This is a genomic window from Ensifer sp. MJa1, assembly GCF_037026475.1.
In the GTDB taxonomy this organism is placed as follows: Bacteria; Pseudomonadota; Alphaproteobacteria; order Rhizobiales; family Rhizobiaceae; genus Ensifer.
In genome coordinates, this window is the sequence record NZ_JAKUMO010000007.1 from 1 (window position 1) to 57,430 (window position 57,430).

Sequence of the window (57,430 nt, forward strand, 5' to 3'; positions counted from 1 at the left end):
ATGAAACGGTTGTAGAGCGTTTTATGCGGCCCGTAATCCTTCGGCGCATCCTTCCACTGCAGACCATGCTTAATGACGTAGACGATGCCGCTGATCACCCTCCGATCATCGACGCGCGGTACGCCATGCGCCAGCGGGAAATACGGTTCGATCCGCGCCATCTGGCGCTCGCTCAGCAGAAACAAATCACCCATCACGGTCTCCTTTCGGAACCGTGAATCACATCTCAAACGAAATTAATAGGTCCTGAGCCTAAAGCGCGCGCCCTAACCCTGCGCCTCGAGTACAGCAAAAAATGCATTCGCCGGACGCTCACGCTCTATCCCTGGAACAAGCAGCGCCGGGACAAAGCCGCCGACAGGCGACGCAACATCCAGTTGCCCCGCTCGTGCGAGCCGGCGCCATTCATACAACTGCGAACGCGATATTCCATGTCGCCGCGCCGTCGTCGCACACAAGCCAGGTTCCGAATAGCTCTCGGCGACAATCTGCAGCTTCATCACTTTGCTGAAGCGTCGCCGCCGGCCGCTATCGATAATCTCAAGTCGTTCCATTCCGCACTGTCCTTATTGACGTCAATAAGGACAGTCAGTGCCAAATCCGACAAGCCTGACAAGGCGGCCCACCTCGGATGCGTACGCCGAAGCTCGCGGTTCTCCCGCTCCAGAGCCTTCATCTTCTCGGCCACTTCGCTTGGGAGCCCGGGCCGGGAACCATCGTCCACTTCCGCCTTCTTCACCCATTCATTGAGCGTCTGCGCCGTGCAGCCGATCTTGGCGGCGATCGAGGAAACCGCTGCCCATCGCGAGGAATATTCGCCTTGGTGATCCAAAACCATCCGCACTGCTCGGGCGCGGACTTCAGGAGAAAACTTGTTCGTCGTCTTGCTTGTCATAGACCCTACTTCTCACGAGTTGGGGTCTCCGGCAAACTCGGGGCGGTTCACTATCGTCACGAAACACTGAGATCAACTTCGCGCGAACTCAACTGCTCCTCCCACGAAAGTGCTGTCTTCAATATTAGGGAGAGATCGTCGTACTTGGGGATCCAATTGAATTCACTGTGCGCGATAGTAGAATCGGCGACAACAGAAACAGCATCGCCGGAACGGCGCGGGGCGAAGCGAACCGGGAAGTCATTACCTGTTATGCTTTTCACACGGTTTAGGACCTCAAGCACCGAGAAACCGTGCCCATACCCGCAGTTAGCCACAATAGACTTACCGCCAGATTGCATTCGCTCGAGCGCAAGCAAATGTACAGCCGCCAGGTCGCTGACATGGATGTAGTCCCTGATGCAGGTCCCATCGAGGGTCGGGTAGTCCACACCAAAAACATCGATGCCGGGGCGTTTGCCGAGCGCAGCTTCGCAGGCAACCTTAATGAGATGTGTTGCGCCACGAGTTGATTGCCCCGTTCGCAAAGAAGGATCCGCACCAGCGACGTTGAAATATCTCAGAACCGTATAGTTGAAGTCGTGCGCCACCGCCGCGTCTTTCAACATCATCTCCGTCATGAGCTTCGACGTACCATAAGGCGACTCAGGTTTCAGCCTAGCTGTCTCCCTGACTGGCTTCATATCCTCGTGGGTCCCATACACGGCTGCCGTCGAGGAGAAAACGAAGTGTTTCACGCCACCCTCAACAGCCGCCGCGATCAGGGTGCGAGATTTAGCAGTATTGTTGTCGTAGTAAGAGAGGGGATCAGACACCGACTCCGGTACAATGACTGAACCTGCAAAGTGGATGATCGCACTTATGCGATGTGTCAGGATAATCTCATCCAAAACATGGCGGTCACCTATATCACCGCGATAAAACTTCGCTCCCGGTGCTAGCGCCCACTGAAACCCCGTTGAGAGCCGGTCCAAAACGACCACTTCATGTCCCGCATCCAAAAGCTCCCAAACCATATGGCTGCCAATATAGCCAGCTCCCCCGGTCACAAGGATTGACATTTTATTTTCCTCATTTTGAATCACACAGAGCAGAGCCGCTGCGCTTATTTACCCTCAAGCGCCTTCGACTGATAGCCGATCGGGCAGACCCCGACCCGATAACCCGGATATCCGAGTTTCGCAGCACTAATAGTGTACAGCTTTCAGAAATCGCGCTTTGAACGCATCGGTCCCAAAATTCTCTCTGAAAACTCTAATCGCATTCCTTCCCATAAACCCCTGGGAGGTCAACGCGACCAACGCTTCCAAGAGTGCGTCTCGTATGCATTCTGGAGTATTCTCCCTCAAAACAAGACCCGACACGTTGTTTTCAATGTAGGCGGCCGTTCCAGTTTGATTACTACAAATAAGAATCTTTCCCGCAGCCAAGGCATCTAGCGATACAAGCGGCAACGTATCATCTCGCGATGCACAGACAATTATATCTGAATCAGATAATCTCCGCCTATAAGTATCATAGTCCAAACTTCCTTCAAAATAAACACCAGGATTGCCGTCAGAAAGGTCTTTCAGTAAAGTATAAAATTTCAAATCGTTGCATCGTCCACTAATCCTAAGAATGGTTTTATCTTGCACGTCATCAGGTAGTAGCCTATACGCAGCGATGACAAGGTCCTGCCCTTTTCTCGGTTCGATTGTTGCTAACACAGAAATCGTTATGACGCCTTTTTCCGGAGATTGACTAATATTTCTGGGAAACTCCTCCACCCCGTACGCTACTTCCGTAACGGAGCCGGTGTATCCGGCACGCCTCAGATGGGCAGTAGCCAATGCCGAGCCGGTCAATACACTATCTGAGAGTTCCAGCGCGCGCCGAAACTTCGGTTGGCGGCGATGCAATTGCTCCACGAGTTCGGTCTCATGAACATACAAAACAACCCTCGTGAAACTCGAGAACTGCTGAACCACCGGCCAACATATCGCGGTATTAGCAATAATGATGTCAAAGTTTTTTCCTAAATCCGTAATGTTCACGTTGCCGCTAAGTGCCAGCGGATCAATGATCACATGCCCCCCGGCAACGATAATTTCATCCCTGACTGGCCCATCTTCTGGTGAGACAACAAGGACGAACGCCCCCTGCGCGATGAGCACTCGTACCATGTCCAGCACGATACGGGGCGCCCCACTGGCGCTAAGATCGTGCGAGAAAATAAGAATGTCCCTGGATTCAACTTCGTAATTTCCGTGCGCAGGGAAATACGTGAATGGCTCTTGCGAATCAATATAAAGTAAATCTCGCATGCTCTTCGGGAAGTAGGGATCGCGAGCGCAATATTCCCCCCAGCGTCGCATTAAGTATATGTCTGCCTTGTCTTTTTTAAACGCACGCTTTTCCATTCCACCAATGGATAAGTGGCCAATATGAATCATTTCCGCATAAGGCGTGTAAACACAAGTGTAGCCAGCCTGCCGGACTTTGAAGCAAAGGTCCACATCAGAATGTGCTATTCCTGCATTGACCGCATCAAAACCGCCGACTTGCTCAAAAACTTTCTTGGAGATCGCTAGACAAGCACCACATATTAAAGAAACTTCTCTCACGCTCTGCAAGAAATTGTAGTGAGCCGTAGAGTTCGAAGGATACGAATGAAACGCGGTCCCTACTAAACGTCTCACGCCGGTTACCATGCCTGCGTGTTGGACGCGGCCGTTCTCGTACAAGAGTTTAGGCCCAACAATTCCTACATCAGGCATTGTCAGGTACTCTAGAATTGACTCGATCCAATCCGGACTAACTGCGCGAACATCGTCGTTAAAAAAAACAATGTACCGACCACTACATGCGAGCGCACCTGTATTACACTTTGCCGAAAAGTTATAAGCATCGTCGAACACGACAAACTTCACGGGAACGGCGAAGGTCGTTTCTTGCAGTTCAGCGACGATCACCGAGTTTGTCACAACCACAATTTCGTAGGTGGGATAGGCTGTATTTTGGATTATCGACGAGATTGTTTCCCTAATATGGTGGGTGTTATCCGAAGGGACGACAATTGAAACCGCTTCTCTTTTTAGGGAAACTTCGCGTTTGACGCGATTTGCGGTAGGAAGAGCCACAGCTGTGCCATTTAGACCTCGACGATCAACTGCGGCCTGTAGCGCTGCGATGTTCGACTTTCGAGCTGTAGGTTTATCACCCGCCGCAGCCGAACCTGGAATCATACGCCAGCCATATAGCACCTTCTCGATATGCCGAACCCGGGGAGAGAGTTCGGCGACCCGAAGAGCGAGATCGTAGTCCTGCGAGAAATCATACCGCGAATCGAATCCACCAGCCTTCTTTGCGGTTGTCGTTTTGTACACACTCAGGTGGCCTGTATACATGCAGTTCAGCAGTAAGCTGGGGCTCCAATCCGGCTTGGTGAATAGATCGCCTACTACATCGTCGGCGTCAATCTTGCATTCGCCGCTATAAATGAGGTCGACATCCGACTCGGCCGAGACTTCGTCGACAACAGCCTCCAGCGCGTCACGCGTGAGCATATCGTCGTGATCCAATAGGGCAATGTACTCTCCGTTACTACGGTCTAGCAATAAGTTAGTCGCCGCTGCAATTCCGAGGTTTTTCGGAGAAACGGAGTATTTCACCCTGCTATCAAGGGCGGAATAGTAGGTGAGCACAGCCCTGACATCATCATCCTGAGAAAAGTCGTCTACAACTAGTAACTCCCAATTGCCATACGTTTGTCCTAAAACGGACAGAATTGCTCTTTCCAGAAACACCATAGGCGTCCGGTACACCGGCATTAGGACGCTGATCAAGGGCCCATCCTGCTTGGTGCCCGCTAGATCTGGACGCAACGCCAACCGAGCGTTCGCATCCAATCGCAGCCTGTTATAATTGTCTAATATCGGAGTTAACGACGCTCGTGCCGTAAGGGCCCCATGTTTGGGAGCCATCCCCCACGAGGCAGTCTGCGCAAGGACGCTTGAATACCGAGAGGCATCTTTCTCAATTACGCTTAAAAACGACTCGCCGCTCGGAGTCCTCTCGCCGCTAAGATACAACCGCTTCCTCTCGGCTAGCAAAATCTCGGCCTGTCCGAGATCTGACTCTCTGCCATTTCGATCGGAGCAATCGCGAAACCCTCGAAACAACGCTAGGTTATCTCGGATTTGCTGCTGAAGTTCCTTTTCCTCAACCACTATTAGTGGAGACGGCTTGATGTCGGGCTCGTTTATTCTTCGGGAACATAACTTCCTTTTCAAACGCCCCCACAAACTACCTCCCGCTCGTTGTGACAAGCCCGTGCTGTCCAAAGCGGTGAGCATCGAATCGCTACGAGGCCTCCGCCCCTGTTTTCTACCAACCACTATGTAGTGCGACAGCGGCTCGTGGACCACGTCGGGATTACTCTTCAAATACCAATCTCCGTCAAACTGGTTCGAGGGGTTTAGGCCCATTGTCCACCCAGTTGTGAGATAATGTGTTAGCGGATCTTGGCCGCCTAGTTGGGGTTGCTGAGAGAGATAGAATCCGACATCGAACAGCGGGTGAGGATGCGCCCCCTCACGCCAGCCGTGCTGAACAAAGTGCCTAAGTGGCTCGATACCGGCACGGCGTACATCAGGTCGGGACCTCAAGTAAAACTCCACGTTAAAAATTGGATGTGGAGATTTGCCCACTCTCCAACCGTAGAGTCGATAATGAGCAATAGGGGAGATACCCAGCAAGCCTCGCTTAAACTGCGATCGATACCAACTTTCATCGAAGATGCTATCTGGACTTCCGGCTTGCCATCCTCCCGTAGAGGGTTGCTTTATTTTCCGAATACTCATTCAATTCACCTTCAGCACATCGATATGGACACGACGTTTATCGAGCTCCGTCAAACCTGGCATCTTCTTACTGCGCTTCGGAGAAAGCGACGAGCTCCGTTAAGCCGACTGGGCACTATCGCGTATGGTAGCGACTAACAGACAGGAGATCGCCCAGATAACTAACAGAGCCAAGAAAATGACGCTAGCTTCCTGGAGCGGCTTAGGATACACCGCCGAATCTGGCAGGATCGGCGGCACGATAATCGCGACATAAAGCTGCTGCCGGTTAAGTTTCCGGCGGGCTTCCTCGTAGCTGGACCGCGCGATTGTATAAAGTTGCTCCGCAAACTGCTCTTTTAGCTTAAGAAGTTCGTACTCTCTTAATTGGGAAGCGAGCGACGTGGGATCAGTTCCAGTTAACTTTCCTTCCAGATCCAGAATTTGTTTGTTTATGACCTCCAGAGCAGTTTTTTGCACCTTATCGGAGGGTCTATTAGTCGCACCGATACTCTCCGCCGAAGAGAGTATACTCTCCAGCTCTATTTTCTTTAACGTGAGATCAGCTATTAGCGTCATGATCTGCTTTGCAGTCATCTGGGGATCGACTGACTTGCTACTTTTCTGGAAAGCTAATATTTGTGCACGCACATTTACGATTTCCACCATCGCTCGATCGACTTCATTCCTTGCTCGGGAAAGCGCGTCCTCGCGATTACGTCGTGAGATATCGTTTATGAGGTGTTCACTCCTCTGCATGAGCTCACGTGCTAATCTAAGCGCATCCTCGGGTGAGTATCCTCGAACGCGTAATGTCAGAATATTCGACAGCGAGTCGACATAAACGGTTACGTGGCTCTTCCAATAGCGCCAAATGGACTCCAGATCATCCGATGAGTCTAGCCGTGAAAACCAATCGATCTCCGGTCGGTCGTACAGGCTGGCAACCATATCCCTTCCGCCAGCGTCCACAATCGCCGATCGGCTTTTGAGATAATCCATTATGATAGTCGAATCCTGGGAGGTCGAAGCGGTTGTCCCTAAACCTATTTTTCCAGCGATAGCTGAGATGGAACTATTACCAAACGAAGCAGAATTGCCTTCGGGCTCGTACGATTCACGTACCGTTAACTTGCCTTCTGCGACGTAAATGTCTGAGGCGATGAAGGAATAATAGATCAAAACGAAAACTGCTGGGGCCAACACGAACCCCAAGAACGTTTTCAGAACAAGTCCGCCGCCGTTAGAAGAGATTCTTGCTCTCTTAAGCGTAGACTTTGCTCCCACTGTTTTGATTAAGGTCGGCAAGAATTGTTGCGGCGATAGTTTTCCATGTTTCAGCCGTTGGTCCGGGGGACCTCCGCGCTCCAGCCCAGCAGAAGGAGAAGCGGACTCTGCTCCGGCCCCATCCACCACATCGTCGGTATAGTAGTTCTCTTTGATGTCCTTTTGGGTCATCTTATTCTTCGCTAGCAACACGCAATCCCGCCTCTATCGCTTCGACAGCAAGTGAATAGAGGGCGATGTCCTCATCGAGTAAATCCGCGATCACCCCAATACTGCCCAACCTAGACGCGAGTTCCGCCACGCCGGGCAGCTCGCTTAGTTCAACAGTCGCCATGATCGGAGTACCCATGTACTCGTCAAGCATCGCACAAAAGACCTCAAACTTGGACCGTACTCCAACTACGTTAAACTGCGCCAAACTATCAAGTGCAACACTCACATTCCTACGTTGCAACTGCTCGTCTGGTGTCGCGCCAAAAGTTGCCGTCATGGGCGACTTTACGATCCGTCGAACTTCATTCGGAATTTTCCGAAACGTTGCCAGGATGGATCGAGCGTCTTTAAGGTCAACATTCTCAAGATAAGGCAGCAGCGGCATGAATCGACCGATCGCTGGACTTGCTCGGATGTTCTCAGGTTGCCGAAGAGCCTGCGATAGAAAAAGCAGTTTTTCCGCCATCTCTTCGAAAGGATCGCGCAGCAGAGCTGCAGTTATGAAACCGCGTTCTCGAGCAATCTCCCCGTGTCGCTGCCAGTTTGGACTACCAGCCACGAAGATCGATCTAATATTAGTGAGTGATAGCAATCCGGTGATCGTTTCCAACGGGAGTCGCTCGACCACGGGGTATGCTTGGGTAAAGGACGACATCAACTGTCGGGTCATTCTGATTTGCGGGAATCCGCTGACATCCACAAGCAGCAACTTTTTTTCAATGTGCTGATTGGGATTGAAACGTTTGTAGATTGTAATTCCAGATTCCGGCTCGACGAGGCTAATATCTTGAACGTCTGCCAGATCGGGCACGTGTTGATAGTCCACCAGAAAGCCAGCTTGGCCGGTACTGTGCATTCCCAGTTCACGCAGATCGGGGCGAAAAACGTTCGCCGAAAACGTGATCTCTTTACGATTCGGAATCCTTATTGATAACTCAGGGACTTCACCAGGATTGTCGGTGATAAGCCAACCCGCAATGTAAGAGCCAGCATCCTGATCTACATGAAAGTACATCTCGAACTTCCTCGGTCACGCCGCCGTGTGATCGCGCACAAGGACAGCTAAGCCCGCTGAGATTCCCCACATAAGGAGCGACACAATAAGCACAGCGACCGACATAAGGACGCGCCTGGGGTAAAGTGAATCTTCAGCTGCGCGAGGCTGGATGTATGTGAGCAAATAGGAACGTTGTCGTTCGCTTGTTGTGCGTTGCAGTTCGTACGCCGCCGACGCCTTCGCATACTCCTGCTGCGCGATATTGAGCTCAAGTGCCTTGTTCGAAAGCACGGCGCTACGGTCGGCTAGGCTACCGTTCCTACTTCCATCTTGGACGTCTGAAGTACTAGCGGTCTTTCTTTCGTATGAACCAATTTGGTCGTTAAGTGAAGAAAAACGCGCTTCAAGCGCCCGCAACTGCGGACCCTTCGTAGTTGAACTTCTGCGAAGAGATTCAATTTGGACGCTCAGTTTAGTTGCCTCTATGTTTAACGCAGTAATTATTTCAGAATAGGCTTTGGCAGAAATCTCCGCGTCAAGGATCCCAGCGGAGTTTCGTGCATCGCGCATCGCAGACACCGCTGCTTCCAAGTTCAGCTTCGTTCGGCGCAATTCGTTCGCCGCCTCATCTAACGAATTTGCTTCGTTGCGCCCGGTAAGCTCGTTGACCATACGCTCAGAAATTCGCACCAGCTCATTGGATAAATTGAGGCTGTCCTCTGGATTGAAGGTTCGAACTCTCAGCGTGACCAATCCCGTAGCCTGTTCGACACTAACTTTTACTTGCCGCTCCCAGTAATCGAGTAAATCCTCGGCCGTCGCGCCCGCCCCCAATTCTGCGAAGATATCGTTCGTACCGGGAGTAAAAACTGCCCTTAAATCGAACTTCTTACCGACCTCCTCGATAACTGCGCGACTTTGTATGTATTCAGCAACAATCGCGGCATCGGTTGACGGACCACCCCCAAGAATTGAAGAGATCCCCGCAAACGCTTGCAAGCCGCTCCCCTCAGACGACTTAACAGTGAAGCGAGCCTCGGAGAGGTATTGATTCGCGGCGATAAAGGTGTAGTACACCGAAGCCGCGATGGTTGGCGTGATAAAAAGCACGATGAAGCTTCCGATCAGGTAAAATCTGAAAATCTTATCGCTTCTTCGAGCTCGGAATCCGCCGCCCCCGGTTGTTATCGGCCTGGGTATGCGCGCCTTTCGAGCAACTCTTCGAAATTCAAGCGAAATCGCAGTAGAACGATCTTGCGCGGAAATTCGCCTTACGCCCCTATTTGCGCCTTGAGTGACCATGGCCTCCATTCGGTCAATCCTTTAGTGATTTAGTTTGTTGTAAAGCTCTATTGCATCGTCGATGTCTGAGAACTCATGCATCAGACCATGAGCAAGCACAATTGCGCGGCTGCAGTAGTTTCTAATCACATCCATTGAATGCGAGATCATGATTACGTCGGCCCGACCTCGGCGTTTCGCAAACTCCTCATGACATCTCATTTGAAAGCGTGCGTCACCGACTGCGGTGACCTCATCGATTAGATAGCATTCAAAGTCGATCGCCATCGACAGTCCAAATGCGAGCCTTTGAGACATTCCTGATGAGTACTTATGATAGGGCTCGTCCATATAGGCACCAATTTCTGCAAAATCTTCCACAAACTCCATTGCACGGTTCGGATCCTGTCCGTAAATGCGCGCCACAAACTGAACGTTCTCCCGCCCAGTCATTGCCGGATGCAATCCACCGGAGAAGCCAAGCGGCCAAGAAACACGCGCAGATCGCGTCACTTTTCCCGAGTTTGGCAGTTCCGTACCTGCAAGCATCCGCATAGTGGTGGATTTACCGGCTCCATTAATACCAAGGATACCATATGAGATGCCCGCTCGAAATTCGATGGAGACGTGATCCAGGATGATCTTCGAGCCTCCTCGCGTCCGAAAATACTTGAACACATTCGATAATGTTATCATCCCGTCAGCAGCTTTCCGCGGAGGAATCTCTCGCCCAACAAACCTAGGAGCAGAAATACAGTACCCATGCCGATAAAGTAGGATTTCGACAACATATCGTCCCCATACCCCTCGTAATAAGCAGATCTTATCCACTCTATACTATGAAGCAGGGGATTATACCACATTATTTCTCGAATATGCGCAGGCATACTAGACGGCAAAATAAAAACCCCAGACGTAATGTACATCCCCAGCATAGAGAAAGCAAAAACCAAATTCCACATGCGGAACAAAGAGGCCATGACGACGTTAAATAGCCCGAGCGAAAGGGAAAAGTATATAATCGCCACGATTCCGGACGAAAATACGAATGTATCGAGAGGAAATAGATCGACGCCGAGCAACCCCGCTGTTAAAAAAAGAAGAATCACGACAATAAACGACGTGATGAACTCAATAATACCTCGCGCCACGATAACATCGATCGGCCTAACGACGGGAAATAGAAAAAGCGAACGGTTCATTTCAAGTGCCATTCCCATCATCCGGGCTGGATAGAAGCAAAGGATGTACGCCAAAACTCCGCTAGCAACAAAGACAACCGGGTCGCCCCCCATAGGAGCAAGTTTCCGCACGAACGCCATAATCGCCACAAGTACGATTAGATGCGTGAACGGCCAAGCGATCGCCACTAGGTAGCTCAGATGAGTGCGCCCGAACCGGGTTCGCATATCTCGGAGCATAAGCGCATAGACAACGGTTGAGCGCGACCGGAAAGATCTAAAGAATTGGCACTTCGTGACTTTCACTTCCGGAACGCTCCGCGTTTTTGTCCGAGCTCATTCGTGCGCTCCCTTGTTGCAGCCGCTTATGCCAGCCTCACGTCAAAAGTCCAAGCGGAAATCTGCGCTCGCATCCCGATGATTGGGTGAATAGAAGGGATCCCGCTTTAAGGCTCGCCCCCACTTTGTCAGAAGAAACTGATATTCGGCATCAAATGCGGCGTTTTGATGAGAAATCCGCGTGCTTTGATGACCCCCGTAGCGACTGAGGCTAACCTCGGATGACGGCGTTATCACGTGCCTCAAGTTGGCTTGTCGAAGCCGCAAACAAAAGTCAACGTCGTTGAGAATGCCTATGGACAGCGTTTCACTAAACCCTCCGACCCTTTCAAATGCCTCCTTTCTAAACACCATACATAGCGAACTAACTGCAGAGATGTCGTGCGGCAATCGCAATCTTGAATAGTAACCTGAACTGCGGCGCCCGTAATGCGCGTGGGAGTGTCCGACTGTACCCCCAACCCCTATCACTATCCCGGCACTATGAACCGTGCCTCCCGGAAATAAAATCTTAGGCCCTACACAGCCCACCTTAGCTCTTGCCGCCGTGGCCACCATTTCGTTGAGCCAGTCGGATCTAAGGGGTTTTATATGGCTTTCCAGAAGGCAGACGATTTCGCCACTGCACTGAGACACGGCGGTATTTAAAACACTTGCCGCATTGCCTCTGGTTTTTCCCACAACCCGGAACTGCAGTTCGTTGGAGCGCAAATGCTGGCCCAAATCAAGTGGGACCGTCTCTTCCTGACCGCGAATGACAACCAGTTCCAGCGGGCGATAGCTCGTCCTGCGAACGAGAATTTCTATCCACCTCTGTAAATCATCCTCCCCTCCGCTGGTGTCGGTGACAATGGTGACCAACGGTAACGGCATTGGGAGGGGATAATGGACTTTGTGATATGTCGTACCAGGAACTGCTTCTACTACAGCAGAACTGCCGATGCGCCGTAGGTGATCCCGCAGCGCGCGTCTGGCTGCCTCCTGCGCGTAACTCTTTTCGTTCCCCGACAGTGCCGTTGAACCTCTTGTCGCGCGCCAATGGTACAAGACCTTGGGTATGTGAATGATGTTGTTTGGGTCGATCGTCTCGACGATACGGAGGTTGAGATCATAGTCCTGGCTTCCTTCGAATCCGCGCCGCCATCCGCCAACCTGACGTATTGATTCAGATCGATATGCAGTCAGATGATTGAGGTAGTTCTGTGAACTCAGAAGCTCAATCGAAAAGTCTGGCTTGAAAAACGGAGCATACCTCCTATCACGGCTATCGATCTTGTCTTCGTCACTATAGATTAATCGTGCATCTGGGTTCGCTGCTATTGTGTTTACAAGTTCCTCGATAGCCTCCGGGTGAAGCATGTCGTCGTGATCCAACAACGTGGTCCACTCGCCGGTCGCGAGCGCGAATGCAGTGTTCGTAGCCGCCGAGATGTGTCCATTCTCGCCGCGAATAGCAACTTTGACGCGCGGATCGACGCGCGACCATTCAATCACGTCAAGCGTATCGCGACGGGTTGAGCCGTCGTCCGCGATGCATACCTCAATATTCTGGTAGGTTTGATTTAGAGCACTCTTGATCGATTTGCGAAGCAAATCTGGATTCGTGTTGTAGACGGGGAGCAGTATCGAAACTCTGATGATCCCCGTTGATCTAGGTTGACTGTTTAGTAGTCTACTACGCCCCGCCAGCCATCCGTATCGAAGATCGTCCACCGTCCTTTGGAAGAGCTTCAAGTATGAAATGAATTTATATCGGTAACTCCGCCATAGAGAACGCTGTGCAATCGCGCAATTAGATGGAGATTTCCCGCCCAGAGGTCGCATGGTTGCCCCTTTCTGACGAAAGTCATATGAGATTCACAGTCAGCGACCGCCTGGTTCGTTCAATACCCTGCTGCACGTTCGTCTAGTCTCAAGTATTACACAATAATTTCGTAATCTCTGGTCGCGTCAGATTAGAAGTATCCTAGCTTCTCTTCCTATCAACTGAGTTGCGTCACTCCCTGCTCAGCCACTTTCGATAGGTATCGTCCGTAGGACGTTTTAGAGTACAATTCTGCGTACTCAATCAACTTCTCCTTGGTTATGTAACCACTGAGGTAAGCGATTTCCTCGATGCACGCAATATTAGTTCCCTGTCGATGCTGTATTACGCGAACAAACTCAGACGCTTCAAGCAGACTATCGTGCGTCCCCGTATCCAACCAAGCATATCCTCGCGACATTTTCTCAACAAAAAGTGCGCCTTGTTCCATGTATATACGGTTCAAATCGGTTATCTCGTATTCTCCGCGATCTGAAGGCTTCAGTTCTTTCGCATACTGAACCACTTTATTGTCATAGAAATATAATCCTGTAACTGCGTAACGCGACTTAGGTAGTACCGGCTTTTCCTCAAGACTAATCGCATGCCCGTCAGTAGCAAGTTCAACGACACCGTATCGCTCGGGATCCTCTACCTCGTAAGCAAAGACCGTTGCTCCCGATTTGCGATGTCTTGCTCTTTCGAGAAGCTCTCCCAGACCTGCGCCGAAAAAAATGTTATCACCTAACACCAATGCGACACCATCTGTACCGATAAACTCCTCACCAATGGTGAAGGCCTGAGCAAGGCCATCGGGCTTAGGCTGAATAGCGTAGGAGATATGAAGCCCCCAGCTCGATCCGTTTCCAAAGAGACGCATATAGCTGTCAATGTACTCTGGAGACGAAATTAGAAGAATTTCTCGAATACCAGCCAGCATCAGGACAGAAAGAGGATAATATATCATCGGTTTGTCATAGACAGGAAGAAGTTGCTTGTTCACTGCCAGTGTCGCGGGATGCAGGCGAGTCCCGGAGCCGCCTGCCAGAATGATACCTTTCATAAGCTCAACCCTATCTTTGATCTTAAGTCAGTCGAAACTATCCGATGCCATCCAAGGCCTCTCTCAAGCCGTTCAGTCTTTGATCTACAAAGAACAAATACGCAAGCTATTCCGAGGTATTTCCCCGCCCCTGGGGACATACCTTGTAGATTTAGGCTAGAATTAGGATCAGCTGCGTGCAACATCCAATCTCGTCAATGATCTTGCGCAGGCTTAACTGACTCTGACTGTGCAGTAAGAACGCGCGTTAAGGCGTCCTTCCAATGGCTCGACGCTATGCCAAAGTCGCGCGCCACCTTTGCGTTCGAAAGTGTCGAATTGCCCGGACGACGAGCTGCCGTCGGATACTCGGAGGTCTTTATCGGCTTCAATTCAGGGACCTTAAATCCCATTCTGCTTTGCTGCCTAAAGATCTCCACGGCAAAATCATACCAAGTTGCTTCGCCGGCGTTCACAAAGTTGTAGGTACCGAAAGGCGCATCCGGGTGGTTTACAAGTCGCAGCGTTATGACTTGCAGGGCTTTCGCCAAGTCCAGAGCCGCAGTTGGGCAGCCTCTTTGGTCGTCGACCACGTTTAAAACTGCATTCTCAGCACCTTTTCGCAGCATCGTCGTCAAAAAATTAGCGCCACTCGAGCTGAAGAGCCAAGCGGTTCGGATGATAGCGTGCCGAGGATTGCCGGTACGGACAGCCTGCTCGCCACCTTCCTTAGACGCACCATATACGCCAAGTGGGGCAACGGGGTCATCCTCCAGATAAGCCTCGTTTTTGAGGCCGTCGAATACATAGTCAGTAGAAATGTGAACGATGGGGATACCGAGATTCTTAGTGGCAGAGGCGATTGCTGCTGGGGCGAGCGCGTTTACCTTCCACGCCGCGACAACCTCGCTCTCGGCTTTGTCCACTGCTGTATACGCAGCAGCGTTGACAACAGCGCAGAACCGGCCACGGGCCACATATGCGATAGTAGCGCTAGTGTCACCGAGATCGAGGTCCGCACGAGTTGGCGCCACTAACTCGATATCAGAGGGCCAAGAGCACGCTCGCAGTGCAACGCCAACTTGCCCAGTGCCGCCTATTAAAAGTATTCGCCGCCTCATTCTTATGCGCTCAAGCCGCGGCGCGTCTTTGCGTCGCCTCGTTCTACGAGGCTCTGCCACCATTCCCGGTTTGCCAGATACCAGCCAACAGTTTTCTCGATCCCGCTTTCGAAACTTTCGATCGGCTCCCAACCAAGATCGCTACCGAGCTTACTAGCGTCAATCGCGTATCGCTGATCATGACCAGGTCGATCTGCCACGTAGGAAATTTGGTCGAAGTAAGAGCGGCCGTCCTCACGAGGTTGTAGCCTATCTAATGTTTCGCAGACACCCTGCACCACATCTATGTTTCGACGTTCGGAGTTACCACCCACGTTGTAAGTCTGCCCGGGAACGCCCTTTTCGAATACGCACTGCAACGCGCGGACGTGGTCTTCGACATAGAGCCAATCCCGGATGTTCTGACCATTCCCGTAAACAGGGAGTCGCTCACCGGCAAGTGCTTTCACAATCATCAAAGGGATGAGCTTTTCAGGGAAATGGTAGGGTCCGTAGTTGTTCGAACAATTAGTGATGAGTACCGGCAGGCCAAAGGTGTGCCCCCATGCTGAGACCAGATGGTCCGATCCCGCTTTGGAAGCCGAGTAGGGCGATCGGGGATCATAGGGCGTCGTTTCTGTGAAGTAGCCTGTCTCACCGAGCGACCCGAAAACCTCGTCCGTCGAGATGTGATGAAAGCGGAAGCGTTGCGCACGATCTTTCGGGAGTTTACGCCAATATTCCAGTGCCGCCGCCAGCATGGTGTAGGTGCCGACCACATTTGTCTGAATGAAGGCACCCGGGCCATCGATCGACCGATCGACGTGGGATTCGGCAGCAAGATGGGTAATTACATCCGGCTGGAATTGCTCTATGGCAGCGCACACAGCTCTCTCATCACAGATATCCGCCTGTTTGAAGCGGTATCTGGGCGAGGAAGCGACGGATGATACTGATGTCAACGTGCCAGCATACGTTAGCTTGTCCAAGTTAAGCACCTCGTGATCGGTGTTTTGCACGAGGTGTCGAACAAGAGCCGATCCAATGAACCCGGCTCCGCCGGTAACGAGAATGCGCATGATCGGTCCTTCCAGTAATTACATTTCGACGAGTTCTAGCGGCACACCGTCATACTCGAACGGGCTGTTGAGGTCGCATAGCAGCGGTTGTCGCCTATCCTTTGAACTTATGGTGGGCTCTACACCTTCAGGGAGAGGCCAGTCGATACCAATTGTGGGATCGTTCCAGAGAACCCCGCCGTCGTTCTCCAGTGAGTATATGTTGGATACCTTATAGATCACCTCGGTGAACGGTTCGAGGGTAACGAAACCGTGGGCAAACCCGACCGGGATATAGAGGTGAAGCCCGTTTTCAGCAGAAAGCTCGGTCCCCACCCATCGGCCAAACGTGGGCGATCCGCGACGGATGTCGACCGCAACGTCGAAGATTCGTCCACGAATGCACCGAACGAGCTTGGCTTGCTCAAACGGTGCTGATTGATAATGCAGTCCTCGAACAGTCCCCGCCGTAACGGACAATGAGTGGTTGTCCTGTACGAATTGATCCGCGATGCCGTACTTAGAGAAAACTCTCGCGTTGTAGACTTCCGAGAACCATCCCCGCTCATCGCCGAACCGTTTGGGTCGCAGCAACACAACCTTAGAACCCATTGACAACATCCTGAATGCAAATAGCCAACTAATCGCCACCGGCCAGTAAAATGGGCAAGGCTAAACTTGCCGCAGTTTGAAGAGTTCTAGACCCGTATCCGCTACCGCTGCCATTTGCAAGACCATCTGCAGGGTGGCATCTGCAGCTTTCGCGCGAGCCGCTTGATCGTCAACAAGGCGAACGATGTTGCAGCGCCAAATGTCAGCTTTCTGGGTCAATAGCAATTCATCTGGACGATCTGAGAAACCATATGCGGGACCGGCCGAAAACACCCCCGCCGCTTTGTATCGCGCTACGTCTATCCGCTTCGTCGGCGCGCGACTGTCGTTCACATGCGACGGCGCGAGCGGAACAAGCATGATATCGATCCGCCGGGCGTGCGCGTCGGCCAAGTATTCCCCCCAGGGCATTGGCTCCCGGATCTGCACCCGTTCCAGACCCTGCCAGATTGCCTTGGCACGCCGATCGGCAAAGACCTCGAACCGAGCGTGCGGCCGTTCGCGCAGCACATCCGCAATGATTGGCCGTAGGAATCGATGCTCCTCAAGATGAACCCCGGTCGCGTGGTAGCCGATCAAGACATCCTGGCTTGACTGACGAAACTGATCGCCACTACGCTCCTCCACTTCCCAAAGCACCTTCGGAGGTGCCGGCGGCAACACCACAGCTTTCGCCCCCACCAGTCGCGCCGCGAGGTGCGGTGTCGAAGCCCAGACGAGATCGAGATGCCGGTTCAGGCGGCCGAGCGGCCAAAGAGCGCGATACCAAAGGAACAGCCGATAGGGAAAATCTGCGTCCTTCCCCGTCACTACGGCGGGGATGTCGTCGTCGAGGAACAAGCCCACGCCGGAGAGACGCCTGGCGTTACTCTCGATCCAACGCAGGACAGCCCGCGAAGCGTAGCGACAGATGACGACGAAGGCTCCGTCGGCGTCCAAGGTCGGCACTTTGCTTCCGCGGATATCCGCAACCTCATACGGCGGCATATCGGACGCCTCAAGGCGGGCTGCGAGGTAGTAGTCGAAGGTCGGGTTTGGTATCCGTCCGAATACAATGATCCGCTTAACCGGCCGCCTTGGCCGGCCGGTGGCGCTCTCCCGCAGCCGTGGCTGAGGCAGCCGCCGCTCGATCCAGCGGGCAATACGTTCGCGCACACCACTCAAGCGCTCGCCCTTGCAGCAAGGGTTCTCGGACGGGCCTCGAGAACGAATTCTTCGGCAACAAGCGAGAGGTTCGGATTATAGTATGGATCGGCTTTCAACATATCGCTCCAGCGTTCATGCATGGCTCGCTCCTCCGCCGCAAAGCGCTGAAGCTTTTGAGGCGTGTCGTCGGCGCCCCGCGAGACGCTCTCTCTATGCAACATCGCCGCCGCCGGCGTCCAGACAATACGCAAGCCCGCTTCACGTAGCTTCAGGCAATAGTCCACATCGTTGAACGCGACCGTCAGCTTTTGTTCGTCCATGCCGCCAAGACGGTGCCACAGGTCCTTGCGCGTCAGCATACAGGCCGCGGTGACCGCCGACATATCACGCCGTTGGCGCAAAAGCCCCCTGTCACCGTCGCGCTTCGGGTCGAGAAAGTGAAAGCTGTGCCGCGCTACTGTCCCCGCACCGACCGTCACGCCGCCATGCTGAACGAAGCCGTCGGGAAACAGCAACAAATTGCCGGCAGCGCCGACCGTTGGATCATCGAGCTCACCGGCCAGGTGCTCGAGCCAATGGCAATCAATCGGTTCAACATCATTGTTCAACAAGAGGATGAGGTCATGTCTGGCGACATCGACGCCGACATTGCAAGCGCGGGAAAAGTTGAACGTTCCGGCAAGAGGTATCCGACGGATGCGCCCCGATTGCTCATACAGGGATAACAATGCCAGCGTGGCTGGTTCGGCGCTATCATTGTCGATGACGATGACGTCAAGGTCCGCCGGTGCCGTGTTCTCGAAGAGACCTTTCAGACAGGCCTCCAGCAGGTCGGCCCTGTCGCGCGTTGGAATGATGACACTGACGGCCGGGCGTTCGCGTTTGGGCTGAATAATCGTGTCGCGACGGTCGCCCCGACGGCAAGATAGTCCCCGATGCAGCAGCACCCTCGGCACATGCATGATCGTTCCGGTCGAACCTTGAGCCATAGCGAGGACAATTTCGGCTGTGGATGAGCTTAGCAGCGAAACGCCGTCTGGGATGCAGGCCAGGCGAAGAAGGGCGCCTTCCAGGGGAAGCCATCCCGAGCGGGCGAGTGGCTCATTCCAGGCTGGTTTGAAGAAGGGGGCATTACGCGTGCCGTGGGCGTCGATCTGATCTTCGTCGCAGTAGACGACCGCGACATCCCTAGAGAATGCAAATGGACGCGCCAATCGCTCCAAAGCCTTTGGGGCGACGCGCATTCCCGCCGGAAGCCGTAGCCATAGGAGATCGTCGGTCGGCTCGCCTCGCTCCAGCGACTGGTCGATCTCTGCCGCGGACGCCTCCTGAAAATCGCGCCACGTCTGGCTTTCGAGCGACTGTCTGGTCTGCGCAACTGCGGCCGCATCGGTGCCTTCGATCGAGACGAGGATCCGTGGCCTTCGCGGCCACGCGCGCGCATCATCTTCCATCTCGCTTGCCTCCGCCAGCGCTTGGGCTTCGACCCAGTCGCGATAGTCTGGGGCGGAAAGGGCGTCGCATTGCCGAACGAATCTAAACTCGGCTCCTTTTCGGTTGCCCGCGAGAAGCAGTCTGACAATCTGCAGGAACGCTACGGTCCGCCGGAATGCAATCAATAGTGCCGCCTCGGCGAGCGACAGGCGGCGGATCTTGATTTGCGGCTCGGTGCTTACCGAAACACTTGCAGTCGCAACGTCGGGCACCAGAGCTACGGCTTCAAGCTGTACCGGCGTCCAACCGTAGAAGCGGCCTCGCCCTCGCCTATCGAGCAAGAAGGAACGGAAGACCGTATCAGGGGTCCTGTCACGGCGACTAAAAGCAAGCTGTGGGCGGCGACCAAGGCGGTTGTCAGGATCGCGGACCGTAAGCGTGATCGGTCGATCCGCATAATGGGCGGGGCGACGCCTCAATGCGACTACGATTTCATCCTGTGATGGCTCTACCATCTGACCCTGTCCATAACCGCTTCACGGATTCTCAATCGAGCCGTTGCCATCGCAGGAAAATGTATTGGAACGCAACCCACTTCAATCGGCAGCAGAGGTCTCAGCCACTCCCACCACGCTGGACGTCTTGCGCAAATTGAGTTCCGGCGCAGGTGGACGATAGAGAATTAGGCGTCGGGAGCACCATGCTGAACGGGACAGAGGCACTGCGGTCCACCAGGCTAAAACGCTAAGACGAGAAGAAGGTCCAGCCACAGCGCTTTGCCAAGAGACCTTTTGCGAAACTGGATTAAGTCCATGATCTCGATGGCTCTGCGTTTTCTGCCGCGTCGCCCCTTCTCGATGCAGCGTTCGGTCGTTGAACAGCAAAGGTAAGGTTGCCCTCGGTAGCGGTGCTCAAATCAAAACCCGCTTTGGAGTGGAAAATGAGATGCGCCATGGCCCAAATCAACCGCCCGCCCCGGCGCAAGTGCGCCCAAAGCTACCTGCGTTCCAGTTCGGCGAAGAACTGCTTGAGCTCGCTCTGATCGATGCCCACGAGATGCCGCTGTTCCGGATAGGCGCCCGAACGCACGTCCTCTGCAAACTCCGAAAAGGCGGCAATCCGTTCGCGTTGGAGCCGATCGTGTTCCGCGGCAAAGTTGCGGTAGGTCTTGGCGTGACGTGGCACATGGCCGCGATTGTTGCCGAGCACGTCTTCAGCGCCATGAAGGCTGCGCGCATGTATTCTTCAGCCGTGACGTAGTCACCGTATTCGAGGCCAGGAAAGGCGAAACAGGTCGGCGCTGCCTCGCGAAACTCAGGACCGAGAAGCGCCGGCGGCACGGAAACGAGATCGATCCCGGCGGCTTCGGCGGCTTCGGCTTCTTCAAGCGTTTCGACGCGCAGCATGGTGAGCTGGCGTTTGCCCTTTATCGACAGGAGATCGGCAACGGTTGGGCGGCGGCTTTTCATGGTGAACTCCGAAGGTCGTTGAAACAGAGAAAATGGAGGGGCTAAGCGCCTACCACTCTAGGCAGCCAGCAAAGCCTTGAGCTTGGTTTGCGGCGAGACGAGCGCCTGTGGATCCGGCCTTTTGCCAGCCGCAATCAGCATTTCGGCAAGACGGATATCGCGCGCGACAGCGTTGCCGGGGCCGATGCCGGAGGCCGCGAGCAGCCGGCCGGTGTCGTCGAGATGGAAGAGGATGAACGCGTCATTGGTGAGGTCGCGGCGCACGGTCGACGAAGCACCGTCGGCGAGCCCCGCGATCTGCAACGTCAAGTCATACTGATCGGACCAGAACCACGGCACGCTCGAAATCGACTGGTTGGCACCCAACAGATTGCCGGCAACCAACGCCCCCTGGTCCTGCGCATTGCGCCAGGCTTCAAGCCGGACGCGCCGACCGTCGTAATGGCACAGCGGGAAGGAACAGCAATCGCCCGCTGCAAAAATGTCGGGATCGGAGGTTGCAAGCATCACATCGACTGCAATGCCATTGTCGATGGCGAGACCGGCCGCTTGTGCAAGTTCGGTGTTCGGAACGGCTCCGACACCGACGACGACAAGGTCGGCTTCGATGACGGTACCGCCTTCAAGCACGATGCGCGCATTGCGGCCGTCTGCCTCTAACCGCACGATTTTCGTTTCGCAGCGTATCTCGACGCCTTCCAGGCGATGTCGCTCGGCGACAACGGCCGCAATTTCCATCGGCACGCCGCGGGATAGGATGCGGGGCAACCCTTCAATGAGGACGACATCCGCGCCAAGCCGGCGCGCGGTCGCGGCAAGCTCGAGACCGATGAAGCCGCCACCAATGACCGCAAGTTTGCGTCCGGGAGCGAGCTCTACACGGATCACCTCGGCGTCGGCATGTGTTCTGAGAGTGCGGACACGGGCTGACGCCTCTTCCGTGCCTGGCAGCGTTCGCGCTCGCGCACCCGTCGCAAGCAATAACCGATCATAAGGAACGCTGCCGCCGTCGACCAGTTCGACGCGCTTAGCGTTGCGATCGATCGCCTTCACCGGAGCGTCCGTCAGGATGTCGATGCCTGCCGCCGCGTATCGCTCGGCGTCAGCGACATATTTTGGCGGCGCCGCGTCCTTAAGGCCGTTCTTCGAGAGCGGCGGCCTCTCATAGGGAAGATGGGGTTCCGCGCCGATCATTGTGACCTTGCCGTCGTAGCCTTTTTCCCTCAATGCAAAGGCGGCCCTTGCGCCGCATTCGCCGGCGCCGACGATTACGATTCCACCCATCTCAACCTCCCTGCCCGCTCTTGCCGAGCTATTTGCGCTGACGCCGCTATCAAGCGATCGCGATGAACACGCTGCCCGCTTCGACCTTCACCGGATAGGTCTTCAAGTTGACGCAGACGGGGGCGCCCTTGGCCTGACCGGTCTTGTAGTTGAAGCGGCCGTTGTGCTTCGGACATTCGATGATGTCGTCCATCACCAGGCCGTCAGCGAGATGGATGTGCTCGTGGGTGCAGAGCCCGTCGGTTGCGAAATACTCGTCGTCCGGACTGCGATAGACCGCGAAAGTACGCCCTTCGTGATCGAAGCGGATGACGTCCTCCTCGTCGATTTCTTCGGCCGCGCAGACTTCAACCCAGTTTCCGCTCATGATTTCCTCCCGTTTACTCAATTCGTTGGTTATTCGGCAGCGTGCACGATTGCGTCGCCGTGAAACTCTTGCCTGTAGGGCTTGGCCGTCGGCGGCAATTCGCGCCTCAGGAAGTAGTCTTCGTTGCGCAGTTGCCGCAGAAAGGCCGGGATCATTTCGCGATAACCGTGCAGCATCGACGGGTTCGGCGCCGGCAGGTCGTGCTTGATCATGGCATGCAGCTTCGGCAGTGCGTGGTAGGGCACCATGGGGAACATGTGATGTTCCACATGGTAGTTCATGTTCCAATAGACGAAGCGGCTCACCGGGTTCATGTAGACTGTGCGGCTGTTCAGCCGATGGTCGGTGACGTTATCGGCAAGGCCACCATGCTGGAGCAGACCGGTCAGCACATGGTGCCAGGCACCATAGACCCGCGGCAAACCGATCAGCATCAGCGGCAGGATCGAACCGAGATAGAAGCAGGCGGTAATCGTCACCGCATAGATCGCAAACCAGATGCGTGCGACAAGGATCGCCTTCGGCTGCTCCATCTCGGGAATGAAGGTCGCTTCTTCGGCGCTGATGATGCCAAGCGTGTTGCGGACCATATCGACGATCGCATGCCAGACATCGAGGATGCCGAAGAAGTTCAGGACGAGGCGCAGAAGGTCTGGTGGTCGCATCACCGCAATCTCGGGATCCCGACCGACGATTACCGTGTCGGTGTGGTGGCGGGTATGGCTCCAGCGCCAGGTGACCGGATTGCGCATGATCATGAAGCAGGCGACCTGGTAGACGGCGTCGTTCATCCACATCGTCTTGAACGCCGTGCCATGGCCGCATTCGTGCCAGCGACTGTCCGATGCAGAGCCATAGAGCACCCCATAGGCGAGGAAGAACGGAATGGCCCACCACGTGCCCCAGAAATAGATGCCGAGCGCGCCGAAAAGAATGAGACAGCCGAGCCAGATCGCAGTGTCTCGGATGGCCGGCCCGTCCTCGCGCTTCATCAGCTCCTTCATCTGCTTGCGTGGAATATCGGTGTGATACCATTCCGCGGCCGACAGCCCGTTCATAACGGCTGCCTCGGCATCTCGACCGAGCAGGCTGTAGTCGCGCTTCGTCGGCTTCGTCGTCATTTCCGCTCCTCCCTGCGATCCGACCGGATCTGGCCGGCGGCAACTCTTGTCGTGCAAAGACGATAGGTTGACTTTTGCAAGGCTTCAATGCAGCAATGATATATTCTCTCAAATGATGGCATTCATTGCATATCAGTCATGATGCAAACCTCTCAGGAGTCACCATGAGCAACCGACCGACCATCGCCGACCTCGCGCAGGCCGCCGGCGTCAGCGTTGCGACCGTCGATCGCGTATTGAATGGCCGCCATCCCGTGCGTGAGGAAACGGCGCGCCGCGTCTATGAGGCTGCAAAAGCGATCGGCTATCACGCCGTCGGCCTAATCCGGCAGCGCGTCTTTGAAGACCTGCCGCAATACAGGCTCGGCTTCGTCCTGCAGAAACCGGAGCAATCCTTTTATCAGGCGGTTGCGAAAGAGATCGAGAACGCTGCCCACGCGCTCTCGAATGCCCGCATCTCGGCGCAGATCGATTTCGTTGCCAGTTCGACGCCGACAGCAATCACCGAGAAGCTACAGGCATCGGCCGCGCGAAATCAGGCGATAGCGCTCGTTGCGCCCGACTTTCCCGCAGTGACCACGGCAATCGAGGACCTGAAGACGCGCGGTGTTCCCGTCTTTTCGCTGCTGTCAGACTTCGCCGCCGGGGTACGTGAAGGCTATGTCGGCCTCAACAATCACAAGGTCGGGCGCACAGCCGCATGGATGATCGCAAAAGCCGCCAAGCGACCCGGCAAGGTCGCAGCCTTCGTCGGTAGCCATCGCTTTCTCGGCCACGAAATGCGTGAGATCGGCTTCCGCTCCTATTTTCGCGAACATGCGCCGGATTTCGAGGTGCTCGACACGATGGTCAACCTCGACACGGCCGAAATCACCCACGAGGCGACACTCAACCTCTTGCAACGCCATCCTGATCTAATCGGCTTTTATGTTTGTGGCGGCGGCATGGAAGGCGCCATATCGGCGATCCGCGAAGAAAGGCTCGAGGGCAAGCTTATCGGCGTCGTCAACGAGTTGACGCCGGAATCGCGCGCCGCCCTTGCAGACAACGTCGTTACCCTGGCGGTTGCAACGCCAACGGCGATGCTCGCCCGGGAGACGATCAATCTGATGATACAGGCAATCAGCAAAGGCCCTACCGGAGCGCCTGGGCAAACCTTCCTGCCTTTTGATCTTTTCACGCCGGAGAACATTTAGGAACGTCTGATAGAATTGCATCACGATCGCTGGCCGATCTTGCAGAGATGCAAGCCGTTTGAGCGTCATGCCTTTTGAGGACGCTTCCCCCATTGGTGATTTGCCCGAGCCCCTATAAATGGAACGAACGTTCTATTTTTGGACGCACAACCAATTCCATTGGAGGAGACATTCCCGTGACCGCCCTGCCCTTCGCCCTTAATCATATGACGACACCGCGCCTGCCGCTTGCCGCCTTCTTCGAGCTGGCAAAATCACTCGGCATGTCATCGGTCGAGATCCGCAACGACCTCACAGACAATGCCATCCTCGACGGGACGCCGGCAAAGGAAGTGGCCGCGCTCGCTGACCGTCACGGCATCACCATCATCTCGATCAACGCCCTTCAGAGGTTCAACGAGTGGAACGCTGCCCGACAGGCAGAAGCAGAAGAACTCATCTCTTATGCGCGCGACTGCGGCGCCAAGGCCCTTGTTCTGGTGCCGGTCAATGACGGCCGTGGCCAGGCAGATGGTGAACGCCAGGCAAGTCTGCGGGCGGCGCTTGCCGGCCTCAAGCCCATGCTTGAGGCGGCTGGAATCATCGGCCTTGTCGAGCCGCTCGGCTTCGAAATCTGCTCCCTTCGCTCAAAGACCGAGGCGGTTGCTGCAATCAAGGCGGTGAGCGGCGAAGATACCTTCCGGCTGGTGCACGACACGTTCCACCATCATCTCGCCGGCGAGCCCGCAATCTATCCTGAGATGACCGGCCTTGTGCATATCTCAGGCGTGACCGATGGACGCGTGGCCGTGTCGGATTTGCGCGATTCGCACCGGGTTCTCGTCGATCAAGGCGACGTTCTCGACAATATCGGGCAGGTTCGACGCCTGCGCTCGGAAGGCTATCAGGGCGCACTTTCCTTCGAGCCGTTCGCCCCCGAAGTTCACGACATTGCCGATCCAGCCGCCGCCGTTAAGCAGAGCATGAACTATATGCAGTCTCGCATTTGACCACCGACGCGGTAAACGCTCGAAACTCACGCGGGGCGCCGCAACAGGCCTTGACGGCGCCTCGATAAAATGGAATACATATTCCGTGGATGCAATTTACTGGTTTGTTTATTCCGTTTTGGTCAGGGGCGTAGCGGGAGTGCCGCCTCTGATTGGGGATGAGCGCAAATCCTCAAAGGATTGCGCTCCCGGCAGGAGAAGGTGTCGCCGGGCACCGTTTGTGGAGGAGAAAGACAATGAAGAAATTCGTATTGGGCACGGCGCTCGCCGTGATGATGTCGACGGCAGCGCACGCCGAGACCATCGGCGTATCCATGGCCCTTTTCGACGACAACTTCCTCACCGTTCTGCGCAACGGCATGTCTGATTATGCCAAGACGCTCGACGGCGTCGAGCTGCAGATCGAAGACGCACAGAACGACGTTTCCAAGCAGCAGAGCCAGATCCAGAACTTCATCGCCGCCGGTGTAACCGCCATCATCGTCAACCCGGTTGATACCGACGCCACGGCCGCCATGTCGAAGATCGCCGCTGATGCCGGCATTCCGCTCGTCTATGTGAACCGCGAGCCGGTCAATGTCGACACGCTGCCGGAAAAGCAGGCTTTCGTCGCCTCGAACGAACAGGAATCGGGTACGCTGCAGACGCAGGAAATCTGCAAGATGCTTGGTGGCAAGGGCAAGGCCGTCGTCATGATGGGTGAACTCTCCAACCAGGCCGCCCGCATGCGCACCAAGGATATCCATGACGTTCTGGCGACCGATCAGTGCAAGGGCATCGAGATCGTCGAGGAGCAGACCGCCAACTGGTCCCGCACGCAAGGATCCGACCTTCTGACGAACTGGCTTTCAGCCGGCGTTGAGTTCGATGCTGTCATTTCGAACAACGACGAAATGGCTATCGGCGCTATCCAGGCCCTCAAAGCCGCTGGACGCTCGATGGACTCCGTCGTCATCGGCGGCATCGACGCAACGCAGGATGCGCTGGCAGCAATGGCTGCAGGCGACCTCGACGTCACGGTGTTCCAGAACGCTGCTGGCCAGGGCAAGGGCTCGGTCGACGCCGCCCTGAAACTCGCCAAGGGCGAGCCGGTCGAGAAGAAGGTCTACATCCCCTTCGAGCTCGTCACCAAGGACAACCTCGACAAGTATCAGGCGAAGAACTGATCTCAGCAATCGAGAGCGCGGGAAAGCCCGCGCTCTCGTTCAATATGCAAGTCCGACCGCAAATGCCTGCGTCGGTTGGACGCCGCATGCGGTAAATTAGGCTGGTCACCCGCCAGCTATGAGGACTTTCCGCAATTGGCGGAAACGACGGGGGAGGCAAGAAACATGACGCTCAGTCCGACAACGATGGCAGCCGTGCGCGCCAGCGGCGCGGTACCCAAGGCCGAATATCTTCTTTCTGCGGAAGGCATCCGCAAGGAATTCCCGGGCGTCATCGCCCTCGATGATGTCGAGTTCAAGCTGAAGCGCGGCACAGTCCATGCGCTGATGGGCGAAAACGGCGCCGGCAAATCCACCCTGATGAAAATCCTTGCCGGCATCTATACGCCCGACAAGGGCGACGTGAAGCTGAAGGGTGTCGAAATCCGGCTCAAATCGCCGCTCGATGCGCTCGAAAACGGCATCGCGATGATCCATCAGGAACTGAACCTGATGCCATTCATGACGGTCGCGGAAAACATCTGGATCCGCCGCGAACCGAAGAACCGCTTCGGCTTCGTCGACCATGGCGAGATGAACCGCATCACTGCCAAGCTTTTCGAGCGCCTGAAGATCAAGATCGATCCCGAGATCGAGGTCCGTCACCTCTCCGTCGCCAACCGTCAGATGGTCGAGATCGCAAAGGCCGTCTCCTACGAATCTGACGTGCTGATCATGGACGAGCCGACCTCGGCGCTGACCGAGCGTGAAGTCGCGCACCTGTTCGAGATTATTCGCGATCTGCGCGAACAGGGCATCGGCATTGTCTACATCACCCACAAGATGAACGAGCTGTTCGAAATCGCCGACGAATTCTCGGTATTCCGCGACGGCAAGTACATTGGCACGCACGCCTCCAGCGACGTTACCCGCGACGACATCATCCGCATGATGGTTGGTCGAGAGATCACCCAGATGTTCCCGAAAGAAGAAGTGCCGATCGGCGACGTCGTCCTTTCAGTGAAGAACCTGGCGCTCGACGGCGTCTTCCGTGACGTTTCGTTCGATGTACGCGCCGGCGAGATCCTCGGCATTGCCGGCCTTGTCGGCTCGGGCCGCTCAAATGTCGCTGAAACGCTCTTTGGCGTGACGCCGGCAAGCTCCGGCACGATTTCGATCGATGGCAAGACCCTTTCGATCGACAGTCCGAACAAGGCGATCAAAAACCGCATGGCGTTCCTGACCGAAGACCGCAAGGACACCGGCTGTCTGCTCATCCTCGATATTCTCGAGAACATGCAAATTGCCGTGCTTCAGGACCGGTTCGTCAAGAGCGGTTTCGTCACCGAGAAGCAGATCACGGCCGCCTGCGAAGAGATGAGCCGCAAGCTGCGCGTCAAGACGCCGAACCTGCAGGAGCGGATCGAGAACCTTTCGGGCGGCAACCAGCAGAAGGTGCTGATCGGCCGCTGGCTGCTCACCAATCCGCGCATCCTGATCCTCGACGAACCGACACGCGGCATCGATGTCGGCGCCAAGGCGGAAATCCACCGCCTCGTTACCGAACTCGCCCGCAACGGCGTCGCCGTCATCATGATCTCCTCGGAAATGCCTGAGGTGCTCGGCATGAGCGATCGCATCATGGTCATGCATGAGGGGCGCGTCACCGGCTTCCTCGACAGGGCGGAAGCAACCCAGATCAAGGTCATGGAGCTCGCCGCGAGCTGAGCGGGAAACGACCCGAATAAAGGGAGGAGTGAAAATGGATACCAATATCGCCGCACAGGGCACGAGCACGCCGCTCTCAGGCGCAAAGCGCCGCCTGCCCCCCGAGTTCAACATCTTCCTGGTGCTGATCGGCATCGCGCTGGTCTATGAGGTGCTCGGCTGGATCTTTGTCGGCCAGAGCTTCCTGATGAACCCGCAGCGCCTGACGATCATGATCCTTCAGGTGGCGGTCATCGGCATCATCGCCGTCGGCGTGACCCAGGTCATCATCACAGGCGGCATCGATCTTTCCTCCGGATCCGTCGTAGGCATGACCGCGATGATCTCCGCAAGTGTCGCCCAGGCCTCCACCTGGCCGCGCGCGCTCTATCCGTCGCTGACCGACATGCCAGCGATCGTTCCAATCGGGCTTGGTATCGGCATCGGGCTGCTCGCCGGCTTCATCAACGGCCAACTCATCGCCCGCACCAAAATCCCGCCCTTCATTGCCACGCTCGGCATGATGGTCTCGGCCCGCGGTATCTCCAAGTGGTACACCAAGGGCCAGCCGGTCTCGGGCCTGACGGAACAGTTCAACTTCATCGGTACAGGCATCTGGCCCGTGATCGTGTTCCTCGTCGTCGCCATCATCTTTCACATTGCGCTGCGCTACACCCGCTATGGCAAGTTTACGTATGCGATCGGCGCCAACGTTCAGGCGGCCCGTGTGTCGGGTATCAACGTCGAGGCACATCTGATCAAGGTCTATGCCATTGCCGGCATGCTGGCAGGTCTCGCCGGCGTCGTCACCGCGGCCCGCGCGCAGACGGCACAGGCCGGCATGGGTGTCATGTATGAACTCGACGCAATCGCTGCGACCGTCATCGGCGGCACGTCGCTGACGGGCGGCGTCGGCCGGATCACCGGCACGGTCATCGGCACCATCATCCTTGGCGTCATGACCTCCGGCTTCACGTTCCTGCGCGTCGATGCTTACTACCAGGAAATCGTCAAGGGCCTGATCATCGTCGCCGCCGTCGTCATCGACGTCTATCGACAGAAAAACCGCAAGAAGGCGTAAGCCTCAAAAGAACAACTCTCCTCCCAGTGAAGCCAACTGGCCGGGATGATGAAAATCATCCCGGCATTTTGTTTCTCGGTACCACGTATTTCACCTTCCGCCGGGCACTTTCGACATATGCTTGGCACGCAGGGCAGCTCCAGCGCCGGCGCTCTGGCGAAATCGATCGCGATGCACTATATGGCAGGCGTGCAAAACTATCGGAGACTTACCATGTTGTCGCAGCGCAAGCTTGCGAGCCAGTTTCAGCCGCGTTTCGTTCTTCAGCTCTGGAACGCGATGCTGCGGGTACAGACCCGCGAGACAGCTACCCTCTTCGGCCAACGCGGCCGCTAAGCAAGCTCATAAAATCAAGACTGCCTGATCACCCCCGGCGCGTCCTTCCGGACGGCCACAGTGGTGGATTATCTACGACCCGGTCCCGACAGGGAGCCGGGTCGAGGCGGCTTTGACGGCTCGTCGCCTGCGGCGCAGTGCGAACTTTCCCAAGCGCTAGGCATCTGCATCGGACTAACCGGCCGGAAAGAGAATGGTCACTTTGAGACCGCGACCGTCGGCTCCCCAAGTCCGGTCGTTGCCCTGAGGCAGAGCCCCGCCGGCGAGCCGCCCCGTCGCCGGCGCGGTACAAGCTTCCGAAATCGGCAGCCCAGGCTCTGGATAGGACAGGCTGCTCAGCAGCGCCCCCGATTATCACTCTCATCACGCGGCAGCGTCCATGGCGCCGCTATAGCAAAGTCGGCCCCGCGCGGCGATTTAGTGGATGCGCCGGGAGCGTTCCGGAGTTGCAATGTGCCGGGTCGATGATCGCCACAGACTGCTTGAGCGAGGAAGCCGCAACGTCTGCTGGCTGGCGCCCGACGACGAGCGGCAGGGTCGGAGGCTTGGCCTTGCCCAGGAGCGGCGGCGCCGTCACCCGGACAACGCCTCCGGGTCTCGGCGTTGTTGCCGCGATACAGGTCTGGCTGAGCTTCACCATGCTGATGCCAAGCCCGTCGCGTGCGGACTGGATATCCGGTTGGATCTCGAGCGCCTTGCGAAAGGCATCCGTGGCATCAGCGTGATTGTCCAGCGCCTGCAGGGCGTTTCCGAGCCTCACCCAGCCCTTCGCCAGATGCGGCACAACGACCAACAGCTTCTCGAACGCGGCCGCGGCTGCCTGATGGTCGCCCTTGTCCGCTAGCAGTTGGCCGAGCGCGTAGAGGGTCAGCGCGTGGGCGGGATCGGCATCAAGGATCTGGCGGTAGGCGTTCTCCGCCTCCGCCGTTTGGCCCTTCTCGTGGTTCTTGTTCGCCTCGCTGAAGATGCCCGAGAGCGTCCTTGGGTCGAGCCGGTCACCCAGGTTGCGGCGGGTGCGGGTCTGCACGACCTTGCAGGTGATGAGTTTGTCGCTGGCGCCGAAGGTGTATTTGTATGCCTCGTCGCCGCGCAGGAAGTCATAGGTCCGGTAGCCGTTCGCAATGGCGTGGCGGATGCTGTAGGCGTGCAGCACAAGTCCCGGCGGCACGATCTCGGCGCTCTCGTCGCGCCCGGCCATGTTGAAGAAGTACGTCTTCTTCACCGGATCGATGAAGGTCGCCAAGGCGCCGAGCGGTCGATCCCGGTGCCACAGGACAGGCAGGAACAGGCTGCCATCGGCGAAGGCATCGTTGAGAACGCGCCGGTTGGTGTTCAGGATCCCGGACAGGCGATTGCCCTTGCGGGGCCCCCATCGATTCTTCCAGAAATCGAGGAGGATGCCGATGTCGCGCTTGATCGTTGCAGCATCCGCCAGCGTGATGCGGAATTCTTCCGAACCGTCCACCTTGCGGAGGAACCGCCTCAGCTTCTGGCGCATGTTGGTGCCGAGCTTCTGCTCGAGATACGCGTCCCATGTCTCGGGCAGGTCGACGGACGGACATTTGGCGTTGTCAACGTTGTCTACTGCGTTGACCCTGCTCAGGGTCCGCATAGTGAGCTGCTTGTCCTCGAGATTCTCGAGAAAGCTGCGCAGACGGCCGCTGGACATGTACAGGTTGTCGAGATGCAGATTTGCCCAGTGCATCCTTCTCAGATGCTTGGCAAAGGCCGCCATGGCCGCCCGAGCGAATTCGGGAGCGCAGACCGCCCCGGTGTAGTCCGCGACGTAGGAACCGCCCATGTGGATGTCGTGGTAGAAAATTCCGGCTTTGCCGTTCATTCGGGTCTTCAACCGCAGGGGCATCAGCGCCACGTAAGGTGAAGAGCCCGTGCCCTGGCTTGCAGCCAGAACGAACCATTGGCCTTCGAAGTACCGGAAGAAGGCTGAAATGAATTGCCAGGACAGGAAATACTGCGCGTCCGGATCCGCCCTGTAGAGCTTGTCCCAGTTCTGCTTCAGCCTATCAAGATCTTCCCGTCTGGAAATGACGTCGATACGCATTACTGCCTCCGCCATACTATTTCAGGAACCTTCTCGCGTTCGTCAAGTCAACTCCAAACTCGCGGCTCCGTCAAGTAAACGGCCGGCTTGAACTCGAATTGACGGCGGTTTGTGGGACGAGCCCGAACCACAACCTGCGCAACCCTGCATCCGACAACATCGGCGATGGGTAACAACCTCGGAAAGGTCTGTATAGACATCAAGTTGATCGTTGGAGACGTCCGTTGCGACGGTAGAATTCGAATACCTGTACTATGCCGCCGGAAAGAGGATTGTCACTTTGAGACCGCGACCGTCGGCTCCTTCGTCAAGGCCGGTCGTTGCCCCATAAAGCGCCGCGATCTCCTCGACGATCGGCAGGCCGAGCCCTGAGCCCGGCGCTTCGCTGCCGCCACGCTCGAAGCGGCGAAGCACTGTCTCGCGCAATTCTGCCCGAATGCCAGGCCCATTGTCCTCGACTTCGAGGGAGACGGACGCCCCTTGGGCCAGAACGCGTGTTGTCACCTCCGCGCCGCTTCCGGCATAGAGCAAGGCGTTGCCGATCAGGTTCTTCAGCATCTCGCTGACAAGAAGCGGTTCGGCGCGAATGAAGGCCTCGCTGTCCCCGTCGAAACCGAGATCGATATTGGCCTCACCTGCCGCTGGCACGTGTTCAGCGGTGACCTCGCGCACGAGTTCAGCAAGGTCGATGCGCTCCAGCATGCGCGCTCCGTCCTTGCCGGCCGCATCGATTTTCGCCATCAGCAGCAATTGCCCGAGGATGCGCTCGGCATTGGCAACCGCCTCGTCGGCCTTCTTCACCGCGCCGTGCATCTCGTCGATCGATCCCGCGCGCTGCGCCAGGGCGAGTTGCGTCCGGATGATGGCAAGGGGCGTGCGCAACTGGTGGCTGGCATTGCCGGTGAAGTTCCGGAGCGCATCGAGCGCCGACTGCAGGCGCCCCATGAAGGAATTGACCGTGTCGACCAGCCCCTGAACCTCGTTCGGCACCCTCTCGCCGATCGGATGCAGGTCGTCCGGGCTGCGCTCCGAAATTGCATCGCCAAGCCGATAGAGTGGGCGGAGGGAAAACGTGACCGCGATCCAGACGATCACCGCCGCGCCGACAATCATCATGAAGAGACGTAAGGCCGATCGGAAGAGAATGGTCTGCGCCAATTGCCGCCGCGCGATCGTGGTCTCGGCAACCGTGACAACGAAGGGCACCGAATTGATGCCGGTCGAAGCGGACCGGCGAAGCGCTGCAATCCGGATCGGTTCACCGCGGAAAATGGAGTCCGCAAAGGTCGTGGACGCTCCGGGCTCTTCTGCCAGCGACGGCAGCGTCTGGTATCCGGTGATGAACTGCCCAGGCGGCCCGTCGACCCGATAGAAGACCCGGTCCTGCGCGGCCGAAGTCAACATCTCCAGGGCGACATAGGGAATATCGACTTCAAGCGAGCCGTCCTCCGCCACCACCACGCGCTCGGCAATTGCAAGAGCCGAGCCGGCGAGAACCCGGTCGGAGACAACGTTGGCGGTTTTCACCGCCTCGCGGTAGGTGTCGGTAAGCGCAATGACGCCGATGACGGCTGTCGAGATCAGCAGCCAGCCGAGAAGGCGCCGGCGGAGGGAGTAAACCGCCTGCGTCATTCCGGTCCGGCCGACTTGTCGAGATAATAACCGATGCCGCGGGCGGTACGCACGGTCAGCCCGTGCGGCGCCAAGCGCTTGCGCAAGCGGCTGACATATTGCTCGATCGCGTTTGGGCTCAGGTCATCGTCAAAGCCCGTCAGCGACTGCATGATCGCATCCTTGGCAACCACCTTGCCGGCGCGCATGAACAGAAGTTCGAGAAGCCCAAGCTCGCGCGCCGGGATTTCGATCGGAACGCCGCCCGACGAAAAGCTGCGGGTGTTGAGATCGAGCGAGACGTTGCCGTAGCTCACCGTCGACGCCCTCAGCCCCGCCTGGCGGCGCAAAAGCACGCGCACCCGCGCTTCGAGTTCACCGACATCGAACGGCTTGATCATGTAGTCATCGGCTCCAAGATCGAGCCCCTTGATCCGCTCTTCGGGGGCACCCCTTGCAGTCAGGATCAACACCGCTGCCCGGTTCTGCCGCGCGCGCATCGCACGCAACACGTCGAGACCATCCATTTCCGGCAGATTGAGGTCGAGAATGACAAGGTCGAAGGTCTCGGCAGCAGCGACCGCATGCGCCGACGCGCCATCGCTGACGACGTCGACGGCGTAGCCGCTGCCACGCAAGATGGCCGACAGACCCTCGGCGAGGTCCTGGTTGTCCTCAACAAGCAAGATGCGCAAATAACGTCACTCCCTGGACCACCTTATCCGCCGACGCCTTGCTTGTGAACGGTGAGACACTGAGGCATTGTGGATTCATGCGGTTCTTGATTTCTCTTCTCTTTTTCGCCCTCTGTCCCCAGCTGCTCTTGGCGGCGCCGATCATATTTCCAGCACTTTCCGGCAAATCCGACGCCCGTACCCTCATCGTCTACTCGTCGCTCGACGAGCCGCTGGCACGCCCGATGATCGTCGGTTTCCAGCGGGTCAATCCGGATGTCGCAGTGCGCTACGAGGACATGCTGACGGGAGAAATCTACGATCGCATTATCAAAGAGACGGACGCCGGGATGAAGACGGCGGACTTTGCCTTTTCGTCTGCCATGGACCTGCAAGTCAAGCTCAGCAACGATGGTTACGCCCAGCGCAGCGACCTGCCGATGAGCGACCGTTGGCCCGCCTGGGCGAACTGGCGCAACACGGCATACGCGCTCACCTTCGAGCCGGCAGTCTTCGTCTATCACAAGCCGAGTTTCACCAAGGAAACGCCGCCATCGACGCGCACAGAGTTCATCGACTACCTGAGGCGGCAGGGTGCTTCTGTCTTCGGCCGCATCGGAACTTATGACATCGAGCGCTCCGGCGTCGGTTTTTTGTTCATGTCGCGTGACCAGGAACAGTTCGGCAACATCTGGGACGTCATCCAGGCCATGGGGGCTGCCGGGGTCAAGCTCTATTCGACCAGCGAAGCCATCCTCGAGCGCGTCTCTGACGGTCGCTTCGTGCTCGGCTACAACATTCTCGGATCCTACGCGGCCGACTGGGCCTCCCGCCATCCGGATGTTGGCATCGTACTGCCGAAAGACTACACGGTGGTGATGTCGCGGATCGGCCTCGTCCCGCAGGCCTCGACCTCCCCCGATCTCGGCCGGCGCTATCTCGAATTCTTCATGTCAAAGGAAGGGCAGACAATCATGGCACGCGAGTTGCAGATCCCCGCCGTCAGCCCTGAGGTCGCCGGTGAAAACACCGCCAACACCATGCAGGAGATGCTGGGAGGCCAACTGCGACCCGTGCCTGTCAGCCCAGGGCTGATGGTCTATCTCGATCAGGTGAAACGCTCGCGGCTCATTGCCAAGTGGAACGAGATGCTGAGGCTGCACTGACGCGCAGCCGTCTCGCGTCAGGCCGCAGAGCCTCGGCATTCTGGCTTTCTGCCCTTACACCTTTTTGCCCGAGCGGTCGGATCGCGCGGCTTGTGTCGACACATTGAGCTCGACGGCGGCGCGAAAGAGCGCGATCAGCGCTTCTTCGTCGATTTTGTCGCCCTCATGAACGTCGATGGCGCGCCGTGTGTTACCCTCGAGGCTGGAATTGAAGAGCTGCGACGGATCGTCGAGCGATGCCCCCTTTGCGAAGGTCATCTTGACGACAGCCTTGTAAGTTTCGCCGGTACAGATAATGCCGGCATGTTCCCAAACCGGGACCCCTCGCCACTTCCATTGCTCGACGACGTCTGGATCGGCCTCTTTGATGAGCTTTCGCAACCGCGCCAGCACGTCCCCACGCCAGTCGCCGAGCTCGGCGATCCGCGCATCGATCCGTTCGGATGCCGACGCCTCTCCTTCCGGCACAGTGCTTTCTTTCGTTTTCGCAGCAGCCTTCTTCACCATGATCGCTCTCCCGTAACCGCTTCGATATCGCACGTTGCTATTGGCATCGCTACCCGGTGTTTCCATGGGTTCGCGGACGTCTTCAGGCCAGCATTCCTGTCTACATGCGTTCGCCGGGCAGCCGACTGGCCTGCCTCACCCAATCGGCGAACTGAGCCTCGTCGATCGTGTCGTCCTCGTGAATATGGAAGTATCGCGCATGTTCCATCTTGGACGACACGGGCGGAACCGGCTTCAGCGAGGCGCCGCGAAAAAATGCGATCTTGATGTATTTTGCAAAGCAGTGAATTCCGAGAAACCATCCATCGCCGTCTATACCATAGAGAGGTGAGTTCCATTTCACGGCCTTTTGCACGTGAGGAACGACGTCAACGATCAGCGCATCGAGACAACGCCCGACCGCACTTTTCCAGCCTGGCATGGCCGCGATATAGGCCTGCACCGGTTCGTCTCCTTAGCCCTTGGCGATCTGGGGGTTTCCGCCGGAAAGCAGCCTCGGTTCCCCGGCTTCGATCAGCCTGGCCGTAGCGGATCTTGCGTGTCCTGCCGTCGTCTCACGCTCGGCGGAGGCCTTCGCTTCGGTGGTCATCTGTCCATCCTTGTCGAACAGGTATTCGAACTCATCGGGCGAGACGTTATCACTGCCCGCCGTCTGCCAGTCTCGACCTTACATAGAGCCGCTTTCGGCAATCGCCACGCCCAGTCGCGACGTACCGTTCTGCAGCAATTTCCGAGCGGCGATTCGACCGGATCTCCCCCGCGTTTTGTGCGACGTCGGCTCTTTGGCTGGTTTTGCGGCGCAGCCCAGCTCGACACGGCCACCAAAGCCTAAGAAATCATAAACATCGCGCCCGGAAATTATCATTCGGGGCTTGATGTCAGCTAAATGTCAGCTTTCTATGGTGGCTTAGGGTCACTGGCACCCGTGGAGGCGGGCAGCCGGTTGCGTACTGGGAGGAAGCCACCAATCCGGTCAAGCGACAAGGGTCAAAAGAACCCGTCGCCGTCTTCCCGTTCGCACGCAGAAACAACGTGCGCGGTGAAAACGCGCCTCACGGAGGACTGACCTTGAAACATATTTTCCTCGCAACGATTCTCGCCGGCGCCATGTCGCTGCCGGCCTTTGCCGCTGATTACACCATCATCGCGCCGGCAAACCCGGGCGGCGGTTGGGACCAGACGGCCCGTTCGCTGCAGACCGTCATGCAGCAGGAAGGCATCTCCGGCAACGTCCAGGTTCAGAACGTTCCGGGCGCCGGCGGCACCATCGGCCTTGCCCAGTTCGCAAGCCAGCAGAAGGGCAATGCCAACGCCCTGATCGTCGGTGGCTACGTCATGGTCGGCGCGATCCTCACCAACAAGTCCCCGGTCACGCTTAAGGATGTGACCCCGATCGCGCGCCTCACCGGCGAATACGAAGCGGTCGTCGTTCCAGCTTCGTCGGACATCAAGACGATGGGCGACCTCGTCGAAGCCCTGAAGAAGGATCCGGGCGCGGTTTCCTGGGCTGGCGGTTCGGCCGGCGGTACCGACCACATCGCCGTTGGCCTGATCGCCAAGGCCGCTGGCGTCGACCCGACCAAGATCAACTACATCGCCTATTCCGGCGGCGGTGAAGCGCTTGCAGCCATCCTCGGCAGCCAGGTCACGGCAGGCGTGTCGGGCTATGGCGAGTTCGAATCGCAGGTCAAGGCCGGCACGCTGCGCCTGCTCGCGGTCTCCGGCCCTGAGCGCATCGCTGGGGTCGAAGCTCCGACGCTGAAGGAATCGGGTCTCGACGTGGTCGTTGAAAACTGGCGCATGGTCGCTGCCGCTCCGGGCCTTTCGGACGAGCAGAAGGCCGCCGTTTCGGCCGACATCGAGAAGCTTGCCAAGTCTGCCGGTTGGCAGGAAGTGCTGAAGACCAAGGGCTGGCAGGACAGCTATCTCGCCGGTGACGCCTTCAACGCCCAGCTCGAGAAGGACGTTGCGGCCACCGAAGGTGTTCTCAAGGACATTGGACTGGTGAAATGAGCAAGGGGCATCACCCTTCAACTGCAACGCGTCGCCCGGATCGGGCGGCGCTCTTCATCGCGGTGGTTCTGGCTGCCATCGCTGGCCTCATCTTCTGGGACGTCTCACGCCTGGCGGGCGCTGCCGGCTACTCCCAGGTCGGACCGACGACCGTCCCTTACGCGATCGCCTGCTGTCTTCTCGGTCTTGCAATCTGGACCGCGTTCGAAGCATTTCGCGGCGATTTTCCTGAGCGCGAGCACCAGGAGATTGCTCCGGTCATCTGGATCGTTGGTGGTCTCGCCGCCCAGATGCTGCTGCTCAATGTCGCGGGCTTTTCGATCGCCACAGGCATTCTGTTCGCGTTGACGGCGCGTGGTTTTGGCAAACGCAAGCTGTGGTTCTCGATCCCGGTCGGCATCGCAAGCTGTTTTGTCGTGTGGGTGATCTTCGCCAAGCTCCTGCAATTGTCGCTGCCCGCAGGGCCGCTTGAACGCCTGTTCTTCTAAGAGGGCCAACGACTATGGCTACTTTTGAATTCCTGATGCAGGGACTGCTGGTTGCTGCGCAGCCGATGAATCTGCTCTACGCGCTGATCGGCGTCACGCTCGGGACGGCTGTCGGCGTTCTGCCCGGAATCGGCCCGGCGTTGACCGTGGCACTTCTGCTTCCGGTCACCTACCGGCTCGACCCGGGCGGCTCTCTGATCATGTTCGCCGGCATCTACTACGGCGGCATGTATGGCGGCTCGACCACCTCGATCCTGCTCAACACACCAGGCGAAAGCGCCTCGATCGTCACCGCGCTCGAGGGCAACAAGATGGCCCGTGCCGGACGTGGCGGCCCGGCGCTCGCAACCGCCGCAATCGGCTCTTTTGTCGCTGGCCTGATCGCCACGCTCGGCCTCGCCTTCATCGCCCCCTATATTGTCAAGCTTGCCCTGGTTTTCGGTCCGCGTGAATATTTCGCGTTGATGGTGCTCGCCTTTGTCACCGTCTCATCCGCCTTCGGCGACTCGACGCTTCGCGGCCTGACATCGCTGTTCATCGGCCTTGCGCTTGCGGTCGTCGGCATCGACCAATTGACCGGCCAGGCTCGCCTTTCCTTCGGCGTTCCCGAACTGCTTGATGGTATCGAAGTCACGACGCTTGCAGTTGCCATGTTCGCCATCGGCGAAACGCTGTTCATTGCGGCCCAGGGCGACAAGGGTCCGGACAAGGTCGAGGCCGTGCGCGGATCGGTCTGGATGAGTGCGACCGACTGGGCGCGCTCCTGGAAGCCCTGGCTGCGCGGCACGTTCATTGGCTTCCCGATCGGCGCCATGCCGGCCGGCGGCGCCGAGATCGGCACCTTTCTGTCCTACGCGACGGAAAAGCGCCTGACGAAGCATCCCGAGGAGTTCGGCAACGGCGCCATCGAAGGTGTCGCCGGTCCGGAAGCCGCCAACAACGCTTCGGCCGCCGGCACGCTGGTGCCGTTGCTGACGCTCGGTCTTCCGACCACGGCGACGGCAGCCATCATGCTCGCCGGCTTCCAGCAATATGGTCTCCAGCCAGGCCCGCTCCTGTTTGCAACCAATCCGCAGCTTGTCTGGGGCCTGATCGCCAGCCTGCTGATCGCCAACTTCATGCTGCTGGTCCTGAACCTTCCGCTGATCGGCCTCTGGGTGAAGCTTTTGACGATCCCTAAGCCTTGGCTCTACGCCGGTATCTTGTTGTTTGCGACCCTTGGCACCATTGGAGCCAACCCGTCGGTCTACGAACTCGGCATGTTGCTCGCCTTCGGATTGCTCGGTTACGCCATGCGCGTCTTCGGCTACCCGATTGCCCCTGTCGTCGTCGGCCTGATCCTTGGGCCGCTCGCCGAACAGCAGTTGCGACGGGCGCTGGCAATCAGCCAGGGTGACTATTCCGTGCTGTTCACCTCGCCGATCGCCGCGGCACTGCTGATCATCGCGGCTGCGGCCCTGATCGTGCCGCTGATCCTGCGGGCTCGCGGCCGTGGTGAGGTGCTCTCCCAGCTCGCCGCCAGCGAAGACTAATAGCGCCTCCTCCCAAGGCCTATCTGAGAGGCCCGGTTGGTTTGACGACCAACCGGGCCTGCTTTCATTGCATGGCTGACGTGACCTATTGTGCATTGCAAAAATACCGGCCAGGTCCCATCTTTTGCTCATCGATTAGAAAACGAAAGCGAGCAAGAAGATGGCTACCACAACTTACCACAAGGGTTTCATCGGTCGTGCCTTCGCAGTTCTCGGCGCTGCCAGCGCTGCCGCCGCCGCTGTCGAAGGTCACCGCCGTCCGAAGGCAAGCGACCTGCGCACGCTGGGCATCGACCCGGCAACCTTCCCTGACACACGCCGCGGCTAATGAATTCCAGCGCGCGCCCGACGCGCGCCTTATCCTCCCAAGGATAATATCGGCTCGACATCGAAAGATGGTCGAGCCGTTTCTATGTTGGAAAAGAGCGTCCCTGCCTCACTGGGCTTCTTCGAGCGTCGCAGTTCGCCGCAGGCACTCGCATGATATAAAAAAGCGTTGGGCTCCGTCGGCTCAATTCTTCGCGCGATGGATTAATTCCGGTATCGTCAAATGCGCCAGCGCCTTGGCCGCGACGCTGCCCACGGTCAGGCTTCCGACGCCGCCACGACCATGCAACGCCATGCGGACGAGTTCGGCACAGCTCCATCTGGCACGCCACGCCTTCCGCCTCGGCTTTGCACGCCAGAGCCGCCAGCGTTTCCGCGGCGTGCTTCCGGGCCAGTGCCTCGTATTCGTCGCGTGTACCCGGCACTTTCTCGGGATCAACCGAGAAGTCCCAGCCAGAAGGTCTCAATCGTCAAAATCCACGGAATGGACCCCTTCGCTGAGTTCTTAACAGCACTTTTTCCGTTTAATACAACCAGTAAAGGGATCTTACAGATTTTATCAGCCGTCCATATATTGTTCCTGGCTGGGAGTACGCCTCGATCCAAACGCCATCTCAATCGTCGTAAATCGGTGGAACTGGCGTCGTCAGACTAACTGGGTGTCCGCGGCGCGCCCAAACGACAAGATGGCCGCAATCGGAGAGGCAACTACCTTTTCAGATGCAAAGGGTGCGATTCCAGCGAGTAAGCCATCGAGCTCACCGTGTGGATGATGTCCGGTCCTCGGCGTTTCAGCGCCCGCCTTACTTTCGAACTCGACACCATTGTGAAGACCTTCGAGGCGTTACCGCCCATCGCACAGAATAACATGGCGCCACCCCCAAGCTCCTGTAGCATCGGCCGTCCGTCACGCGCAAAAGTAGACTTCAGTTGCGCGAAACCGACCGCCCACTCGCTTGCATTGAACAATGACGTCGATTGATACCCTCAACAACTTCTCGATATCTTCGCGATCTAGATTGCGACCCCCTTCGGATTCCTTCACAAGTAGCATCAGCTGTTGGAAGGCGAGCTTGGCGGAGCCAGCATGCACGCTGGTAATCGATCCGGGGTGGCCGGAATTGACGTTGCGCACATAGTAGAAGGCCGTGCCGTCACGCAGCTCCTGCAGCAGAATTCGGTCCGGCCGCATCCGGAGACAGGATTCTAGTAGGTCTTTTGGGCCTGCACCCGAGAGTCCCTGGGCACCCTTCGAATAGAAAAGGCGTACGTGGTTGGGCTGCGGAATAACCAATTCGGGAGTGTCCTCGATGGAAATGATCCGCTCGTGATTTGGAATGTGCTTGATCAACGCTTTCGACAGTGTCGTCTTGGCTGATCCAGTTGCACCGGAGATGATGATGTTCTTTCGAGCGATGACGGCCTCGCGCAGAAAATCCTTGAAGCGACCGGCTCGGTACAGCGCCAGCAAATCAGGGTCCTGCGTCGCTTCGTCGGCGTCTCCTGCTCGCGTCTCGGAGAAAAACTCTCTCTCCTCCAGATCATCGAGCGTGAATGTGACCGATGATGGCTTTCGGATGGTGATGCTGACCGCGTTGCGGGTGGTCGCAGGCGGGATGACAATCTGGATCCGTTCGTCCCCTGGCAGTGTTGCCGAAAGGATCGGCCGCGTCTCATCGATAGACTGATGGGAAAAACTGGCCACGGCCCGGGCAAGGCGCAACAGCCTTTCGAAGGACAACTCCGGCAGATCATGGGTCCGCCAACCGCCGGAACCTTCCGTCAACACCTGTCCGGGCCGATTGACGATCACTTCGTAGAGCGAAGGATCATCGAGGAACGGCGTCAACGGCAAAAGCAGCTCACGAACGACCGCTGCGTCAGGACCTTCTGTCATCGGCCCAGCCTATTTCGTAACGAGCGTCGACTGTGTGCTGAAGTTCCCGAGCACCGCCCTGTCGAGGACCTTGCTCTTCGGCTCGATAACCCGCAGCCGGTAGACACTGGAAAAGTCGAGATCACGCGCCACGAAGATCGAGACAACCTCTCCCTGATGTTTGTTGAGCGTCGGAGGAATGTTGATCGATTGCTCGACAGCAATGGCCGCCGCTTGCTGACCCGCCCTTGTCGTATTTTGCCCTTCAACGTCACTGTCCTGCAGGCGGCCGCTGGCATAGCTCGTGGCGTCGCCGACGATGGAAAGGAGAAGCCCACTGCCGAACCGCTCCCACCAGTGGGTGTCGACATAGCCATTGACGCCAGCCCTGCCGAGCGCATCGGTCGCCGACGACGCTAGTGTGACGATGACGCCTTTCGGCGTTTTCGCACGGTTCCAGAGCACAAAGAGGCGCTTCTGTCCTCGCTGGAGACCGCCGCGGTACTCGCCGACTACCTGCGTGCCCTTCTCCATCAGCACGACACGGCCATTGTCCGAAAGGACATCCCTGTTGATCACGCAGCTTGTGAAGCCGGGCTGATCAGATGCCATGGCAGTTTCCAGGACACAGGGTATCGAGGTTCCCATCGCGACGATGAAGTTCCGATTGCCGAGCGTGCCGGCGCGCGAGCCCTCAAGCTTGGTCGGCCGCAGCAGCCCGTTGAACCGCTGTTCATCGGCATTGGCCGCATTCTGGCCCATCATATTTCCATCGAGCGGCAGGAAATTGTCGTCTGTCGAGATGGTAGGATTTTCGCTGTCATTGCGCGACGTCGCGTTTCTCTGCCCGCCGCTAAAGGCCATAACGGGCGCTCGGCGCGCCGAGTCGAGCAGCGGATCTTCCTCCTTCACCTCATCGGGCGCGACCGGGATCGGGAGCTTCACTTCCGGTAATTGCTGAACCGGCTCCACCTTTTCCTTCGCCGGCTCGAAATTAGCCGTTTGTCGGATGACAACCCGCTCAGGTCTCGTTGTGTCCGCCGGGGTCTGCTCGCCGCTCATTGACCACAGGGCAAAGGCGATAAAGGTAACAACGGCCAGCGCAACCGCGCCGCGCTTCAAGACGGGATTGCTGTCGATCCTCCCGGTGGAAACCGTTTCGGCACGTTCGCCCGGTATCCGGCTTTCATCTTCCTGAACCATGACAGCTTCCTATTGTGTCACGCCCGCGTCGGTACGGACGACGCGCTCGACCGACGGCGAGCTCGTGTTGGTGTCCGGGTTCATACCTGCACGATCGTAGGACTCATTGAAGACGCAGAGCACGTCCCGTCCGCTACGCAAGATGAACTTCCGGCTGATCGCATGGGCCAGGACAAGATTGCCATCTACGGATTTCGGCACCAGGCTTTCACTGCCGTCTGAGTTCTCGATGTAGATCGCGGGCATTTCCTGATTGCCGACGAAGGCAAACGTCGTGACCTTGCCATTGTCGTAGACCGAGTGCGGCTCCAGCGCGTGGGAGCCTTGCGCCGAGTAGCGCCAATTTCGCGGACCATAGGCCTCATGAATGGCCAGGACGTTGTCGGCCTCCTTCGTTTGCGCAGCGATCGCTCGCGCCGCCGCGGCCTGGCGCCGCCGTTCAATTTCAGCGGCCGGATAACGGTATTTGACGTAAAAGTAAGTGTTCTGCCCCACCTCCACCGCGCCATCTCGCACCGTCAGTTCCATTTGGTAGCTTCGGGTCGAGCCATCGCGCCGAGTGGTGACAACAGAGAGATTGGTGACTGGCTGATTTTCTCGCGGCTTGAGAAACAGGATGTTGCCCGCCGGAGCGACCTCCCACGCGACACTGTTGCCAAGCGCGACATGTGCGATCTCTTCGTCGGAAGCGAATTCAACCTGAACAGAGGAGCGCAGCGAGCCGATGATGCGCGTGATGTTGTAGGGTTGGTAGTCAACGAAACGGATACGGCTGTCCTGCGACGCCCCGCGAGGGATTTCGAGGGCAAACGCCGAAGGAGAGCCAGCGAGAAGAAGCGCGAAGATGGCTAGGGTCCGCATTAGTTGATCGCCTCCGGATCGGCTCGGTATTCACTAACCGCAAAGCCGAGGGGGTTAACCAGCCGATCCGTCGAAGACATCGGCGCGTTTGCGTAGGAGAAGGTGAGCGTCGCAACCCAGTGGGTTGTCCGAATGTCTTCCCCACTCGTGATGGTTCGCATATAGCGGACGGATACGACATGCGGATTGATCAGCGAAATCGAGGCGATGCTGATGCGCGCAGTGGCGCCGCGCCCATATGTGTTTTGCGGCGACTCCGGATTGCTGCCGCGAAAGACGGCCGAGAACCGGGTCTGCTCTGCTTGCGTCGACAACAGGGCGATCGTACGGAAATTTTCCTCCGCCTCGCTCCAGACATAGCCTTCGCGAGCGCGAACATATTTCGCGGCGAAGTACTTCGTGACGGCTTCGTCGTAGGTTCCGGCAGTTGATGTCAATGCCGAGACGACATCGACGATGCCGGTCGAATTGTCGACCCGCACGACAAAGGGTTCCACGGTCTTAAGCGGCGTAAGCCCCGCAATAGCGAAGATCGAGGCACCAGCAACGACGCTGGCGACAATGGCAATCGACCAGGCAATGCGATTGGATCGCTCCACCTGGATCATACGATCCTGGTCGAAACGCCTTGCCTTCTCGAAGTAGCTCTTGAGGTTGTCCGTCGTCACCATCGCGCCACGCCCCCGCAAGAATGGTACGAGGCATCGATGGCGGGGTGGGCAAAAGCCAGCGGCTTCCTCCCCTCTTCGGCATAGGCAGTGGTCACACGCGACGACGTTGCCGGGCGCTCATCCGAGTATTTTGGTTTGTGGTTGCTGTCGTTCTCCCACTGCCACATCGAGCGGTTGAGGGGCCGGCGCGAATAGCCGTCGCATTTGGGAAGCGGATACGTCATCGATGCACAGCTGCTGAGAGCGGTCGTCGCCATGCAGAGCAGCAGGATTGATGTGATCACTCCGAGAGGGCCTTTTCTTGTTCGTGCAAAGGACGTCATCAGCTAGCGCCTTTCGACGTGAGGGTTCGACCAACCGCGCGAACACCCCGTCTGGCAGCACTGGCCGCACGGGACGCCGCCCAAACAAGCATGCTCTCATGGGCGGCGCGCGCGGCGTCGTAGCCGTAGGTTAGCGATGCGCCCCCGGCGGCAAGCGCCGAAGCGATGTTTGGAAGCTGATAGAAGACATAGAGGGCGGCAATACAGATGGCGCAGAGAGCGGTTGGACGCATAAGCACGTCGCTATATCCCTGAATTGCCGTGAAGGTCGTATCTATGCAGTTGATCAGCATCGAGCCGACGGCAACGACGAGGACCTGCAGGATCACGAAGTTCGCAAGCTGACCGATCCAGGCCTCGGTGAAGCGTCGCGTGGCCTGGAACATCGCTAGTGTCACGAAAATCGGCCCGATTGCGAGCACGATTGCGAGCGCTAGCCGCGCGTAGAGCGAGACGATATAGCCGATTGCAGCGACGATGAAGCTCGCGCCAATGACCATCATGCCGCCGATGCCTGTGACGACATCAACCGGCCAGGAGGCTCGGGCCCAAACCTCCTTGGCACACTCGTGTCCCTTGTCGAGCAGGCTGTCGAACGTCGACGCGCTCGGCGCGGCTCCGGTATTCAGCGCCTGTGAAATCTCGCGCGGCAACGTCTCGAAGAAGAGGTTTGTGACGTAGGTCTGATATTCGCTGGCGTTTTTCACCAGCATGACAATGATGGCCAGTTTGATCGCCCGGTAGCCAAAGTCGAGCACAGGCTCGTGAACCGAGCCGCGGAGCACGAGATAGCCGTAAAGCACGACATAGAGCGTGACCGCTGCCGTTAGCGGGCCTGAGATCCACTCCGAGATGTTTGAGGTTCCGTCCGAAACGAAGGTCTCGAGCGGAGCCTTGAACTGCGCATCGACGAAAGCGAAAACCTGATACATGCCTCAGCCTCCAACCGCCTTCCCCATTCGTTCGAGGCGGGCCTTGAAGTCCGCAGCCGCAGCGTTTTGGCAATTAGGGCTATTGCCCAGTTCACCGGGATTGTTGCGGCACGCAGCGATGATTTCGGAAAGCAAAGCCTCGTCTGCTATGAGTTCGTCGACAGTGTAGGTCCGCTCGGATTGGTCGGAGCAACTGACCAATAGGACGGCAATTAATACGACATGCCTCTTCATTGCAGTGCCTCCCCCATCGCATCCAAACGACGGCGCCAGTCTTCCGCCTTGCGCTGCTCATCAACCTCGGCTTGGGCCTGCTGCACCATCTGAAGGGCTTGCATGCGCAGGATATCGTTCTGGAGAAAAGCCGTTTCGGCCTGAAGTCGAGCCTGAAGGTCGGCAATGTCCTTGGCGTCACCCGCCGCTGAAATCTTCTTGCGCAGTTGGTCAATGCCGTCGATCCGTTTGGTGGCTGCGTCGTAAATCTGCTGCCCGAGACTCATCTGCCCGCCGTTCTTGTTCTGGATACGGGACAGCTCCTGCGCATAGAAGTCGTCTGCATTCGTGCGATAGACGGTATTGCCCTCAAGGAACCTTGAGGCCGCGTCGCCGAAGAAACCGCTGCCATTGCCCTTGAGCAGCCCCTCAACAGCGGTGAAATTCTCAGGCAGTGCTTGGCGTACGGCCGGATCGTTGAGGACGCCGGCAACATCCGCCATGTCGGTGATCTTGTTGAGCGAGCCGTAAAGCTGCTGCGCCTGCTCGATCTGCTGCCGAAGAGCATCAAGCTGGGCTTTAAGCTGAGCGATGCTTTCAAGGTGCTTGGCAATTGCTGCCTGGTCGATGACCGGAATTCCTTGCCCAGCGGCCGTACCGGCGGAAAGAACAAGGGCTGCGGCAAATGCCGCACCGTGAAAATGATCGGACATCATTCGCTCAAACTCCTTCGTTGCTGAAAAATCGGAAGCCAATCCGAGAGCCGGTCGCCGACTTCTGAGCGGATGGCATCGGCGAGTTCGACATTCGCGGTGCGGCCGGAGAGGATGGCGAGTTCGTCATCGAAACCGTCGAGGTTCAGTTCGGCGACGACGCTGTTATGTCCCTGCTTCAATATGAAACGGCGGCTCTCGACGGAGAGCTCGCGTGCAATTTGCTCGTACTCCCGTTCGGTGAGCTTGAAGCCGTCGACATAGTCGGCGCGGTTGCCGCGGGCATTCGGCAGGAAGATCTGCGTCGGGCATTGCTCGATGATCGTATGAGCGATCGGCGATACGATCGCATCGCGCGGACTCTGCGTAGCAAAGAGCATAAGGCCGTTTTGCTTGCGGATGGTTTTGAGCTTGTTCTGTGCGAGATCGCGAAACTCTTCATCCTGGAGTGCCTTCCAGAACTCATCGATAACGATGATGATGCGCCTGCCATCGATCAACTGCTCGACCCGGTGGAAGAGGTAGGCCATCAGGGGTGTGCGGATTTCCTCGTTGTCCAGGAAGTCGGTCATGTCATAGCCGACGAACTTGCAGTCAATTCCGATGTCCTCGATGATGTTATCGAAGACCCAGCCGAGCGGCCCTCCCCTCTCCCACCTGCGCAGCCTCGCGGCGACGCCTTCGGGATCGGTGTTGTTGAGGAAGGTCCTGAGCGCGCCGATCGTCCGGCGCTCCACCGGCAAGTCGGCAAGGCCGTCGATGGCGGACGCGATGTCGCGGAGTTCGCTCACCGTCAGTTCCCGCGTTGGAGAACCGGCAAGCCTGCCGACCCAGCGTGTAAGAAACACCTTGTTTTCCGGCGTCAGTTCAAGCGCTTTCAGGGGAGCACACCCGGTCGGGACACCATTCTTGAGCGGCAGATAGGTCCCGCCAGCGGCGCGCACGTAAAGGTCAGCTCCCCTGTCCTTGTCGAAGAAGACCATATGCGGATCGTGCTTTTCGAGCTGCGACAGCATGAAGTTCAAGAGCACGGTCTTGCCGGTACCGGACGGTCCGCAGACGAAAGTGTTACCGAGATCGCCATAATGGAAATTGAAGTAGTACGGCGATCCAGACGCCGTCTTGAGAAGGGCGACGGCTGGTCCCCACTCATTGCCATCCTTCTGACCCATAGGATAGGAGTGAAATGGAGCGAGCGCTGCGAAGTTGCGGGACGTGATCGCACCGGATCTCGCACGATAGCGAAAGTTGCCAGGCAACTGCGCCCACCACGCAGCTTCAAGGCCGAGATCCTCACGCGCAACAACCGCGCCGCCACTGGTCAGACTGGCGCGGGCCTTGCCGAGATTGTTGTTCAGTTCCTTCACCGACGGAGCAAAGACGGCAAGCGCCAGGTGGTGTTCGCCAAGGACGAACCGATTTGACTCCAGCGCGTCCATCGCTTCATCGAGCTCCTCCATCTGCGAGAACGCCTTGTCTCCAATGCTCTCCATTTGGTTCTGCTTGCGGCCCATGATGATGCGGGCGTCAGCCTTCGACATGAAGGAGAAGGATTGTGTCAGGGTGAGCTCAAATGGACTGGTAAGCACGGCATCGAGCATGCCGGTGCTGGTTCGAGCCGGATATTCCTTGAAACTCAGCATGCCCGCGAAGCGGCTTTCCGCCTCATAACGGATTTCGATCGTCTCGCGCCCAATAATGACACGATCTGAGTAGATCGCCGAGGCGATGCGCCCCTCCGTCAGCGGAACTGGCTCCCGCCGGCCGCCGACGAGCTGGTGCAGCACCTCGCTCGGCTCCGATAAGATGAGGCCCTTGTGCTCGAAGAGCGACAGCACGCAGGGGCCGAAGCGTTTCAAGGCCGCTGTGACATCGATGACTTTGTCACGGAGATGCTTCAGGGACTCGAGTTCCAGTTCGACGCCAGCCGTGCGGGCGTGTCGCAGCCGCGACAGGAGCTTCGCAGCCTTGTCAGCTGCATCGCGAGCCGGAGACCAGAGGATCGACAGATAGAGGTCGTTGCGAAACAGGTCCTCGCCCACCAATCGCGCGCGATATTTATCGTTCAGCCCTGCCGAGAACGGTGTGGTGAACGTGCCTTGCGGATAGCTATCGTCGCGACGGCGGATGAGATGCGTCCACAACGCAAGCCGCTCGTCAGCGATGTTCCGGTAAAGCGTGTTGAGATCGCGATGAAGGGCGTTCAGGACGAGGGCGTCCGCCGTCTCGAACGAGACGCCCTCCAGTGCGATCATTACCATCAGGGCTCGGGAATCGAGCGAGATTGTCGATCCGTCAATGTGGCGGACGTAGGGAATGAAGGCATCTGGGTCGAGTTCGCGAGATCTGAGTTTGGCGAAGTTACGCAAGTCCAAGGTCCCTTTCGTCGAAATTGCGCGTCAGCTTCAGGGGTGTTAGCGTCGCCCCGCCCCAATAGCCGCTGTTTCGAGACCGACCGCGTGTCTCCAACCAGGCCAGCAAGATGCGGAACCCGTTGTGGTCGTGTTTGACGAGTGCACGGAACGCCAGATGGAAGACGACGCCGAGGAGCGCATAGGCGACCGACCCTGCTACAATGAAGAGCATGGTCGTCAGCATGATGTTCATGCCCATGGCTTCCACCGTCACGCCTGCGATCATCGCCGGCCGGGTGCAGGCGATAAACAACGTGTCGTCCTCAAGGATCGGCCGTGTGGTCATCATCCTGTCAACTTCCAACGATGGTGTTGACGAGCTCGGTGGCGCCGAAGATGCCGCCGATGCCGATGATCCAGAACCCTGCGCGCCTTAGATCCATGTAGCCGAACATCCAGGCAATGCAGATCACGATTACCGCGATGACGGCCAGCAACTTGGCGATATTGCCGGTTAGCATGTTGACGATGTTCTGCAGCACGGTCTCGATGCCGGCAGCCTGTGCGAAAGCAGGTTCGACCATGGAGGCCACGATGGCTGTTGCCATGACGGCAGATGCGACGATCGGGCGGATACGGGCACTGAGGGTCATTCACTCCTCCATTTGACTGTTCTGAAACACGAGGACGGAAGACCTCCGTCTCGAACTGAAAACATCCCAAGGCGGTACCGAAACCGTTTGATCAGTCGGGTCCTCGTCCTTGCCGGCATCGACGATCGCCGTGCCATGAGCCGCTGCGTCGGGCTTCATCCACTGCCCTCCATTTTCGAGCGTGACAGTCTTGAGGGTTCCGGCGAGCCGGGTTACTTCCTGGCGCACCTGTTTGTCGTAGTTGACCATTGCGCCGGCGGAGGGATCGCCCCGTCCGAAGTAGGACTGCAACATCATTTGTTCAGCCCGGTTCGGCTGCGCACCGGCTTTGACGGCCAGTCGGTAGTATCCGTCGAGCAGCGTGGCGGTGGCTCGAAGGTTGATGCACGGGTCAAAGGCATCTGAGATCGAGATCTTCAGGTTCCGGAGTTCTTCCACGCCGAGACCGCCGAGACCGAGCTGGATGTCCTGCCGCTTGGTGGCCAAGGTCGTGGCGATTTCGATCGCCTCCGCTTTGTTCGCGGGCTGCGCGGCGAGTGGGGCACCGCTGTTGATCCGGATCGCGAAGGGTTCGAACCGACTCTCAAGGCTGACAACGCCCGCGAGTATCTCGGCTGAAACCATCGGTGCGCATGCTTGCGCCAGGTCGAGGAAAACAACAGGCATGGCTCAGTACCACACTCTTTGTTTGCCGACGCCATCGATGGTGACGTCGATGTAATGGGGTTGTGGACGTATGTTGGGTCGCGTCGTCAAATAGCGCTGGCACCGCGTGTGGTCGTGCATCCGCGGCCACGCCACCGTGGGCGTCCTGTTTTCGTCGAAATTGCATCCGGCATTCGAGACGGCTTGAGGCCTGATCGAGATACAGCCCGCCTCGCGCCCACGATCTCCTTGCCGGATTGTCAGGCGGTAACCGTCGTTGCAGTAATAGGGCTCGTACCGCGGACGCGAGGTCTGGAAAGCAATGCCTTGGCAGGCCGGAAAGGGCCGCCCTTTTGCGAGTGCGCGCCAGAGCTTTTGGATTGGCGGCAGGCACTCCGTATATTGCGTCGGACCAGCCGGATTGGAAAGGCACAGGATAACCTGGCAACCCCATTCAGCCGCTCGCGCTTTACCGTCGAAAACAGGATAGAATGACGCTAGACTGGCGACACCGACAACTATCCGTGCGAGAGATTTGCTCATGACCACCATCCTTCACTGAAGCGCTTGCGGGTAAACCTAACAAGCGGCGCGAGTTCGTGACGCATTTTACAATCATATATCTGACAGTATAAAGAATGACAAGCACCCTCAATGCTCATTGGCAGAGCCAGCTGTTTTCGGCTTATGCCTTGCAGGAAGTTTTCGACAAGCCGGTGGAGGGAGAAACGCCACAGTCGCGTTTGAAGCAGGTCGGGATGATGACTGTGCTCTATATGATGCACCAAAACCACGAGAAGCTAACGCTATCGAATATAAGCAAAATTACCGGCCTGACGCGCAACGCAGTGGCGGAATCTATCGATCCTCTCATTGAGAGGGGCATTTTGACCGAAACGATTGTGAAGAACTCGATGGGACGAGGCACCGCGAGGCAGTTTGCGTTCTGTCCAGACGTTTTCGACCGCCTAAGATTAGGCCCGGAGCAGGGAAAACCTGGAGCTTAGTGAGTCTTTTTATGACACTAACAACGGCACGCGGCGGCGTTGAGTTTGTCTCGTCAGACCTTGGCTTCGCCACTCGAAGGGCGTCGCAACTTCGAGCAAGCGAACGAATCCTTGCATCGTGATTTTCACTTGCTGAGGCAGTTTCCCAGAAAGGCGTTCGCTATTCACTTGGCCGTACGCCGCAGCCGTTCCAGGAATGGCCGCAGTCTGTGCTTGCGCCCGTGCTGCTCGATGAGCCCGCCAAGGTACGCAAGCCACTGGTCGAACCGTCCGCAAACCTCATACGCGCGTGCGGCAATGCCGAGCCACAGCGCGGCGGTCTCATAGCGACTTGATCTACCTTCAAACATAATCGCATCGGCCATGCGGCGCGCAAGGACAATCACCCAGTCGGGGTGATCGACCGACGCCCGTTCAGCAAGCCGAACCAGCGCCGGGTCACGCGGACTTAAGAAGCACGCTTCCTCTAGGTTAATGCTAGCAACGGCGTCGGCGACCAAGCCCTCGTCCAGTAGAATCTCGATCCGCTCACTGGCGTAGGGCGCCGCCATCAGCGCCGCAAGCAGCAGTTCGCGCAATCCCGGCCAGTCCGCCGGATCGGAGATTATCTCGGCCACGCGGAAATCTTCACGTGCAAGACTTTGCTCGAAGGCTATGCGCGCTCCCCTTAGCATCATATCCCGGTTGCCTGACTCATGCGCCTTCTCGCGCAACCAGCGGGCCAGCAATGCCTTGCCTGTTCTTTGACGCCAGCTTTCTCCGCCTTCGCCGCGCCCGTCTCGCGACAGCCCCCAGGCAGCAAGGTGGATCGCGGTTTCCACCTTGCCGACAGCAGCGACGGCCTCGGCAAGCCGCAGGAGGTCACTATGCGTGGTCAGGCGCACATGGGCGAGAGCAATCGCCTCATCGACACGCCCCATCTGCGCCAGCTTCACAGTATGGTCGCAATAGAGCCCCGCGGCTCGAGAAAGATTGAGGAATTGCTCGCTGCGCCCCATAGCGTCGAGCGCGGCAAGACGGGCCCGCGTCAGATCGTTGTCGAGCGGATCGCTACCTCCCCCAGGCGGCCAGCTCTGTCCAAGTCCAGCGAGCGTCGCCTCAAGGCCTGGCTCGTCCCAGCCCTGAAGGCAAGCCGCAATGGCGGTAGAAAAGGCTTCGACGGCGCCAAATTCCGCAAGCTCTCTCTGCCAACCGGCCAGTTGGTCGGCGAGGTCATCGCGTTCCTCCCGCGGAATTCCATCCATGAGCGCCGTCTGAGCAATCAATTGATCAAGACGAGGAACGAACTCGTGCAGGGCTTCATCCCAATCGGCGTTTTCCGGAAAGTATGCTGCCAGCCCCGAGGCCACGGGCTTCAAGATCGTCAGTGCATGGGAGCCGCGCCCCGCGGCAAGAAAGGATTCAGCCTCATCAATCAGTTGTTCGAACGCCGCTTCATCGATACCCGCAGACCGTTCGCCCCAACTATGCCGATGCCGCCCCAAACCGGTTGAAGCGAACAGAGCCTCGGCGCGACGACGAAACGGCGTCGGGTCGAGCGGCGTATTTGCTTCGTCAGTCTGAGAAGCCGCCAGTCTGGCATCAAGCCAAAAGGCAAAGCTCTCGTCTCTCTCGGAACGTTCCAGCACAAGCGCCTCAAGCCGTTCACGCGACATTGCTCGCATATGCTCCGCGCGCTTGTTCTCCGCCTGCTTCATGTGTGCTCTCAATGACCTCTACTTCAGATGCTGGCCGAGGATGCGCCGGCTTCAAATCAGCTTTAACTTCGTCGCCAGAGCCGTCGCCTGCGGAAGCGAGTAGGCATTGAGCTTCCTGCGCGCATTGTTCATGTGGAAGTTGACGTTCCAGTAGCTCATGTTCTCGATGGTGGCGATTTCTCTCATGGGTTTGCCCTCGGACGCCCACTTGAGCATAAGCGCCTGTCTAGCGGTCAGGCCGATGCTCGGCTTTGCTGTGGGTTCAATTTCTGTTTGCTCGATCCGCACATGAAGCTGGGCGACTGCCATGGCGGCCGCTACCGGATCGATATCCCTTTTCAGCGAGAAGGAAGGCTTGTGCGAAGCCATTGTCAACATTGCCATGCGGCTGAACGCAGTCGCGACCGGAATGGTGATGCCCGAGCGTATGCCGAAACCGGCGGCATCCAGATAAAACTGCCGTACACGCTTCGATCTGACAGTCCTTGAATTTTCGGTTGACCAGGTGAAAGCCTTCATCGTCGCCTTTGCAATCTGGATCACGGGATCGATCTCTTTGAAGCTCTTTGCGAAATACCAATCCTGCCACTCGGGATGATAATTCGAGACGGCGAATGTTCCGACTGGTTGAAGATTAAGGTAGGCGTAGTACTCAAAGGCGAGTTCTTCGGCGAGCTCGGTAAGCGCTTCGTTGAACATCTCCTTGGTGCACGCCACGGTGGAAACATCGGTCAGCTTCTGAAACCAGCTTTTCACCTTCTCCTCCTTACTTGCCCCTCGCCCTATTGATGCCATGCGCGGCCCAGTGACCATCTAAGCCGTTGATTAGATCAACATGCAAAAAGGGTGCGAGCTAGCCCGGTTCAACTCGCCTACAACATGAAAGTCCAAGGATCGTTGCCAGACCTTCCGGTGCCCCTGGTTGGCACTTAGCAGTCTACTCGCCATGAGCCTCCAGACGGCGATCCACGTTGCTCCTTGCGGACTGCCCGCCCACGGCTTTGAGCGGTCTTGATGTTGCGGCCAGCGTGCGGGCGATTTCCACAATCTCCTCACGGTTCGCGGTGGGGTCCTCCTTGTTCCAGGCGAGCCCCATGCCGATGGTGAAATCCACCCCGTCCACTTCTCGAAGACGAAGCGATTGGTGGGGCAAATCCCTGGTCCATTCCGGTACGAAACCCACACCCATCCCGGCTGCAACCAGCGAAACCATGGAGAGCGTGTCGTCGCAGCTACAGGCAACCTGATCGAGAAGGCCATGCTTTCTGAACTGCTCGAAGAAATACTTTTCCGTGTAAGACAGATTTGAACGGGAAAAGGAGATGATCCGCTCCCGTTTCAGATCGCTCATTGTAACGGTCTGCGCTGTCTCCAGCGCGCTGCCAAGTGGCACAGCCAGCAGATACCTTTCGTTGGCTATGCTCTGCCAACGGAGCGATCCAATATTTTCAACCGGCCTGATGAAGCCAAGGTTGATGCGGCCCTTCTCCAGGTCGCGGATGATCGCATCCGTGGAACCGCTGCTCACGTGAATCTGGATATCGGGAAATCGTTTGCCGAGCTTGTTCAGAAAGAGCGGCAAGACACCGAAGGTCGCAGGATATATTGTTCCGATGGTGATCCGGTCGACATTCTTGCCCGCAACGGCCCGGACGACTGCGGAACTATTTTCGATCTCCCGCAGAACATTGATGCACCGCTCGTAGAAAACTTCGCCGGCTTTGGTCAGTTGAACGCGACGCGTGGAGCGGATGAGTAGCTGCACGCCGAGCTCCTTTTCCAGCGTCTGTATCTGCACGCTGAGGGCGGGCTGCGCCATGGAGAGCGTTGTCGCTGCGCGACCGAAATGAAGCTCCTCGGCCAGCGTTGCAAAACATCTCATTTGACGGAGTTCCATTCGCCTGCCCTCTGCAACCGCGCAAATCATTCAACTAGGCTGCAGATCATCTATTAATAGTCACGACAGATCAATATGTTGTTTTTTAATAATCCTATACCCATGAATTCCTGCAGTAGACTGCGACGCATCTTTACCCTATCGGTTGCATATGAGAACGAGCATCGACCATCTTCCCGAAAAGAAGCAGCGCGAGCTTGCCCGCGTTGTTGAGATCATCCACGAGGAATTTACCGATGCGCTCGAGGGTGGCTCGGCAGACTTCAAGAAACGCGGGCGGATCCTGAAGATCATCCTGTTCGGCTCCTACGCCCGCGGTACCTTTGTTGACGAACCGCACACAATGAAGGGCTATCGCTCGGATTACGACGTCCTCGTCATCGTCAATTCGAAGAAGCTTGCAGAACCGGAATACTGGGACAAGGCGACCGACCGTCTGATGTGGGACAAGGGGGTCTCGACGCCAGTTGGGCTGATCGTCCATGGCGCCCGGGAGGTGAACAATTTTCTCGCGGACGGACAGTACTTCTTCGTCGACATGCTGCGCGAGGGCATTGTGCTCTACGAACTCGATAGTCGGCCACTGGCCGAGCCGAAACGGCTCTCGCCGGCCGAAGCGTTCCGGGTGGCGAACGAGCATTTTGAGAGACAACGTGCGAGCGCGAAGTACTTTTGTCAGTTGGCTCGATACGCCATGTCTGACGAACAGCGAAATCACGCAGCGTTCAATTTGCACCAGGCTGTAGAGACAGCTTATTCCTGCCTGCTCCTAACCCTCACCAACTACAGCCCGCCGTCGCACAATCTCAAGTTCCTGCGTGGTTTAGCTGAGGATCGCGACCAGCGGCTGGTCGAGGCCTGGCCGCGGGACCAGCATCGCTTTACCGCCTGGTACAACGTTCTCAACGAAGCCTATGTGAAGGCACGCTACTCCAAGCACTTCGAGATCACCGACGAAGGGCTCGGCTGGCTTCTCGAGCGGACGGAGCATCTCCTCCGCCTCGTCGAGACGATCTGTCAGGAGCGACTGGCGGAATTGGAATTGGGGTCTGCCTAGCTTCCGAATGCCTACATCTCGGCACGGCCTGCGGTGAAATGACCTCAGGGCGTGGTCACCTCGAGTCGCGACACGTCAACGTCTTTCACAATACTGCTTAGGGCTTGTCACGCAGGCCGCGTCGTTTACGGCTGAATGGCCTCCCACACCCAATTGCTGCAACCTCCAACTTACCCTACATTGACCAAGTGGTAAAAAAGACGCGCGCAAAACGCGCAATCAATCAGAGGGGAACTTAATGCATAGCAATTCCTTCCATTTTGCCATTTCCAGAAGAACCCTGATCAAAGCTGCCGGCGCCTCCGCGGTGGTGGCCGCCGCGGGTCTACCGAGCCGCCTGCTCGCTGCGGACCCGATAAAGGTGGCAGCCATCTATACCGTTCCGGTCGAGCAGCAGTGGGTCAGCCGTATCCACAAGGCGGCTAACGCCGCCAAGGAGCGAGGCGACATCGAGTACGTCTATTCGGAAAACACTGCGAACAACGATTACGAGCGCGTCATGCGTGAGTATTGCGAGGCAGGTCACAGGCTGATCCTGGGCGAGGTCTTCGGCGTTGAAGATGCTGCCCGCGCCGTTGCCAAAGACTATCCGGATGTCGCCTTCCTGATGGGGTCGAGCTTCAAGCCCGATGCCGCCGTACCGAATTTCTCGGTTTTCGACAACTATATCCAGGATGCATCCTATCTGTCCGGGCTTGTCGCCGGCGCAATGACGACGTCCAAGAACATCGGTATGGTGGGAGGCTATCCCATCCCAGAGGTCAACCGGCTGATGAACGCATTTATGGCCGGCGTGAAGGAAGTGGCACCTGACACCAAGTTCCAGGTCGCCTTCATCGGCTCATGGTTCGATCCGCCCAAGGCCAAAGAGACCGCTTTCGCCCAGATCGACGGCGGCGCGGACCTCTTGTATGCCGAGCGCTTCGGCGTGTCCGACGCGGCCAAGGAGAAGAAGATCCTGGCCATCGGCAATGTCATCGATACCCAGGCGGACTATCCAGATACTGTTGTCGCCTCCGCGCTGTGGCATTTCGAGCCGAC

General features: G+C 57.5%; 53 protein-coding genes and 3 pseudogenes (1 of these 56 cut by a window edge). 14 read left to right on the forward strand and 42 right to left on the reverse strand.

Features of this window, described 5'->3' with window-relative positions:
• The 21 genes and pseudogenes from MKZ91_RS11380 to MKZ91_RS11480 all read right to left on the reverse strand — a co-directional run.
• A partial coding sequence (locus tag MKZ91_RS11380; RefSeq protein WP_336170999.1) for a transposase occupies positions 1-194 on the reverse strand: 194 nt, incomplete at its 3' end.
• A gap of 72 nt (positions 195-266) precedes the next feature.
• The gene (locus MKZ91_RS11385) at positions 267-554 is read right to left on the reverse strand and encodes a transposase (RefSeq protein WP_336171000.1); all 288 of its coding nucleotides are present in this window, start codon (positions 552-554) and stop codon (positions 267-269) included.
• A 77-nt stretch (positions 555-631) separates the two neighbouring features.
• Positions 632-895 (reverse strand): annotated as a pseudogene (locus MKZ91_RS11390) (transposase); the annotation flags it as partial.
• A gap of 56 nt (positions 896-951) precedes the next feature.
• Positions 952-1,956, reverse strand: coding sequence for a UDP-glucose 4-epimerase GalE (gene galE, locus MKZ91_RS11395; protein WP_336171001.1), 1,005 nt, complete (start codon positions 1,954-1,956; stop codon positions 952-954).
• 126 nt (positions 1,957-2,082) lie between these two features.
• A complete protein-coding gene (locus tag MKZ91_RS11400; protein WP_336171002.1) occupies positions 2,083-4,722 on the reverse strand; it encodes a glycosyltransferase in 2,640 nt (879 codons plus the stop codon).
• Between the two features lie 1,116 nt (positions 4,723-5,838).
• On the reverse strand, positions 5,839-7,176 hold the full coding sequence (locus MKZ91_RS11405; protein ID WP_336171003.1) for a hypothetical protein: 1,338 nt from the start codon (positions 7,174-7,176) through the stop codon (positions 5,839-5,841).
• Position 7,177: 1 nt separating this feature from the next.
• The gene (locus MKZ91_RS11410) at positions 7,178-8,233 is read right to left on the reverse strand and encodes a hypothetical protein (protein WP_336171004.1); all 1,056 of its coding nucleotides are present in this window, start codon (positions 8,231-8,233) and stop codon (positions 7,178-7,180) included.
• Positions 8,234-8,248: 15 nt separating this feature from the next.
• A complete protein-coding gene (locus MKZ91_RS11415) occupies positions 8,249-9,325 on the reverse strand; it encodes a hypothetical protein (protein WP_336171005.1) in 1,077 nt (358 codons plus the stop codon).
• 213 nt (positions 9,326-9,538) lie between these two features.
• Positions 9,539-10,192, reverse strand: a complete 654-nt coding sequence (locus MKZ91_RS11420; protein WP_336171006.1) for an ABC transporter ATP-binding protein — start codon at positions 10,190-10,192, stop codon at positions 9,539-9,541.
• A complete protein-coding gene (locus MKZ91_RS11425; RefSeq protein WP_336171244.1) occupies positions 10,189-10,917 on the reverse strand; it encodes an ABC transporter permease in 729 nt (242 codons plus the stop codon). Before MKZ91_RS11425 ends, MKZ91_RS11420 begins: the two co-directional genes overlap by 4 nt.
• Before the next feature lie 141 nt (positions 10,918-11,058).
• A complete protein-coding gene (locus MKZ91_RS11430; protein WP_336171007.1) occupies positions 11,059-12,840 on the reverse strand; it encodes a glycosyltransferase family 2 protein in 1,782 nt (593 codons plus the stop codon).
• 158 nt (positions 12,841-12,998) lie between these two features.
• Positions 12,999-13,883: a glucose-1-phosphate thymidylyltransferase RfbA gene (rfbA, locus tag MKZ91_RS11435; protein ID WP_336171008.1), complete on the reverse strand. Its 885-nt coding sequence runs from the start codon at positions 13,881-13,883 to the stop codon at positions 12,999-13,001.
• 194 nt (positions 13,884-14,077) lie between these two features.
• Positions 14,078-15,046, reverse strand: a complete 969-nt coding sequence (rfbD, locus tag MKZ91_RS11440; protein ID WP_336171009.1) for a dTDP-4-dehydrorhamnose reductase — start codon at positions 15,044-15,046, stop codon at positions 14,078-14,080.
• A complete protein-coding gene (gene rfbB, locus MKZ91_RS11445; protein ID WP_336171010.1) occupies positions 14,986-16,041 on the reverse strand; it encodes a dTDP-glucose 4,6-dehydratase in 1,056 nt (351 codons plus the stop codon). Before rfbB ends, rfbD begins: the two co-directional genes overlap by 61 nt.
• A gap of 18 nt (positions 16,042-16,059) precedes the next feature.
• Entirely contained in the window at positions 16,060-16,632 is a 573-nt protein-coding gene (rfbC, locus tag MKZ91_RS11450; RefSeq protein ID WP_336171011.1) for a dTDP-4-dehydrorhamnose 3,5-epimerase, read from the reverse strand.
• Positions 16,633-16,692: 60 nt separating this feature from the next.
• Positions 16,693-17,796: a hypothetical protein gene (locus tag MKZ91_RS11455; protein ID WP_336171012.1), complete on the reverse strand. Its 1,104-nt coding sequence runs from the start codon at positions 17,794-17,796 to the stop codon at positions 16,693-16,695.
• Complete coding sequence (locus MKZ91_RS11460; RefSeq protein WP_336171013.1) at positions 17,793-19,727, reverse strand: glycosyltransferase family 2 protein; 1,935 nt, start codon at positions 19,725-19,727, stop codon at positions 17,793-17,795. Before MKZ91_RS11460 ends, MKZ91_RS11455 begins: the two co-directional genes overlap by 4 nt.
• A gap of 481 nt (positions 19,728-20,208) precedes the next feature.
• Positions 20,209-20,681 (reverse strand): annotated as a pseudogene (locus tag MKZ91_RS11465) (hypothetical protein).
• 57 nt (positions 20,682-20,738) lie between these two features.
• Positions 20,739-21,965, reverse strand: a complete 1,227-nt coding sequence (locus tag MKZ91_RS11470) for an NAD(P)/FAD-dependent oxidoreductase (protein ID WP_336171014.1) — start codon at positions 21,963-21,965, stop codon at positions 20,739-20,741.
• 49 nt (positions 21,966-22,014) lie between these two features.
• Complete coding sequence (locus MKZ91_RS11475) at positions 22,015-22,332, reverse strand: MocE family 2Fe-2S type ferredoxin (RefSeq protein WP_336171015.1); 318 nt, start codon at positions 22,330-22,332, stop codon at positions 22,015-22,017.
• A gap of 29 nt (positions 22,333-22,361) precedes the next feature.
• The gene (locus tag MKZ91_RS11480) at positions 22,362-23,453 is read right to left on the reverse strand and encodes a fatty acid desaturase family protein (protein WP_336171016.1); all 1,092 of its coding nucleotides are present in this window, start codon (positions 23,451-23,453) and stop codon (positions 22,362-22,364) included.
• Positions 23,454-23,617: 164 nt separating this feature from the next.
• Between MKZ91_RS11480 and MKZ91_RS11485 the strand changes: the two genes are divergently transcribed.
• The 6 genes from MKZ91_RS11485 (at position 23,618) to MKZ91_RS11510 (ending at position 29,907) form a co-directional block, all read left to right on the forward strand.
• Positions 23,618-24,649 carry a LacI family DNA-binding transcriptional regulator gene (locus MKZ91_RS11485; protein WP_336171017.1) on the forward strand — a complete coding sequence of 344 codons (1,032 nt, stop codon included), beginning with the start codon at positions 23,618-23,620 and terminating at the stop codon, positions 24,647-24,649.
• A gap of 176 nt (positions 24,650-24,825) precedes the next feature.
• A complete protein-coding gene (locus MKZ91_RS11490; RefSeq protein ID WP_336171018.1) occupies positions 24,826-25,638 on the forward strand; it encodes a TIM barrel protein in 813 nt (270 codons plus the stop codon).
• A gap of 236 nt (positions 25,639-25,874) precedes the next feature.
• Positions 25,875-26,804, forward strand: a complete 930-nt coding sequence (locus MKZ91_RS11495) for a sugar ABC transporter substrate-binding protein (protein ID WP_336171019.1) — start codon at positions 25,875-25,877, stop codon at positions 26,802-26,804.
• Between the two features lie 165 nt (positions 26,805-26,969).
• Positions 26,970-28,511: a sugar ABC transporter ATP-binding protein gene (locus tag MKZ91_RS11500; RefSeq protein ID WP_336171020.1), complete on the forward strand. Its 1,542-nt coding sequence runs from the start codon at positions 26,970-26,972 to the stop codon at positions 28,509-28,511.
• A gap of 34 nt (positions 28,512-28,545) precedes the next feature.
• Complete coding sequence (locus tag MKZ91_RS11505) at positions 28,546-29,571, forward strand: ABC transporter permease (protein WP_336171021.1); 1,026 nt, start codon at positions 28,546-28,548, stop codon at positions 29,569-29,571.
• Positions 29,572-29,616: 45 nt separating this feature from the next.
• A complete protein-coding gene (locus MKZ91_RS11510) occupies positions 29,617-29,907 on the forward strand; it encodes a hypothetical protein (RefSeq protein ID WP_336171022.1) in 291 nt (96 codons plus the stop codon).
• Between the two features lie 388 nt (positions 29,908-30,295).
• On the opposite strand, the gene MKZ91_RS11515 is transcribed toward MKZ91_RS11510, so the two are convergent.
• The 3 genes from MKZ91_RS11515 to MKZ91_RS11525 form a co-directional block, all read right to left on the reverse strand.
• On the reverse strand, positions 30,296-31,747 hold the full coding sequence (locus MKZ91_RS11515; protein ID WP_336171023.1) for a GNAT family N-acetyltransferase: 1,452 nt from the start codon (positions 31,745-31,747) through the stop codon (positions 30,296-30,298).
• A 474-nt stretch (positions 31,748-32,221) separates the two neighbouring features.
• The gene (locus tag MKZ91_RS11520) at positions 32,222-33,601 is read right to left on the reverse strand and encodes a sensor histidine kinase (protein WP_336171024.1); all 1,380 of its coding nucleotides are present in this window, start codon (positions 33,599-33,601) and stop codon (positions 32,222-32,224) included.
• On the reverse strand, positions 33,598-34,275 hold the full coding sequence (locus MKZ91_RS11525; RefSeq protein WP_336171025.1) for a response regulator transcription factor: 678 nt from the start codon (positions 34,273-34,275) through the stop codon (positions 33,598-33,600). Before MKZ91_RS11525 ends, MKZ91_RS11520 begins: the two co-directional genes overlap by 4 nt.
• Positions 34,276-34,352: 77 nt before the next feature.
• On the opposite strand from MKZ91_RS11525, the gene MKZ91_RS11530 reads away from it, so the two are divergent.
• Positions 34,353-35,420, forward strand: a complete 1,068-nt coding sequence (locus tag MKZ91_RS11530; RefSeq protein WP_336171026.1) for an ABC transporter substrate-binding protein — start codon at positions 34,353-34,355, stop codon at positions 35,418-35,420.
• Between the two features lie 54 nt (positions 35,421-35,474).
• Here MKZ91_RS11530 and MKZ91_RS11535 read toward each other — a convergent pair whose 3' ends face one another.
• Positions 35,475-35,927 carry a DUF1801 domain-containing protein gene (locus MKZ91_RS11535; RefSeq protein WP_336171027.1) on the reverse strand — a complete coding sequence of 151 codons (453 nt, stop codon included), beginning with the start codon at positions 35,925-35,927 and terminating at the stop codon, positions 35,475-35,477.
• 100 nt (positions 35,928-36,027) lie between these two features.
• Positions 36,028-36,516, reverse strand: a pseudogene (locus MKZ91_RS11540) (DUF1801 domain-containing protein).
• A 479-nt stretch (positions 36,517-36,995) separates the two neighbouring features.
• On the opposite strand from MKZ91_RS11540, the gene MKZ91_RS11545 reads away from it, so the two are divergent.
• The 4 genes from MKZ91_RS11545 to MKZ91_RS11560 all read left to right on the forward strand — a co-directional run bounded on the left by MKZ91_RS11545 (position 36,996) and on the right by MKZ91_RS11560 (position 40,288).
• Positions 36,996-37,940 (forward strand): Bug family tripartite tricarboxylate transporter substrate binding protein, encoded by a 945-nt coding sequence (locus MKZ91_RS11545; protein ID WP_336171028.1) that lies wholly within the window; start codon positions 36,996-36,998, stop codon positions 37,938-37,940.
• Positions 37,937-38,428: a tripartite tricarboxylate transporter TctB family protein gene (locus tag MKZ91_RS11550; protein ID WP_336171029.1), complete on the forward strand. Its 492-nt coding sequence runs from the start codon at positions 37,937-37,939 to the stop codon at positions 38,426-38,428. Before MKZ91_RS11545 ends, MKZ91_RS11550 begins: the two co-directional genes overlap by 4 nt.
• A 14-nt stretch (positions 38,429-38,442) precedes the next feature.
• Positions 38,443-39,960 (forward strand): tripartite tricarboxylate transporter permease, encoded by a 1,518-nt coding sequence (locus tag MKZ91_RS11555; protein WP_336171030.1) that lies wholly within the window; start codon positions 38,443-38,445, stop codon positions 39,958-39,960.
• Positions 39,961-40,120: 160 nt separating this feature from the next.
• Positions 40,121-40,288, forward strand: coding sequence for a hypothetical protein (locus MKZ91_RS11560; protein ID WP_110881099.1), 168 nt, complete (start codon positions 40,121-40,123; stop codon positions 40,286-40,288).
• A 906-nt stretch (positions 40,289-41,194) separates the two neighbouring features.
• Here the strand turns inward: MKZ91_RS11560 and virB11 are convergent.
• From virB11 to MKZ91_RS11625, 13 genes are read right to left on the reverse strand one after another with little or no spacing between them, the layout of a single operon-like run.
• Positions 41,195-42,184 (reverse strand): P-type DNA transfer ATPase VirB11, encoded by a 990-nt coding sequence (virB11, locus tag MKZ91_RS11565; RefSeq protein WP_336171031.1) that lies wholly within the window; start codon positions 42,182-42,184, stop codon positions 41,195-41,197.
• A gap of 9 nt (positions 42,185-42,193) precedes the next feature.
• Complete coding sequence (gene virB10, locus MKZ91_RS11570; RefSeq protein ID WP_336171032.1) at positions 42,194-43,366, reverse strand: type IV secretion system protein VirB10; 1,173 nt, start codon at positions 43,364-43,366, stop codon at positions 42,194-42,196.
• Between the two features lie 9 nt (positions 43,367-43,375).
• A complete protein-coding gene (virB9, locus tag MKZ91_RS11575; RefSeq protein WP_336171033.1) occupies positions 43,376-44,227 on the reverse strand; it encodes a P-type conjugative transfer protein VirB9 in 852 nt (283 codons plus the stop codon).
• A complete protein-coding gene (locus MKZ91_RS11580) occupies positions 44,227-44,898 on the reverse strand; it encodes a virB8 family protein (RefSeq protein WP_336171034.1) in 672 nt (223 codons plus the stop codon). The genes virB9 and MKZ91_RS11580 overlap by 1 nt, the downstream gene beginning before the upstream one ends.
• Positions 44,892-45,221 carry a hypothetical protein gene (locus MKZ91_RS11585; RefSeq protein WP_336171035.1) on the reverse strand — a complete coding sequence of 110 codons (330 nt, stop codon included), beginning with the start codon at positions 45,219-45,221 and terminating at the stop codon, positions 44,892-44,894. The genes MKZ91_RS11580 and MKZ91_RS11585 overlap by 7 nt, the downstream gene beginning before the upstream one ends.
• Positions 45,221-46,153, reverse strand: coding sequence for a type IV secretion system protein (locus tag MKZ91_RS11590; RefSeq protein ID WP_336171036.1), 933 nt, complete (start codon positions 46,151-46,153; stop codon positions 45,221-45,223). Before MKZ91_RS11590 ends, MKZ91_RS11585 begins: the two co-directional genes overlap by 1 nt.
• A 3-nt stretch (positions 46,154-46,156) precedes the next feature.
• Positions 46,157-46,387, reverse strand: a complete 231-nt coding sequence (locus MKZ91_RS11595; protein ID WP_336171037.1) for an EexN family lipoprotein — start codon at positions 46,385-46,387, stop codon at positions 46,157-46,159.
• Positions 46,384-47,082: a P-type DNA transfer protein VirB5 gene (gene virB5 / locus MKZ91_RS11600; protein ID WP_336171038.1), complete on the reverse strand. Its 699-nt coding sequence runs from the start codon at positions 47,080-47,082 to the stop codon at positions 46,384-46,386. Before virB5 ends, MKZ91_RS11595 begins: the two co-directional genes overlap by 4 nt.
• Positions 47,079-49,454, reverse strand: coding sequence for a VirB4 family type IV secretion/conjugal transfer ATPase (locus MKZ91_RS11605; protein WP_336171039.1), 2,376 nt, complete (start codon positions 49,452-49,454; stop codon positions 47,079-47,081). Before MKZ91_RS11605 ends, virB5 begins: the two co-directional genes overlap by 4 nt.
• Positions 49,441-49,782 carry a type IV secretion system protein VirB3 gene (locus MKZ91_RS11610; RefSeq protein WP_336171040.1) on the reverse strand — a complete coding sequence of 114 codons (342 nt, stop codon included), beginning with the start codon at positions 49,780-49,782 and terminating at the stop codon, positions 49,441-49,443. The genes MKZ91_RS11605 and MKZ91_RS11610 overlap by 14 nt, the downstream gene beginning before the upstream one ends.
• A gap of 4 nt (positions 49,783-49,786) precedes the next feature.
• Positions 49,787-50,086 carry a TrbC/VirB2 family protein gene (locus MKZ91_RS11615; RefSeq protein WP_336171041.1) on the reverse strand — a complete coding sequence of 100 codons (300 nt, stop codon included), beginning with the start codon at positions 50,084-50,086 and terminating at the stop codon, positions 49,787-49,789.
• Entirely contained in the window at positions 50,087-50,752 is a 666-nt protein-coding gene (locus MKZ91_RS11620; protein ID WP_336171042.1) for a lytic transglycosylase domain-containing protein, read from the reverse strand.
• Positions 50,753-50,755: 3 nt separating this feature from the next.
• Entirely contained in the window at positions 50,756-51,274 is a 519-nt protein-coding gene (locus MKZ91_RS11625) for a hypothetical protein (protein ID WP_336171043.1), read from the reverse strand.
• 95 nt (positions 51,275-51,369) lie between these two features.
• On the opposite strand from MKZ91_RS11625, the gene MKZ91_RS11630 reads away from it, so the two are divergent.
• A complete protein-coding gene (locus MKZ91_RS11630; protein WP_336171044.1) occupies positions 51,370-51,738 on the forward strand; it encodes a MarR family transcriptional regulator in 369 nt (122 codons plus the stop codon).
• Positions 51,739-51,902: 164 nt separating this feature from the next.
• On the opposite strand, the gene MKZ91_RS11635 is transcribed toward MKZ91_RS11630, so the two are convergent.
• The 3 genes from MKZ91_RS11635 to MKZ91_RS11645 all read right to left on the reverse strand — a co-directional run bounded on the left by MKZ91_RS11635 (position 51,903) and on the right by MKZ91_RS11645 (position 55,332).
• Positions 51,903-53,435, reverse strand: a complete 1,533-nt coding sequence (locus tag MKZ91_RS11635) for a DUF6880 family protein (RefSeq protein WP_336171045.1) — start codon at positions 53,433-53,435, stop codon at positions 51,903-51,905.
• A 51-nt stretch (positions 53,436-53,486) separates the two neighbouring features.
• On the reverse strand, positions 53,487-54,191 hold the full coding sequence (gene traR, locus MKZ91_RS11640; protein ID WP_336171046.1) for an autoinducer-binding transcriptional regulator TraR: 705 nt from the start codon (positions 54,189-54,191) through the stop codon (positions 53,487-53,489).
• Between the two features lie 181 nt (positions 54,192-54,372).
• Positions 54,373-55,332, reverse strand: coding sequence for a LysR family transcriptional regulator (locus MKZ91_RS11645; protein ID WP_336171047.1), 960 nt, complete (start codon positions 55,330-55,332; stop codon positions 54,373-54,375).
• A 151-nt stretch (positions 55,333-55,483) separates the two neighbouring features.
• Here MKZ91_RS11645 and MKZ91_RS11650 point away from each other — a divergent pair, with 151 nt between their 5' ends.
• A complete protein-coding gene (locus tag MKZ91_RS11650; RefSeq protein WP_336171048.1) occupies positions 55,484-56,389 on the forward strand; it encodes a nucleotidyltransferase and HEPN domain-containing protein in 906 nt (301 codons plus the stop codon).
• Between the two features lie 238 nt (positions 56,390-56,627).
• A protein-coding gene (locus tag MKZ91_RS11655) for a BMP family protein (protein ID WP_336171049.1) crosses the window boundary here: on the forward strand, positions 56,628-57,430 show its 5' portion. Its footprint extends 223 nt past the window's final position; only the first 803 of its 1,026 coding nucleotides appear in the window; the start codon lies at positions 56,628-56,630; its stop codon lies off the right edge, out of view.

Excerpts from the sequence above, each read along its gene's own strand:
- MKZ91_RS11650 (WP_336171048.1), top strand. The coding sequence starts at position 55,484 with ATGAGAACGAGCATCGACCATCTTCCCGAAAAGAAGCAGCGCGAGCTT.
- MKZ91_RS11645 (WP_336171047.1), bottom strand. The coding sequence starts at position 55,332 with ATGGAACTCCGTCAAATGAGATGTTTTGCAACGCTGGCCGAGGAGCTT.
- MKZ91_RS11385 (WP_336171000.1), bottom strand. The coding sequence starts at position 554 with ATGGAACGACTTGAGATTATCGATAGCGGCCGGCGGCGACGCTTCAGC.
- virB9 (WP_336171033.1), bottom strand. The coding sequence starts at position 44,227 with ATGCGGACCCTAGCCATCTTCGCGCTTCTTCTCGCTGGCTCTCCTTCG.
- MKZ91_RS11610 (WP_336171040.1), bottom strand. The coding sequence starts at position 49,782 with ATGATGACCACACGGCCGATCCTTGAGGACGACACGTTGTTTATCGCC.
- MKZ91_RS11520 (WP_336171024.1), bottom strand. The coding sequence starts at position 33,601 with ATGACGCAGGCGGTTTACTCCCTCCGCCGGCGCCTTCTCGGCTGGCTG.
- MKZ91_RS11480 (WP_336171016.1), bottom strand. The coding sequence starts at position 23,453 with ATGACGACGAAGCCGACGAAGCGCGACTACAGCCTGCTCGGTCGAGAT.
- MKZ91_RS11630 (WP_336171044.1), top strand. The coding sequence starts at position 51,370 with ATGACAAGCACCCTCAATGCTCATTGGCAGAGCCAGCTGTTTTCGGCT.
- MKZ91_RS11585 (WP_336171035.1), bottom strand. The coding sequence starts at position 45,221 with ATGACGTCCTTTGCACGAACAAGAAAAGGCCCTCTCGGAGTGATCACA.
- MKZ91_RS11485 (WP_336171017.1), top strand. The coding sequence starts at position 23,618 with ATGAGCAACCGACCGACCATCGCCGACCTCGCGCAGGCCGCCGGCGTC.
- MKZ91_RS11625 (WP_336171043.1), bottom strand. The coding sequence starts at position 51,274 with ATGAGCAAATCTCTCGCACGGATAGTTGTCGGTGTCGCCAGTCTAGCG.
- MKZ91_RS11405 (WP_336171003.1), bottom strand. The coding sequence starts at position 7,176 with ATGACCCAAAAGGACATCAAAGAGAACTACTATACCGACGATGTGGTG.
- MKZ91_RS11430 (WP_336171007.1), bottom strand. The coding sequence starts at position 12,840 with ATGCGACCTCTGGGCGGGAAATCTCCATCTAATTGCGCGATTGCACAG.
- MKZ91_RS11420 (WP_336171006.1), bottom strand. The coding sequence starts at position 10,192 with ATGATAACATTATCGAATGTGTTCAAGTATTTTCGGACGCGAGGAGGC.
- MKZ91_RS11635 (WP_336171045.1), bottom strand. The coding sequence starts at position 53,435 with ATGAAGCAGGCGGAGAACAAGCGCGCGGAGCATATGCGAGCAATGTCG.
- MKZ91_RS11505 (WP_336171021.1), top strand. The coding sequence starts at position 28,546 with ATGGATACCAATATCGCCGCACAGGGCACGAGCACGCCGCTCTCAGGC.
- MKZ91_RS11535 (WP_336171027.1), bottom strand. The coding sequence starts at position 35,927 with ATGGTGAAGAAGGCTGCTGCGAAAACGAAAGAAAGCACTGTGCCGGAA.
- MKZ91_RS11425 (WP_336171244.1), bottom strand. The coding sequence starts at position 10,917 with ATGCTCCGAGATATGCGAACCCGGTTCGGGCGCACTCATCTGAGCTAC.
- MKZ91_RS11595 (WP_336171037.1), bottom strand. The coding sequence starts at position 46,387 with ATGAAGAGGCATGTCGTATTAATTGCCGTCCTATTGGTCAGTTGCTCC.
- MKZ91_RS11530 (WP_336171026.1), top strand. The coding sequence starts at position 34,353 with ATGCGGTTCTTGATTTCTCTTCTCTTTTTCGCCCTCTGTCCCCAGCTG.
- virB5 (WP_336171038.1), bottom strand. The coding sequence starts at position 47,082 with ATGATGTCCGATCATTTTCACGGTGCGGCATTTGCCGCAGCCCTTGTT.
- rfbA (WP_336171008.1), bottom strand. The coding sequence starts at position 13,883 with ATGAAAGGTATCATTCTGGCAGGCGGCTCCGGGACTCGCCTGCATCCC.
- rfbB (WP_336171010.1), bottom strand. The coding sequence starts at position 16,041 with ATGCGCATTCTCGTTACCGGCGGAGCCGGGTTCATTGGATCGGCTCTT.
- MKZ91_RS11510 (WP_336171022.1), top strand. The coding sequence starts at position 29,617 with ATGATGAAAATCATCCCGGCATTTTGTTTCTCGGTACCACGTATTTCA.
- MKZ91_RS11460 (WP_336171013.1), bottom strand. The coding sequence starts at position 19,727 with ATGGTAGAGCCATCACAGGATGAAATCGTAGTCGCATTGAGGCGTCGC.
- MKZ91_RS11590 (WP_336171036.1), bottom strand. The coding sequence starts at position 46,153 with ATGTATCAGGTTTTCGCTTTCGTCGATGCGCAGTTCAAGGCTCCGCTC.
- MKZ91_RS11550 (WP_336171029.1), top strand. The coding sequence starts at position 37,937 with ATGAGCAAGGGGCATCACCCTTCAACTGCAACGCGTCGCCCGGATCGG.
- MKZ91_RS11580 (WP_336171034.1), bottom strand. The coding sequence starts at position 44,898 with ATGGTGACGACGGACAACCTCAAGAGCTACTTCGAGAAGGCAAGGCGT.
- MKZ91_RS11555 (WP_336171030.1), top strand. The coding sequence starts at position 38,443 with ATGGCTACTTTTGAATTCCTGATGCAGGGACTGCTGGTTGCTGCGCAG.
- MKZ91_RS11515 (WP_336171023.1), bottom strand. The coding sequence starts at position 31,747 with ATGAACGGCAAAGCCGGAATTTTCTACCACGACATCCACATGGGCGGT.
- rfbD (WP_336171009.1), bottom strand. The coding sequence starts at position 15,046 with ATGGTGGCAGAGCCTCGTAGAACGAGGCGACGCAAAGACGCGCCGCGG.
- MKZ91_RS11560 (WP_110881099.1), top strand. The coding sequence starts at position 40,121 with ATGGCTACCACAACTTACCACAAGGGTTTCATCGGTCGTGCCTTCGCA.
- MKZ91_RS11620 (WP_336171042.1), bottom strand. The coding sequence starts at position 50,752 with ATGCCTGTTGTTTTCCTCGACCTGGCGCAAGCATGCGCACCGATGGTT.
- MKZ91_RS11495 (WP_336171019.1), top strand. The coding sequence starts at position 25,875 with ATGAAGAAATTCGTATTGGGCACGGCGCTCGCCGTGATGATGTCGACG.
- MKZ91_RS11615 (WP_336171041.1), bottom strand. The coding sequence starts at position 50,086 with ATGACCCTCAGTGCCCGTATCCGCCCGATCGTCGCATCTGCCGTCATG.
- galE (WP_336171001.1), bottom strand. The coding sequence starts at position 1,956 with ATGTCAATCCTTGTGACCGGGGGAGCTGGCTATATTGGCAGCCATATG.
- MKZ91_RS11470 (WP_336171014.1), bottom strand. The coding sequence starts at position 21,965 with ATGGGTGGAATCGTAATCGTCGGCGCCGGCGAATGCGGCGCAAGGGCC.
- virB10 (WP_336171032.1), bottom strand. The coding sequence starts at position 43,366 with ATGGTTCAGGAAGATGAAAGCCGGATACCGGGCGAACGTGCCGAAACG.
- MKZ91_RS11475 (WP_336171015.1), bottom strand. The coding sequence starts at position 22,332 with ATGAGCGGAAACTGGGTTGAAGTCTGCGCGGCCGAAGAAATCGACGAG.
- MKZ91_RS11500 (WP_336171020.1), top strand. The coding sequence starts at position 26,970 with ATGACGCTCAGTCCGACAACGATGGCAGCCGTGCGCGCCAGCGGCGCG.
- virB11 (WP_336171031.1), bottom strand. The coding sequence starts at position 42,184 with ATGACAGAAGGTCCTGACGCAGCGGTCGTTCGTGAGCTGCTTTTGCCG.
- rfbC (WP_336171011.1), bottom strand. The coding sequence starts at position 16,632 with ATGGGTTCTAAGGTTGTGTTGCTGCGACCCAAACGGTTCGGCGATGAG.
- MKZ91_RS11410 (WP_336171004.1), bottom strand. The coding sequence starts at position 8,233 with ATGTACTTTCATGTAGATCAGGATGCTGGCTCTTACATTGCGGGTTGG.